This is a genomic window from Psychrobacter sp. Ps3 (assembly GCF_022129275.1).
Taxonomy (GTDB): domain Bacteria; phylum Pseudomonadota; class Gammaproteobacteria; order Pseudomonadales; family Moraxellaceae; genus Psychrobacter; species Psychrobacter submarinus.
The window spans coordinates 1-48,304 of record NZ_JADQAL010000020.1 but is presented as its reverse complement, the minus strand read 5'-3'; the positions used below and the strand labels follow the sequence as shown (position 1 = coordinate 48,304).

Here is a 48,304-nt window from a genome sequence, read left to right as displayed (position 1 = left end):
TAACGACGACTAGAACTATTTTAGCGATCAGCAGTGCGCATTTGTGAATGTTCAATACGCCCTAATACGCGAAACTGGTATAAATTTTTCTGGCTTGCTGTGCCTACGTCGACAGAGGCTGCAAAAAATTCATCCCAGTTTCGCTACATCTTTTTCATACTTAACTATAAGTGCCGTCTTAAATGTTAAGCATCGTTTGTTTAAGCTAAGCTGATAAATGATTATAGTCTGTGAGCTGCTGCCAAAGTGCTACGGCTTGCTGCATCATCGCCACATTATGGGTACGTATGATACTCGCGCCTTGTTGTAGTGCAAATAAACCGGCTGCCGTACTCGCTATATCACGTTCGATAGCTTTGGAGTTTTTATAACGGGCTATATTGCTCTTGTCTAGTACTTCTGCCAAAAAACGCTTACGTGAAATACCAAACATCAGCGGTAGCTCTAAGCTTTGCAAACTTGCTAATTGAGTCAACAGCGCACAATGATGTGCGTAATCTTTAGCGAAGCCAAATCCTGGATCTAGGATTATATTAGCACGTTTGACGCCAAGACTAGTCACGTCTTCTACACGCGCTGCAAGCTCCGTCATTACCTCGCTGACCACATCCTCGTACTGCGCTAAGCTGTTCATGGTTGCCGGCTCACCGCGCATGTGCATCAGCATCACCGGAATATCTAACTTAGCGGCCATGGCAGCCGCGCCTTCACGTTTGAGCGCACGGACATCATTCCAAATATCTGCGCCAGCTGCGAATGCCGCTTCTATCACTTGTGGGCTGCTGGTATCAATCGATAACCATATCTCATCACCGCAGTGCGAGCGAATCGCTTTGACTACTGGTATGACGCGAGCTATCTCCTCATCTGTCGCTACTGCCTCAGCATTTGGGCGTGTGGATTCACCGCCGATATCGATAATAGTGGCGCCTGCTGCGATCATTTCCTGCGCTCGATTTAGAGCACTGTCTACAGCATTAAACTGCCCACCGTCCGAAAACGAATCTGGGGTCACATTTAAAATACCCATAATTTGCGGCTTCGATAAGTCTAATGTTTTGTGACGTACGCGGATACTATAAGCAGGTAAGGGCTGAAACAACGGCATAACTGATCTCATGTAGATAAAATTTATTAATTAAGCACCATTAATTTTTAGCTTATCATATCAGTAAATGAGTGGTACTCCTAAAGTCTGTCTGACCTTTACAATTCCTCAGAACGGAGTCCAAACCTTTTATTACGACATTCAGCTCCTACATTAGGATTGGGGCATTACATCTCTAATTTTTAACCCAAAAAAAGCCCTTTATGAAAAGGGCTTCTTTATTTCAATGATTTTATATCCATTATACCAAGTCATTACATCGCTGGTAGTGGCGGCGGAATGGTGCCTTCAGGCTTCTCTCTATCTTTTGATAAATTAACTTCATTGTGCTGGTAAATCTTTGGTGGACGTGGTTCTTCGCCTGCTAAGATAGCTTGCAGCTGATCACGGTCAATCGTTTCCCACTTCATAAGCGCGTCTACCATAGCGTGCATTTTATCTTGATTTGCCTCGATTAATTCACGGGCGATGTCATATTGCTCTTCTAACATCCGGCGAACTTCGTCATCGACCTTTTGCTGCGTGGCTTCAGAAATCGTCCGACCACCGCCGCCGAAGTACCCTTGCGAGCTATCATCGTCTTCATAGACCATGATACCTAGCGCATCTGACATACCATACTTAGTCACCATTGCTCGTGCCATCTTAGTCGCACGTTCAAAGTCATTAGAAGCACCAGTCGACATCTGATTGATAAACACCTCTTCAGCGATACGACCGCCGAACAAAATAGCGATATCATTGAGCATTTTTGACTTATACATACTTGTCTGATCATGCTCAGGCAACTGCCAAGTGACACCAAGCGCAAATCCGCGCGGCATAATCGTTACCTTATGCACCGGATCAGTACCCGGTAGTAATTCAGCAACTAAGGCATGACCTGCTTCATGATAAGCGGTGGCACGACGCTCTTCTTCACGTATCACCATAGATTTGCGCTCAGGACCCATATGAAGCTTGTCTTTGGCATCTTCAAAGTCATTCATATCGACGCTGCGCTTATTACGGCGCGCGGCAAATAGTGCGGCTTCGTTGACGAGGTTAGCAAGCTGAGCACCAGTAAAGCCAGGTGTACCACGAGCCAAAGCTCGCGCATCGACACTGATCGTATTTGGCAGTTTCTTCAGATGTACTTTTAGGATTTGCTCACGGCCTTTGATATCTGGTAAGCCTACTTGTACCTGACGATCAAAACGGCCAGGACGGAGTAGCGCTTTATCGAGTACGTCAGCACGGTTAGTCGCGGCGATGACAATCACCCCTTCATTACCTTCAAAACCATCCATTTCAACGAGTAATTGGTTCAGTGTCTGCTCGCGCTCATCATTACCACCGCCCATACCTGAGCCGCGATGACGACCGACCGCATCAATCTCATCAATAAAGATGATACAAGGCGCACTCTTTTTTGCTTGTTCGAACATATCACGAACACGCGAAGCACCCACACCAACGAACATCTCCACAAAATCAGAACCTGATATTGAGAAAAACGGTACTTTGGCCTCACCAGCGATAGCTCGAGCTAGCAAGGTTTTACCGGTACCTGGAGGTCCGACCATCAAGATACCACGCGGAATAGTCGCACCAAGCTTAGTGAACTTATCAGGGTCACGCAAGAACTCAACCACTTCGACGACTTCTTCTTTGGCTTCTTCGCAGCCTGCAACATCAGTAAAATTAACCTTGATCTGATCTTCGCTCAGCATTTTGGCTTTTGACTTACCAAAGCTCATAGGGCCACCGCCTTTACCGCCAGCGCCGCCTTGCATATTACGCATAAAGAATAAGAAGAGACCGATAATCAATAGAATCGGGAAACTAGCAATCAATAGCTGCATTAGTATGCTTTGGCGTTTTGGTGCTGTGCCTTCTACTTCGACCTGATTTTCACGCAGCATTGGCATTAACTGCTCATCAGCCACAGCCGGTCTAATGGTCTCAAATGTTGAGCCATTTTTCTTCTCACCAGTGATTTGTTCACCGTCGATCTCAACGCTAGCTACTTGATTTTCTGACACTGCGGTCACAAACTCAGAGTAGTTAAGGTTATCAGGCTCTGATGATTGATCAAAGCCGCTAAACACTAGCACTAGAACGCCGATTACCACCAGCCACAATAAGGTATTTTTTACCATGTCGCTCACAAGCTTTCCCATCCCTACTTATTGGTGTGTCAACTCGACACGTGACGCCTTCAAAGCGTTAACCTATTATTTATTTCAGTCTTTGTGTGGACTATATATAATATATGGTGACTAAACACCGCGATTAAAAGATAAAAACCAATATAAATAACCCGTTACTCTAAGGCGACTTCATTTTAATAATTGCTTAAAACAAAGCTAATATACCACGATATATGGTTTTAATCGGTACAATTCAACCACTAGCTATCACTTTTCAGTTAACTATTGTAGCAACACTAGCAGCGCTTAAATCTTATTCAAAACTATCGAATCGCTATCCAAAACATCTCTTTGGAGCGTGGTCTAGAAGCAGCCGGTTTGATACTGCGAACCTTACTAAAGTCGCGCTGCATTTGCTGCCTAAGCTCTTGTGTGCCCTCGCCTTGAAAGACTTTCATAATCAGCGCGCCGCCTTTAGGCAAAGTTGCTAAGGCAAAATCTACTGCCAACTCACACAGATACATCATGCGTGGTTGATCGACAGCACTGTTACCCGCGGTATTAGGGGCCATATCGGATAGCACCACATCGACTTGGCTATCGCCCACTTGCGCCATAATCGCGTCAAAAGCCTCAGCCTCACGAAAATCACCTTGGATAAAAGTGACATCAGCCAAAGCATCCATCGGTAAAATATCAGAAGCTATCAAGGTGCCAGTGTCGCCTACTAGCTTACTCGCTACTTGCGACCAACTCCCCGGCGCACTGCCCAAATCGACTACGGTCATCCCTTTAGTGATAGTCTGGGTTTTGTCATTGATCTCTAACAGTTTATAAGCGGCGCGCGCACGATAGCCGTCTTTTTGCGCTTGCTTGACATAGTGGTCATCAAGATGCTCTTTCATCCAAGCACGGCTACTTTTTGAGAGTTTTTTATTTTCAATACGCGTAGCCAAAATACTTGCTCCTATACCTATCACAAAAAAGCGCTACAAAAACCAAGTTAAGACGCTTAGTTTAACATTTCCCTCACCTAAAATCGTCCAAAATCCTAATGAATTCAAGCAAGATAGTCTCATATTGCTTATAATACGCATTAAATTTTTGATGATATCGTTTGTACTGCGCCGGTGTACTCTGTCGTTGATACAGGCACTAAAACTTATTTATATTGATATAAGGAATGTTATGCAACTTGATAATGAGACCATTAAACGCCTAAAAAGTATTGGCCACGAGCTCAAGCCTATCGTTATGATCGGCAATAAAGGCATCACCCCTGCCATTAGTGAAGAGATTGATAGAGCATTGAGCGATCACGAGCTGATTAAAGTGAAGCTGCCAGCAGGCACTAAGCATGAGCGTGATATCGTGAGCACTGAGATTGCGACTACAGCGAATGCCAATGTGATTCACACTATCGGCCGTATGGCGCTGTTATTACGCCAAAACCCAAACGCCAATCCTAAGCTATCTAACTTAGCCCGTTATGCTCAGTAATGCATAAAGAGTGATGATTTAATACTCTTTATAGACTTATCTTAAAGGCCGCAGCTGATTAGACTTGCGGCTTTTGTCATTTTTACTCTTCTACTTTTGCTATATTTTTTGGCCGCTCAGCGAGTTGTCAGCATTTAACCTATTTACGATAAGGCGATCCATAATATGAGTCAGACTTTTATTCTTAAGCTTGCAAACGATAGCTTAGTGAGTGATGCTCAAAAGATCGGTGTGTCCGTTTCCCAGTTACAGCAAATTATCGTTAAAGTAACGGCTACGATTATGGACTCAGCGAATGCTGACAGCGATACGCTAAATACAATAAGTAGCGATATGGATACCAGCTTAAGCCTCCGCTATGAGGTTAAGCTGCCGTCGATGACCTTAGTGGATCAGCTGCAATGGCCGCTTTGGAATAAACAAAAAGTCGGCTTTGCAGATTATCTATGGCAGCAGACTTGCTTAGAGTGTTTTATAACCAATAACGCGGCAAGTTATGTGGAGATAAATGCCAGTCCAAATGGTCAATATGCTGTCTATCAGTTTACGGACTACCGTACCCCTGTTACGCTGCCGCCCATACCCTTATTGATAAAAGGCAGTCAACATCCCGTCCATATTCAATGGCATAATAAAACACTAGCAAGTAGTGATTCGTTACTCAAACAGCGCCAATTCTCAATCGCATTAGATATGCTACCTGACTCTATGCCGCGCATACTCAATTCTAACTCGACTGCCTTGATACATCCATGCGTCATTCTCAACTTCGCAGGCACGCCACTTTACTTTGCAACTGAGCACGCCACGCCAGCCGATTTTCATCAGCGCCAGCACTGGTCAATGCTGCAGCTGGATAAAGAGTAATGACTTAGCAGATCTAAAAGATGATAAAACTCATAGGCGTAGCATGAGATGCCGCATAAAAAACCCAGCAATGTCATTTAGATCATTACTGGGTTTTTTGCTGAACTAACGATAGCTAGATTATAATTGACTGCAAGTATAGTAGCAGTTACTCGTCAGCCATCGCTAGGTAGATACCACGGTTTGAGGCATCATCAACATATTGTGAATCGCGCCATGTGGTATAACTATGGACACCGCTGTATGGGCTGATACCTTTTTGGCGGAAGTCAGAGACCCAGCCGTTACCGTCAAATATTTGAATATGACCGTGTGGGCGTCTTGAGCTACGGTCATAGACGATCACATCACCCACCTGATGCGGTGTGTCATTACTGATCTTAGTAAAACCGGCTTTCGCTAGAGTGCCACGCGTCGCATACTGATAGGCAGATGGGTTTGGAGTAAACTCGTAACCGGCAGACTGTAGCGCTTTACGCACATAACGGGCACAGTAGCCTGTACTTCTAGCGTGCGCTACTCTTGCTGCACGCGCTGCAGCGCGAGCTGGCGCTGAATTGCTATCTGGGATACTACTGCGGATTTGCTGTTCGCGCTCGTACGCTAAACGGCTAGTTAGTGATGCTAACTGATATTCTTTTTGCTTGGCGTGCTCGCTTAGGTTATCGATAGCTTGACTGATTTCGTCATTGCTATAAACGCGAGCGCCACTGTTGGTGCTATAGATATTCTGGCTAGAACCGTAGTTCGAAGCAGCCGTGATATTTGTGATGGTATGAGTCAAGGTATTATTTGATTGAAAGGTCGTTTCGACAGCACCACTTGTTTGTGCTATGCCCATTCCCAGTACTGACAAAATTAATAAAGCTTGTTTCATAAATTTACTACCTATGGTTAATACAAGAGCGCTCGTCATCCATAACGAAGCATCAATTCATTTAAAGGATATAACCATTAAACAATCATGATAAAATCCTAGGTATAGCAGCTAACACTCTAGTCTTAAGCGCCCGACACTAGCATCATTACTAGTTTTGTCATTCGCCTCGTAGATTGTCCGCTTTAACCTTATATCTCGCAATGAGCAACACGATGTCAAAAAAACAGCCTAATCGACTTGCCCAACTTATCGATCATCAAGCATTTGCTGGTAGCGCACTACCTCGAAGCTTGAGCGATAATATGCGTGTTTTTACGCAAGCAACCACTGAGATAAAAAAACTATTGGCAGATTGTCTACCAGAAGAGATTCTTAATACCTGCTGGGTTGTCGGTCTGAACGATGAGCAACTCACACTCAGTGTAGGTTCAGTAACTGCGGCTAATCACATTCGCTATTTACAAAATGCTTACTTATCAGTGTTAACAGAGCAGTCAATTACATTTCAACAACTCAAGCAAATCAGCGTCGTGGTAGCTCATACTGCCGCTCATGATTCTAAAGTTTCAGAACAACTAGCGGTCTCAAAATCCAATAAAACCAATGTGCATCAGGCCCTTAGCCAAAACACAAAGCGGACTATATCACAGGCAGCTGAGCATGTCACCACGGATAAAAAGCTGCAAAAAGCACTTTTGCGGCTAATAAATGACTAAAAATTTGCAGATTACATTGTAAAGTTATGTAAAAAACATATTAAAAATTAGTCGCGATTAATTCGTTATCCAAAAAATTTTGCACAAAAAAAAACGTATGATGAATATTGTCTTTAATTTGACATTATCATCGTACGTTTTTTGATAGCTGTTAGCTTTTGTATTACCTAACTTTCAGCGATTTTATTCGGTTTTAACGACTAAATATATTCATAATTATGAATGTGTTATTTCGTAAACTATGTAATATTGCGTAAATGTTGCGATACATCCTGTATATTCGTGTATTTATCCTTCAACGACTAGTCCAGAGAGTGGCAAATATTCAATAGGACAAGTTACATTGTCATCAAATGTTACAATTTCAAAGTTTTTTGGGTCAGATAGTATTTCGCGAACCAATAAGTTATTGAGTGCATGACCTGACTTGTACGCACTAAAACGGCCCAAAATAGGATAACCGATAAGATATAAGTCGCCTAATGCATCTAAAATCTTGTGACGAACGAACTCATCGTTGAAGCGTAAGCCTTCAGCATTCAATACTCTTGCCTCATCAATGACGATAGCATTGTCCATACTGCCACCTAAAGCAAGATTGTTCTTGCGCAGGGCTTCTATATCTTTCATAAAACCAAAGGTACGCGCTTCGCTTAACTGCTCGATGAAATTATGAGTAGAAAGGTGGAACTGAGCATGCTGGAAGTCCTTATCAAAGGCTGGATGCTCAAAGTCAATCTCAAAGTTCATCTCAAAGCCATTGTAAGGACGCAGTTCAGCCCATTTGTCATCGACTTTGACTCGTACTGGTCTGACCACCCGCAAGAACTTCTTAGGCGCTTCTTGCTCTTCAAAGCCTGCTTGTAGTAATAAGCCCACAAAAGGCGCCGCGCTACCATCCATAATAGGAATCTCGCTTGCAGAGACTCGTATCAGTAGATTATCGACACCAAGGCCAGCAATAGCGCTCAGTAGATGCTCAACCGTACCGACGCGCGTACCGCCAAATACTAAGTTAGATGACATCATGGTATCTTGCACCAAAAAGGCACTAGCTGGAATCGGTGCTGAGCCTAGTATATCGGAACGCTCAAAAACAACACCGGTGTCAACAGGCTGTGGATGAAACTCAAGATCCACAGGCTGACCACTATGTAAACCGGTACCAGTGACCGCTAAAGCTGTTTTTATAGTTCTCTGATTCATGGCTGTAATCCCACATATTTTGTTACAATTGCCCTAGTGTACCATTAGTACCCCTTAATTCGCTATAGCCAAAAAATACTAATTTGCATATTTAAGCCATTGATAATACTTATTGTCACTACTATTTTAGCTATATTTATTCATAAAAAGATGGCTGAGAGCACGCCAGTCAAGGACTGCAGCTTTATCGCTGGTAGTGACCCACCTGATCTAAACCCTTATTTTTATTCAATAATTCGACCCATTCATAACAACGTTTTAACGTTTTCCCTTAATAATAAAATATAATTTTGTAATTTATTCATGCTATTAGCTACTTATTAAGCAAAAAAAAACCAGCGTCTCAACGCTGGTTCTTCTTTATTGGCCTGAACAAACCAATGACTAAAACGTTATTTATTCTGCTGGCGCTTTAGATAATCTTGGATACTGTTGGTCTTAGTCTGTGGCTGCTCTTGCGGTGCTGTACGCGGCGTAGAGTCTTGATACTGCTGTGCTTGAGTCTGCTTTTGACTGTTTAGAGCGCTCGTATGGGTACTCGGATCTACTGATTGCGTGCTGGTCACCGAAGGCACTGGCACTTCAGGGATATCCTCATTCAAAGTCAGACCAGTTGCGATAACGGTAACATGTAAGTCATCACCCATCTTCTCATCAATGACTGAACCATAAAAGATATTGGCGTCGTCATTATCAGTGATGCCTTCAACGATTTCACTGATTTGGCTAAACTCGTCTAAAGATAGCGACTCAGAAGAGATAACGTTAACTAGCAAGCCTTTCGCGTTTTCTAAACGCAGATCGTCAAGCAGTGGTGATTTGATTGCCTTTTCAGTCGCTTGACGCGCGCGGTCGTCACCGCTAGCACGGCCAATACCCATCATCGCATGACCTTTAGCAGTCATTGCGGTACGAATATCATTGAAGTCAATATTGATAAGCCCTTCACGCGCGATAGTTTCAGCGATGCCTTGTACAGCATGCAATAAAACATCATCGGCCTTTTTGAAGGCGTCTTGCATGGAGATATTACCGTAGATGCTCATCAGCTTATCATTAGGAATAGTAATGATAGAGTCCACAAAGTTCGTCAGCTGCTCAATACCTGCTTTAGCCGCTTTGATGCGTTTACCGCCTTCAAATTTAAAAGGCGTTGTGACCACAGCGACAGTCAGTACTTCTAGCTCTTTGGCGATACGAGCGACGACTGGAGCGGCGCCTGTACCGGTACCACCGCCCATACCCGCTGTAATAAAGACCATGTCAGAGTTGTCTAGCATCTCGCGGATCGCTTCTTCTTCGCTTTCTGCAGCTTCACGACCGATTTCTGGGTTAGCGCCAGCGCCTAGACCTCGATTGGTCTTAGCGCCTAGCTGTAGCTTATTAGGAGCGGTTAGACGATCTAGCGCTTGTCTATCCGTATTAGCGCAGACAAAAGTGACGCCCCTGATACCTTGCTGTACCATGTGCTCTACCGCATTACCGCCGCCGCCGCCTACCCCAAATACGGTGAAGCGCGCTTGGCCGTTATCTTGAACTTGACTATCATCTGGCATGGTATATTTTGACATAAAAAGGGTTCTCCAATTGCAAATAGCGTAAGGGTCGACACGTCATAGTGCAGGCAGGTTCTGTCATATCGACGGACTATATATAAATGTATTTAAATAAAATAAGTATAGCTTAGTTTCGTTTTCAAACTATCTTTTTCAACTATCATAGTATTTTTTTGAAGATGTTAGTAAAACGCTGACCGACTCTTTGGAAGGTGCCTTTTACTCGGCTCTCTTGAATAGCTTCAGGCTCGCTTTGTTCGCTATGACGAAACTGCTCGCTCTGACTATATAACAAAGCGCCAAAAGCTGTATGATAAGCGCGATCGTTAATCTGAGCATTGAGCTGTTTAAAGGTATCTTCATTGTCAAAATGGTTAAAAGCACTGATTGCCGGATGAGTATTACTCATGACGACTGGCATTTTCAATAATTTTTTGGCAAATGGCACCATACCTTTAATCGTACTGCCGCCGCCTGTCAGGACGATACCGCGATCAATAAAACCTATCAAATCCGCCTCATGGAGCTGGCGCGCCACTTCGGTAAATATCTGAATAAATCGCGCCTCAATAATACGGGCTAAATTATAAATACCGATATTGATCTCATCATTTGAACCTTGTGGCTTAAACAAAAAGAAGGCGCTAGGGTCTATGCTATTGGTATCGACAGTACCATGAGACTTCTTGAGTCTCTCAGCTTCTATCATTGAGATGCCTACATCGGCTGAGATATCCATAGTGACTTCATGACTGCCGCTCGCGATACAATGAGTAAAGATAAGCTTGTTTTCTTTATAGACGCAAATACTTGTGGTACTTGCGCCGATATTGACCAAGCAAACGCCCTGCTGACGCTCCTCACTCATCAAACTGTACTCGGCACTAGTAACGGCGTCAAAGACGATATGGTCGATACCGACATCACAGCTTTGCAGTAGTTTTTGGATGTTTTGGCGACTGGCCACTGGCATCATCATCATGTGATAAAGCACAGTGATGTTTTTGGCAACCATCTCGATAGCATCATCGACCATAGAGTCCATATCGTCGATATAGATACCTTGCTGACAGCAGTGCATGAGATAATAATCAGAAGGCAGGTCTTTAGCTTTTGCGTTGGACAAGGCTTGTACCATGTCTTTGGCCAGTACCACATCCTCTTCAACATCGACCTGTCCGGTACTGTTTTTACTGAGTAGCTCAGGAGTCGCTAAAGTCAGCCAAACGCTATGCACACGGCAGTTTGCGGTATCTTCTGCTTCTTGAATGGCTTGCTTTATCGCACCTTGTAGACGTTCGCGATGCTTGATTCGACCTTGATAGAAGTCGTTGTTTTTGACTTGGCCGATACCCATGATACGGATGTCTTTTGCAGAGACAACACTGCCAATCACAGCATAAACTGCAGTGGCGCTTAGATGGACAACAACGAGGTTTTCAGTATTTTTCATGTTACCAGACAAATTATCGCTAATCAGGGAACGATTTAACATCCCCATTAATTATTAAAAAGTACTTGCGAAGCAATCTATCTAACGAGTTTCGTTAAATTATCCTTTAGATGTCTCTAAAGTAAAGATCCTTTTCACAAAGATGAATAAAATATAAGCTAAAGATTCGCAGCGCTATCGGTACTAGCTGTATCAGACTCTTGTCTCACATTCCACGCTATAGTGAAGCCGTTCTTGTAGCGTAAATCTACCGACTGCATCTCATCACGGCGGTCGTGCAGTTGCGCGGCTAATAACTGGCTTAGGCTCAGTAATTTCTGAGCAGTGTTTTCATTATCTACAATCACTCGTAGACCAGTATCAAAACGCACCAACCAAGTCATACGCGGGGTCAAAATAATATCTTCAACTTGCATCTCGAGCGGCGCATACCAGTCGTTAATCTGCTGCATTTGCTGCATGATGACCGGTGCTTGCTCGATATCGCCTTGTAAAGTTGCGAACTGAGGTTGGCGCAAGTCGTTATTATCAACAGGGACAAACACCTCGCCTTTAGCATCTACTAGTCGCTCAGTACCAAAATTAGCGATCGCTTGCTTTGGTAGCGCGGTAATTACAATTCCGCGTTGCCAATCACGAGTCACACTGACCTGATCGACCCAAGCAAGTCTCATGGCAATATCACGTAGGGACTGCAAATCATTGGTAAAAAAGCTACTAACGGTTTGCCGACTCATCGTTTGCTGTAAGCTTTGATACTGGACCGGACTCAGACCTTGTGAGCTGACTTGTATGGTAGCAGGCGGCGCATCACGTAAAGCCTTAGCGCCCATCGCTAATATCAATAATAATAGCGCAACGACAATAGCTGTAAAAAAGTATTTAGCCGAATTTGGAAGTGGTAAGCTTCTTTTTGGACGATCCGCTTTACTATCCATGAGCTCAGCCACATCATCGACAGTTTGAGCCATAATTGCATCCGTCCATATACTTGATTGATTTTACACTTAATATGCATTTAATTTTACTAGCTACTGGGGCAACATGCGTCAATAGACCGTTCGTTTATAAAGTTATTTTAACGTGGTTTATAAAAGCACAGTTATTGGCTACGTGATTGAGTACTACTAAGGTTAAAATCCGACAATCCTAGCAAAAACAACACAATCACTGCAATATTAACGTATTTTCTAGTGAAACAATAGCCTAACCCGAGTTGTGAGTGTTGAATTTACACAAGTTTACACTAAGCTATGCTATAGCAAGCTTAGACCACGTTATCGCCCCTGATTCGCTTAGATTACCTAGAACCCAACACTCTACAATGTCTGGGACAAAATATGCCAGCATAAGCTCTCAAAATCCATACCGCGCGCTTGGGCTGCCATAGGCACTAAACTATGACTGGTCATACCTGGCACCGTATTGATCTCAAGTAACCAAAAACTGCCATTATTATCTTGCATGGCGTCGATACGCCCCCAACCTTTGGCATCTACCGCTCGAAAAGCGGCTAAGCTTAGCTCTTGTAAGTGCTGTTCATCATGAGCACTTAAACCGCAAGGGATATAGTAGCTGGTATCGTTGCGATTGTACTTGGCTTCAAAATCATAAAAATTGCTAATATCAGCAGGCTCTAAGCGAATGACCGGATAAGCTTCATCATCGATGATTACGATAGTGAATTCGCGGCCGGTAATCCAGCGCTCAGCCATCACCGCGTCACCGCACTGAACCGCAGTAGCATAGGCTGCTGGTAGCTCATCTAAATGATTGACCTTCGTCATGCCGATGCTAGAGCCTTCGTGCACTGGCTTTATAATCAAAGGCAGACCGAGCATATTGACCACTTGCTGCCAGTCGGTATCCGCAGTCAGTAATGAAAACGGCGCTGTCGACAGACCACAGCCTTGCCACAGCTGCTTAGTACGCACCTTGTCCATACCCAGCGCAGAAGCCAATACGCCAGAACCTGTTTGCGGGATATCCAACCACTGCAATACGCCTTGCAAGAGCCCATCTTCGCCGCCGCGACCATGCAGCACATTGAACACACGGTCATAAGCACGCAGCTCAGTGATATCTTGATCTTTTGGATCAAAATGCTCGGCATCAACGCCTTGATTCTGTAGCGCTTGTAGTACTGCGGCACCGCTATCTAAAGAAACCGTGCGCTCATTACTGTTGCCGCCATATACCACTGCAACTTTACCAAACACACTGGCGTCTTTGACTTGTGAATCCTTGCTGGAAGCTTCATTATTATTCATTTGTCCACTACCCAACGCTGGCTTATCATCGCTCTCCTGCTCGCTCTGAGCGGCTGCTAGTGCCGGTTCCGGGTTTTCTATATTGTCTTGTTGTCTGTGCTCGTTGCTGTCTTGGCTGAGGCTTTGGTTGTTTTGACGGTTCATATATGAACTCCTAACGTTCTTTTGACGGCTAAGCGAGGCGCTCTATAACGGTAGAGCAAACTCTTCCAGAAGCTATTTTAAGTACAATTGATTCGCAGCCAATTCAACCGCAATCTGCCCAACATTACCTGCGCCTTGGGTGATCAGCATATCGTTGGCTTTTAACAAACGCTGCATCACTGGCGCAATATTGTTTTTGTCAACGATGGTCGGTTCCACTTCACCGCGCAGACGAATACTACGAGCTAGCGACTTGGTGTCTGCGCCATTGATATGGTTCTCGCCTGCAGAGTACACCTCTAATAATAGTAGCTCATCGACAGCAGAGAGCACTTCCACAAAATCATCGAAACAGTCGCGAGTACGGCTATAACGATGCGGCTGGAACATCATGACCAAACGGCGCTCAGGAAAGCTTTGGCGAGCGGCTTTGATCGTGGCATCGACTTCTTTGGGATGATGACCATAATCGTCAATTAATAACACATCGCCATCACCAAGGGTGACCGCTTCATGCTGTTCAAAACGACGGCCGACGCCAGCGAACTTCTGTAGGGCACGTTTGATAGCGTCATCATCCACGCCTTCATCAGTGGCCATCGTAATGGCAGCAAGCGCATTATAGACGTTATGAATTCCTGGGATATTAAGGGTTAAACGCAGGGGCTCATGGTCGCGGCGCAATACGGTAAAGTGGGTCTTAGTGCCTTGTGCTACCACATCGATCGCTTGTACATCGTTAAAAGGTTCAAGTCCAAAAGTCAGTACTGGGCGGCTAATATCATCTATCATGGCATATAACTCAGCATCATCACCGCAAACGACTGCTAAGCCATAAAAAGGCATGTTCTGTAAAAACTGAATGTAGGCGGCTTTAAGTTTATCGAAGCTATTCTCGTAAGTCTCCATATGATCTTGATCGATATTGGTGACGATAGCCGACATCGGATGCAGCGTCAAAAACGACGCATCCGATTCGTCAGCTTCAGCAATCAAGAAACGACTGCTGCCAAGCGCGGCGTTCTTGCCTGACGCGTTGAGCTTACCGCCGATCACATAAGTAGGATCTAGCTGCGCCTCAGCCATCATCATCGTCAGCAAACTAGTCGTTGTAGTCTTACCATGCGCGCCTGCGACCGCGATACCATGACGATAGCGCATCAGCTCACCGAGCATATCAGCGCGGCGGACCACTGGCAGACGGGCTTTTAGCGCCGCCTCAATCTCAGGGTTGCTACGATCAATCGCGGATGACACCACGACCACATCGGTATTAGAGATGTTTTTTGAGTCATGACCGATAAATATCTCGATACCAATACTCTGTAAACGCTGAGTCACTAGACTGTCGTTGATGTCAGAACCGCTGACTTGATAGCCTTGATTATGCATCACCTCAGCGATACCGCACATCCCTGAGCCGCCAATACCAACAAAATGTAGATGCTGAATACGGCGCATCTCTGGAATCTCAATTAGGCGTTTCGGCAGAGCTTTAGTAGAGGTAGACATAAAAGGTTCTCAATAGAAAAATTAAATATAAATATTTTAGAAGACTAAAACGGCTAAAAGTCTGTAATGAAAACAGGTCAGAAGGCTGGCAGACTTACAACGACTGCCAAATAATATCAGCAACTTGCTCAGTAGCACTGCGGTTGGCAAGCGCATGACCTTTTTCTGCCATCTCTAAACATTTAGCTCGGTCAAGCACTGCCAGCTCCACACGCAAGCGCTCCGGCGTCAGCTCAGACTGCGGCAATAAAATAGCAGCGCCATGCTCGGTTAGCGTGCGCGCATTGGCAGTCTGATGATCATCGACAGCATGTGGCAGCGGTACAAATATGGCAGGGATACCAACGTTTTGAATCTCAGTCACCGTAAGCGCGCCTGCGCGACAAACAATCACATCCGCCCAGTTGTAAGCGGCGGCCATATTATCGATAAACGGCTGAACTTGCGTACTATGACGGCTCAAATCCTCATTGTCGTATGCTGCTTGAGTGGCTGACTCATTATTACGACCACATTGATGGCGCACCGCAAAAGGCTTGTCTATCAGAGCTAGGGCTTTAGGGACATTATCATTGAGCACTTGCGCGCCCAAAGAGCCGCCAACGACTAACAGGCGTAACGGCGAATCATCATGAATATCATAACGCTCAGTAGGAGCTGCCACTCCCGTGATGGTATTACGTACCGGATTGCCCACCGTCTCCAGCTTGGGGCTGGTTTGACTGTGCGCAAAAGTATCCTCAAAAGCTTGCAACACCTTATTCGCCATCTTAGCCAAATAACGGTTACTCATACCAGCGATAGCATTTTGCTCATGGATAATAAGCGGTGTGCCGGTCATACGCGCGGCAATACCACCAGGAGCAGTCACGTAACCGCCAAAGCCTACGACCATATCGATCTGATTGCTACGAATGACTTTCATTGCCGCCATCGTCGCGGATAGTAGAGTCACTGGTAATTTTAATAAGCGGCCGATGCCTTTGCCGCGCAGTCCTTGCATATCAATAGCATGAAACGGATAGTTAAGCGGCTTAACCAAACCATTTTCCATACCATTTGGCGTACCTAACCAGTGGATAACGGCGCCGCGCTGAGCCAACTCTTCGCTTACGGCGAGCGCTGGAAACACATGGCCGCCAGTACCAGCAGCCATCATTAATATATGCGGAGTCTTCATGCACGCCTGCCTATCTATTTTGGTAATATCTATAAAGCTACAACAGCAGCTGACTAAAATTTGCCTAGTATAGAGGAAATCGCGCGCTCATATATAGTACTTTTTATCACTAAAACAGCTTACTTTAAGCACTTATAATTTAGGCGTGTTTCGCTACTATGCTATTACTTTTTGTTCTACCGCGATGATGAAATCAGTACCGATATCGGTGCCGCATTGATCATCGATTTCGCGTACACAAGTCGGGCTTGTGACATTAATCTCGGTGATACGACCGCCGATCAAATCTAAGCCCACAAACATCAGCCCTTTTTGTTTGACGATAGGCGCAACTGCTAGCGCCACTTCGCGCTCGGTGTCGGTCAATGGCATTGCTACACCGCTACCGCCAGCGGCTAGATTACCACGAGTCTCCCCTTTGACCGGGATGCGCGCTAAGCAGTAATCGACCACTTCACCATCAACGATCAGTACGCGCTTATCGCCTTCCTTAATCTCTGGTAAATAGCGCTGCGCCATGATAGGTAGGGTCTCAAGCTCTGTTAGTATCTCTAAAGTCACGCCAATATTAGCGCTATCAGCGGTCAAACGGAAGATACCAGTGCCGCCCATACCGTCTAGCGGCTTGACGATGACGTCTTGCTGCTCTGCGATAAACTTACGAATATGAGCTTGTTTGCTGCTGACAATCGTCGGGCTCATATATTCGCTAAACCAAGTGGCAAATAGCTTTTCGTTACAATCGCGAATCGCTTGCGGGTCGTTGACGACTAGCACGCCAGCCGCTTTGGCGTGATCGAGCATATAGGTGGCATAAATAAAGCGCATATCGAAGGGTGGATCTTTACGCATCAAGATAACATCATAATCCTTAACCGTAGCCGTCGTCTTCTCGCCTAGACTATAAAAATTCTCGGGGTCGCGGTATACCGTGACGGGCTGCGAATCTATCATCAGCTGACCTCGGTCTAGCCATAAGTCGTAAACCTGACAATAGCCTAACGTATGGCCGCGATCTTGCGCCGCCCACATCATTGCAAGGCTGGTATCTTTTTTATAATTGACTCGCTCAATAGGATCCATGATGACCAGTATATTTAAGGATTTGTCCGCTTTTTGCTTGTCGTTACTCATAATAGGGCTCACTATTTTTGTTATTGTTTAGATAGGTGTTTAAGCGCAAACGCTAAACGCCATACTGCTCGCGATAATGCTGCATTTTTGCAAGTTGGGTCGCGTCTTTATGCTGGCTGTTTTGGGTGCCATGGTCATCAGCCAGATAACCGATCAAATCATCAATATCGACTAAAGCGCGTACCGGCACTTGTAAATTGGCTGCCAACTCTTGAATAGCGGACTGCTCGTTTTGGCCTTTTTCTTTACGGTCTAGGGCGACAAGGATACCAGCAACGCTAGCGCCTGCCTGCTGCAAAATCTCTACTACTTCTCGCATTGCCGTGCCGGCAGTAATCACGTCATCGAGGATCCAAACGGCTTTACCTTGTACCTCAGCGCCGACTAGATTGCCGCCCTCGCCATGCGTTTTGACCTCTTTGCGATTATAACCCCAATCTGCGTTGATACCATGATGCAGCCATAACGCTTGCGCAGTCGCAGCCACAAACGGAATGCCTTTATAAGCGGCGCCGAAAATAACTAACCTGTTATCGCCGTTATCTGTGTCACTACTGTCTGTGTTATGTGTCGCCATTTGCTCAACCAAAGCATCAGCATACCCTCGAGCCAATAATGACAACATCTCACCTGATGCTAGCAATCCAGCATTAAAAAAATAAGGACTAATTCGTCCTGATTTGAGCACAAATTCGCCAAATTTTAGCACTTTGTTCTCGAGGGCTAGTTCGATAAACTGCTGGGCTGAAAAAGAGGCTTGCGTAGTATGTTGTGCAGGGGCGTTGGCAACGGGCATGAGCATTCCTGTTTTAGTGTTAGGTAATTAGTAATAACTGCTTAATAGATAATCGTTAAACATAATAAAAAAGTGGTCAACGGCAAGTCGGTAGATAAAGCTAGCTTGACCAGCCGTTAATCATATAGTCGTTCATATTGGCATAGCGAGTCAACAGACCACAGCGCGATGAGATATTAAAATGCGCTTGGCCATCGTGACTGACTTGGATTTCCCAGCCTAAATAATGCGCGGCGACAATAATATGACCGGCAAATAAGCGGATCTGCCGATAATGATAACGGCTAGCCGGCGCATGATAAAGCTGGCTTAACAAATAGCTGCGCACATAGTGACAAATTTGCTCAGCGCTATAGCTTTTATTGATACTTTTACGAGTTGCGCATTGTTTTAAAGCGTGCACCGCCACACTACAGGCCATAATGTCTGTTGCTAAGCTGCCCTCACCCAATTCAAAATCTTGTGGCTGCAAAATCACTTGCCAGTCATCGGCATATAAACTGCTAAGCAGCTCATCAGGATTATAACGCTTGACCAAGGTGCGTAGTGAAGCAGCAGGTTTTGAAGCTGTATTTAAACCCTCATTTGAAAATGAGTGCTCTGCTAAAAACCCATAACGACTAAGCTTGGGATAACGAGTAATAGCGTCTTGAATATCTGCCATATCCAGCAAAACCATCTCATCTAGGGGCGACAGTAAACGGTTAGCCGATGATGGTGATACGGCTTGGTCACTATTTTGCTTAGGATAACAGCCCTGCTTAGGATAACGGCGATAAAAGCTGTCCGGCAGTTCTATCAGCTTAGCTGCGCTGAGTAGCGATAAATGCTCTGCAAACGGTTTTGAGGCCATCAATTGCCACTTAGATAATGACTGCGTTTTTGGCGCGCGAAAATGCGCTGACTTACCATAAAACCTGTGCAGCTGGCCATTGACTCTTCGTGCAGGCTCTGGAATATCGCTCAATGGACGGGCGGGATCAAGTGGTGTCTGCTTAGGGTCAAAGTTAGGATGGACGATAGCTGGCTGCTCGCAGCTTGCAGTCTGCGCGGCCTCAGCATTACTATCTGCAAGCTTACCTTGTGCCCCACTAATCAAAGCATTCGGTAAACGAGTATCAGAAGTAAATGGCTGGGTCATAGCGGCTCCAAACAGTTGAGTTACATTGAAGTTGAATAGATGAAAAAATTACTTTTATAGATGCTGCAAAATATCATTATAACCAGTTTGCCAATCAGGATAGCTGAGCCAAGTTAACGGAATATTGCTGTGCAAGCGCTTACCGGTAGTTAGTCTTTTATTATCATCCCTCTTAGCAGCGGCTGCGCCTAACTTGTTACTAAGCCACGCATCAAGCTCAAGTGTGGTCACAGGTAGATAATCAGTTGCGATATAAAGCGGCTTTAATAGCTTTGCTTGCTCAGTATCTGTGGTCTCTAAGGTTAGCACTTTAGCAATAATCGTCACCAAATCGCGATCCATAATGCGATTGCTCCAATGCTCAGCGGCAACGGCCTCTTTATTTAATTCGCGCGCTTTTCGCACGCGCATCAGGCGCTCGCGGCCATAGATACCGCTTGGGCGAATAATGATAGCTTTATCATTAAATCCTTGCTGTAGTGCTCGCTCTGCTTGCAAGATTATCTTGGAGGCCTCACGCTCAGGCTCTATAGGCGCGGTATGCTCATCAATCCACTCGCCATTATTTTGTCCATAAACGCCTGTTGAGGAGATAAAAACTACACGCTTAAGCTGAGGTAACTTATCAGCTAAAGACGCTAAATGCTTACAAATGGCTAAATAACTGGCGCTATAGCCGCTAGCGGAATACTCATCAGGAGTGACAATAATGGCGATCGCGCTAAACGTTTGTAGCTGATCGCTCGTCAAGTGCAAAGCATCGGCTTGCATAAACTGAGCACGATCATGCAAATCATAATGCTCGCGCTTACTGCGAGCAAGGCCCGTCACAGATACGCCGTCTGTAGCAAGTTGATTGGTGACGGGTAGACCGATATCACCTTGACCAATAACCAGCAAATTTTGCGTACTCATAGCGTCTCCTTTTTTTGGCATAGTTTTTTTTGGCATAGTTTTTTTTTGGCATAGTTTCTTGCCACTACTATTGCTGACAGCACTTAAAAATAGCGCATATAAGACAGTTGGATATCGTCATTATCTTCAACGCGGTCTTGCCAATCGTAGCTGGCCTTTATACGTAGCGCTTGGTTTTTGTCGATATCATAATGCATGCCGATAGTGCTGATCGGCTGCCAATAGTGACCGCGTACCTCAGCGCTATCGCTGCTGCCATGATACCAATATGGTAATTGCAGTTCAGCTTGCGCGCGTAAGCGATTGTTAATCTGGTAACGACAGCCCGCATTGACACCAGCGCCAACACGATAACCCTTATTGATACCGCGGCCACCTTGTAGCGCTCCTGTCGCTAAGGTATAGCATAACTGCTGCGGCATCTCCCCTGTCAGCTTGCCGCTGTCAGCATCTACAGCAGGCGGCTGCCCAAATACCCAGGACTTACCGTACTCAAAAGTAGCACTACCAACTAAATGCGCCGCGCCATCTTGCTGCGAGCCATCGTTGATTTGCGTGGCCTCTATGCTAGCGCCCCAGGTCTGACCTTTTTTGGCAGCATTGTCCGGATTAAATGAGCGCCCCCGAAACAAAGTAAAATTCTGCAGTTCAATTCGGTCATTATTGACATTGTCGTCTTCAGTATCATATATCCGTAGCGAAGCTTTAAGCCCTTCTAAATCAAAAAACTGCGGATAGCCGCTTGGCCGATCAAGAGTATCGTGAAAGCCTGCACGCATGCCGATCTCGATATAATTATTATCGCCGCGTTGACCGGTGCCGATATGAGTGCGCTGCAGCCGATGACGATCTATCGGGTCGTTATCCGCTGTAGCAATCGGCAACATCGATAGCGTTTGCTCGTCGGCTGACATACTGGATGCTGAATTGACCGTCTCTGACTTAATACTATTAATCTCATCTTTACTAAGCGTTGTGTAGCCAAGTTTGGCCGAACGTTTGGCCTGATTAAGCTGCGCTTGCCTAACGCTACTATCTGCTGGGGTATAACGACGACTAGCTAGCAGGCTTTCATCATTAAGCAGCTTGATCACATCAGAAGGCACGACCACGTAAGGCAGCTGAGCTAAGAGGCTTTGCTGCGGACGCACCACATCGATCAGGCGCAGTATCTCAGAAGAACAGTTGTCAGTGGTAAAATAATAAGGGATCTCTAAATCTTTGGTCTCCCAAACATGGGCGATGATTTGCTGTACTTCCGCTGGCGTCAAATCCAGCCGGTAAGTCCAAGTATCACGCTCATCGTCTTTGAGATACTTAGCAAGCTTCTCAGGATAGGGGTCAATCTCAATGCGATTATCATAACCGCCACTGATCGATTTGATAGCATAAAGCACAAAAGGATCATCGGGATCGCCATCGACAGTATCATTCAAGGCGTAAGCGTGATTGATTTGGGTAAAATTAGCGGCGCTCGCTTTGGAGTCGATACGCAGTAGCGTATGAGCAAAAGCTGAGATGGGATTGTCCAAATACTCTTCGGCAAACATAATAGATAACTGCTCAGGCGCCAGCATCGCCATCCACTCTTTTAGCTCTGGACAGTCGGCCTGTAGAGACGACTTATCGATATCTAACTGCTCAGCTAGCCAGTTTACGCGCGCCGGAAAGCGGCATATAACCGAGTCATTCGTAGCGGCGGCGCGGTTTGGCATAGTGATTTGCTTCGCTAAGGCGACAAGCGTCGCGTCAAGCTCAGCGGCTGAGTCTTTATTGCCATTAGCAGTTAAAAAAAACGTAGGATCATTGATAGTGCTTTGGTTTTTGGCCTTAGTAAACAGTCCCTTTTTATCATCAAGAAAATAAAGCAGCCGGCGCCAGCTTTTATGCTGAGCCAAATTTTGCGTAGCGGCTTGCTGACGCCAAGTTGCTAATAATTGCTCTGCTGCTAGGTTTGCGCTTTTATTTTGTTTATCAGCCACTAAGCTGTTAGTGCTAGCAGTGTTGGCGGCTTTAGTTACTAAGCTAAGAGTAGCGCTAGGGCGAACACTGGTCACTGCGACTGAGCGTGATGTGAGCGTAGATGCTGCTTTAGCTGCAGCAATCATATTATCCGCGCGCGCGGCGTCCGCTAATAGTGCGTCACCCTCGACAACTGACGATGGTGTCGGTAGAAAAGCGGATACTTGCGCGCTCAATAACACCCCAACAACCGCAAGCGGCAGGCGAGCTGTCTTGGTTAGATATCTTGAATGATAAACTGCAGCTTTCACACTAGCTTTAACATTATGATTTATAGACATGGATTAGTCTCTCGTATTTTGCTTTATTAACGCTTTATAACCAGTTATCAATGTTTGCTGATGATAAGCGTGCGCTTATCTTTCGTTTAGCTAGCGTGTATGATATGTCATCTTGAATTGACTATTCACCATAAATTTTTATAATCAAATGGCTCTTTACGAGCTGACTTTATCGTTGATTTTTTATATCCTTTTCTCATTATAACAGAGACTACTATGTCCACCACGCCGATGACTATTGCTAATGGTCAATTATCCTCTGCCGCATGGCTGAGCTCGCCCAATAAAAATGACCGACCTACTCAACCTCATAGCAGTGATAGTGATCCAAGTCCTTATATCGATACGATTGTCATTCATAATATTAGCTTGCCGCCCAATGAGTTTGCTCAGACTGACAGCAATGGCCTACATTATGTCAAAGCACTATTTACCAATACCCTCGACTGGGATGCCCACCCCTACTTTCAAACGATCAAAGGCGCTGAAGTATCGGCGCATCTGTTTATTGAGCGCGATGGCGCTATCACTCAGTTTGTCAACTTCAATGAGCGTGCCTGGCATGCCGGCAGGTCAAGCTACTTAGGCCGTCCTGAGTGTAACGACTATAGCATCGGCATTGAGCTTGAAGGCTCAGACTTTATTGCTTTTACCGATATTCAGTATCAGGTCTTAAGCGCAGTCATCACGGCGCTATACAAAGCTTATCCCAAAACCCGCCGGCACTTAACAGGACACAGCGATATCGCTCCAGGTCGTAAAACCGATCCGGGTGACTATTTTGACTGGGCACGACTGCGCTCAATGATAGCCAACAAGCTCGATGAGTAATAATGCTTTGATAATAGACTAGATTTTACAGTCAATCCATTTATCAAGCGTCTTAAAATGCTATAATCCGTCAATTTTTGACCTTCTTATATTCATCAGCAAACAAAAAAGGTTCTCATGGCAAAAAGTCGCTTGTTCCGCTCCACAATGGTCGTCAGCAGCATGACCATGCTATCACGGGTTTTGGGTTTAGTACGTGACATAGTGCTGCTAGGCGTGTTTGGTGCCGGCGGCTTAATGGATGCGTTTTTGGTGGCGTTCAAAATTCCAAATTTTCTGCGACGTCTATTCGCTGAAGGCGCTTTTAGCCAAGCTTTTGTGCCAGTGCTTTCTGAGTATAAAGAGAAGTACAATCTGCAACAAGTACAACTCTTGGTCAGTCGCACCTCTGGGGCTTTGCTGCTGATTTTGTCGATGTTGACAGTAGTGGTGATTTTATTAGCGCCTTGGGTGGTGACCTTATTTGCGCCAGGCTTTGCCGATCAGCCTGATAAGTTTGCGGTCACTGCTGACTTGCTCCGTCTCACCTTTCCCTATCTTCTGTTTATCTCGATGACCGCTTTTGCTAGCGGTATTCTACAAAGTTATGGACGCTTCGCCGCTCCCGCCTTTGCGCCTGTATTATTAAACCTTTGTATGATTGGCGCGGCCTTGATATTTGCGCCGATGTTTGACACGCCCATCATGGCTTTAGGCTACGCGGTGGCTATCGCCGGACTATTGCAGTTTTTAATTCAGCTGCCGCAGCTCTGGCAACAAAAGCTGCTGGTCGCGCCGAAAGTCGACTTTAGGCACGAAGGCGTCAAGCGTATCTTAAAGCTGATGCTGCCCGCTATCTTTGGCGTATCGGTTACCCAGATTAATTTATTACTCAATACCGTCTTTGCCTCGCTAATGATCGGCGGCTCCGTCTCTTGGCTGTATGCCGCTGAACGTATGAGTGAGCTACCATTAGGACTGATTGGCGTGGCGATTGGCACGGTTATTTTGCCTAGTCTCTCTGCTAGTGAAGCTAAAAAGGACGATGTTACCTTTAAAAAGACCATCGACTGGGCGGCGCGTCTCATCATCCTAGTAGGTCTGCCGGCCGCCGCGGCACTATTTGTCCTCTCTGATGTGATGATGCAAGCGCTGTTTTTACGCGGTGAGTTCTTATTGCGTGATGCTGAGATGAGCGGTCTAGCGCTACGCAGTATGGCCGGCGGTATTTTAGGCTTTATGCTGATCAAAATCTTTGCACCCGCGTTTTTTGCTCGTCAAGACGTCAAGACTCCGGTCAAAATCGGTATTGTATCGGTGTTTGCCAATATGATATTTAGCGTGCTGTTTATTGGTATTTTTTACTTCTTTGAGCTTCCTTTGCATGGTGGCCTTGCCCTAGCAACGACGGGTGCCGCTTTTGTTAACGCCGGCTTACTATATTACTTCTTACATAAGCGTGGTATTTTCCGTTTTGATAGCCATTGGAAAAAGCTATTTGCGCAGTTTATTATCGCAACTAGCGCTATGGTTGCAGCGCTCTATCTGATGCTGCCCTACTTTCCAACGGATTCGGCACAGTGGCGCCGACTGGTAGCGCTACTGATTATTTGCATGATTGGTGCCGTGGTTTATGGTGTGGTCTTACTCATAACTGGGTTTCGTCCGCGTCAGCTTAAGCACGGTTAACTTGAGGCGCAGCGCTGCCATAAGTAGCGTTTGTCAATACTAGGCAGAATCGTCATAATGATTGATGTACTAAAACCCTATATTAACCTATGTTGAGGTCTACCATGACAACCCCTCTCGTATCAAAACCACTAGTACTGGTGACAGGTTTATTGACAGCCAGTCTACTGCTTACTGGCTGTAGTAATAATGACAGTAATGAAGTACAAATAAGCGAAGATAATAGCGAACAGACAGTCGTTACTAATAGCAATGGTCCAGTGGAAGAAGCTGTAGCGGCTAAAGATGATGGTATTATGGCAGATGACGCTGCGACCGATGACGATACGCTCGTTCTCGATAGCGATGCCACGAATGAGACGAGTATGCCAAGCAGTAATATTACTCCTGTGACTACAGCTCCTGATCAGCCAAGCCTAGTCACTAACCCTACTGAGCCCAATACTCCAGAGGATACCGTCAAACAAGCCTTAGACACTTTATATTACGGTGATGTCGAAGATGCCGCCGGCTACTATCAGGTCGATATGGCAAACTTTGAGCAAGAGCTTGCCAATACCCAAAGCGCGTTTCAGCAGACAGTCGAGAGTGTGACTATCACCGATACTCAATATAATGCTGATAACACCAAAGCGACTATTACAGGTGAGCTGCGGCTCAAAGGCCAAGACGAGCCTGCGCCTTTGACGTATCAGCTCCGCAAAGTCAACGGTCAGTGGAAGATTTTGGGCTAGTTTGGTTTAGCGACTAAAACAACGGTTGGCAACTATTCGTTGCAGCTATTGTTTCGCTGAGATCGAGGTTTCACTGACATTATTGTCAATCGCGATACCGAGCATGACTACATCGGCGATAAAGCCTTGCATATCGCAAACTTGCGGCATATAGCCCCATTGCTCAAAGCCAAGCTTACGAAACAAGGTTAGGCTTGGCGTATTATGAGCGAAGATTAGCGCCACGACATTGTGAATACCGAGACTTGGCGCTTGAGTGAGCATCCACTCGATCAATAAGCGGCCTAAGCCTTGCCTGTGATAATCGCGATGCAGATAAATACTGACCTCGCTACTGATATGGTAGGCGGTACGCGCGTATAAATCGCTAAAGCTGCCCCAAGCGACAATCACCTCTGGCGAGTCAGCTGATGTTGTAGTGACCACATAAATGGGCCGTTTGGGATCATTGAGATGCTCATCGAACCAACTGGCACGCTCAGCACTAGTGACAGGTGCCAATTGAGCGGTCGCTTGTTTGCCGGCGATACTTTGATTATAGATATCTAATATAGCCGTTAGGTCATTGAGACTAGCGCGCCCTACAGCAAACTTATCATTTAGTGCAATTGGGGCTAATGAAGTGGTAGTCGTCTGCTGGTGACGACGGGTGACATTGTCTAACATAGCGCTCCTAATAGGATAGGTTGTGGTCTATAGTTTGCAGTGTGAGTTTGGCTATTTTACTTTATAATGGCAGCCCTTGACGTCTTTTATGCTCTTAGATTCATGACCTGTGTCTTTTATTCAACCGCTCCTATCATAGCTGTAAATTATGAATACCTATTATTTAGAACAACTGATTGCACCGCCTTATATTGTTAATGACAGTGTTAAAGCGACTGACTTAGCGCCTTGCGTCCTAACCATTGGCAATTTTGATGGCGTGCATTTAGGTCATCAAGCGATGCTGGCAAAGGTACGTGCCTTAGCTGATGAGCAAAACCTGAGCGCAGCGGTGATGATATTTGAGCCGCAGCCGCGAGAGTTTTTTGCCCCGCAAAAGGCCCCTGCGCGCCTGACTACTTTAGCAGAAAAACAAGCGCTGCTAGCGGATTTTGGAGTAGATACGTTAATTGTAGCTGGCTTCGATAGTGATTTTCGCGCGCTGTCAGCTACTGCTTTTGCCGACCTATTAGCGAAACGCTTAAACGTACAAGCGCTTGTTTTAGGCGATGACTTTCGCTTTGGTCATGATCGCACCGGTGACAGTCAGTTTTTGCAGAACTATGGCCTACAAGTCATCGACCTGCAAACCGTCACAGATGAAGAGCAGCAAGATGATCGCATCAGCTCAACCCGCGTACGCGACTTGCTATTAGCCGGTGATATTGATGCAGCCAATCGCTTATTAGGCCGCGATTATACGATTATGGGCCAAGTCGTTGGCGGTGATAAAATCGGCCGCACTATGGATTTTCCGACTGCTAATATTGAGCTGTCTCGGATAAAGCCTGCCTTACACGGTATCTTTGCAGTCGACGTGGTCCGTCTTGATAAACAAGGCAATATCGTAGCAGATGGACTGAGCGCTCTTGCAGAAGAAGGGCAAATGGGCGTAGCAGGACTACGAGAGCATAGTCTATTTGGTACCGCAAGTATCGGTACTCGGCCTTCAGTGACTAAAGAACAAGAATGGCGCTTAGAAGTGCATTTTCCGCAGTTTCAAGGCGACTTATATGGTGAGAGCTTGCAGGTGCGCTTTTTGCACTACTTGCACGGCGAGCGTAACTATGAGGGTTTAGCCGCTCTAAAGCAAGGCATTCATCAAGACGTGACTGACCTGCTTGCTTGGCGAGAGCAGCAGTTAAATTAACAAGATTTGCGCGTGTCACCTTTCCACTAAAAAAGCCACTTTATTATTAAAGTGGCTTTTTGATATATGACTTATTACGTGCTAACTAATGAAAGCTCTAACGACTAAGCATCAGGATGCAAACGCACATTTAATTCATCAATAACCTCTACCCAAGCGGCGTCTTTTTTCCATTCTTCTTTTAAGAACATACGCTGACTGTCGGTCCAGATGTCAGCCTCTACTAGCTTCTCATCTTTGCCTAACTGATTATCAGCGATAAATTTGTCAATCGCTTCATCTGAATTATCCAGACCTAACTGAGCGAATAGTTCATTCATATTGTAATCGACTTCACCTAACATACTGCTTCTCCTTAACGTTAATATAAGCTTTAACAGGGTTATTTATTATCTGACTTATTTTCTAGTGCTTTTTTAATGCTTTTTAGCGAACGTCTTTATTGTAGCAAGCCTACTGATAAAAGCTGTTAGTCAAAGTTTATCTAAGCTTACCAGTTGTGTTAACGGAGCAGGCAAAAAAAAGCCCTGCTATACAAGCAAGGCTTTTGTATCTTTAATTAGCACTTAATCCCATTGTGCTTATGGCAGTAAGTGAGATACTGCGTCACGCTCTTCGCTTAGCTCTTGCTCAGTGGCAGCCATTTTCTCTTTTGAGAACTCTGCTGAGACATCAACGTCTTCAACGATAGACCAGTCACCATTGCTGCAAGTACAAGGGAACGAGTAGATCAAGCCTTTGGCAACGCCGTATTCGCCGTTAGAGTAGACCGCCATAGAGACCCAATCGTCGCCATCTGTGCCCATAACCCAAGTGCGGATATGGTCAATCGCTGCATTAGCAGCTGACGCAGCTGAAGAGGCACCGCGCGCTTTAATAATTGCTGCGCCGCGTTTTTGTACTTCTGGGATATACGTGTTTTCGTACCAGTCGCGATCGACTAAGTCTAACGCAGGCTTACCATTGACAGTACAAGCGGTTAGATCTGGATACTGAGTTGACGAATGGTTACCCCAGATGATCATCTTTTTCACATCGTTGACAGTGCTCTCGGTCTTTTCGGCCAATTGAGCAATAGCGCGGTTGTGATCTAAGCGCGTCATCGCGGTGAAGTTACGTGGATCTAGATCCGGTGCATTACGCTGAGCGATAACGGCGTTAGTGTTCGCTGGGTTACCAACGACTAGGACTTTAACATCACGCTTAGCCACTTCATTTAACGCTTTACCTTGTGCTGAGAAGATAGCAGCGTTAGCTTCTAGTAAGTCTTTACGCTCCATACCTGGGCCACGTGGACGCGAGCCTACTAATAAAGCATAACTCACATCTTTAAAAGCAACTTTGGCATCGTCAGTTTGCACGATATCTACTAATAACGGAAAAGCACAGTCTTGTAGCTCCATAACTACACCCTTTAGGGCGTCAAGTGCTGGAGTGATTTCAAGTAAATTCAAAATAACCGGCTGATCTTTACCTAGCATCTCACCAGAAGCAATACGGAATAGCATAGCATAGCTGATATTACCAGCAGCGCCAGTGACGGCAATACGTACAGGCTGTTTCATAGAGTATTCTCCAATTGATTATTAGACAGTATCTTGTTCGACAATATCTTTATTAAGTAGTCGCTTTTTCAGTCACAACGGCTCGAATTAAACACGGCTTTTATGCAAAAGGCGCATAAAACGAGAGCTAGTGTAGCACCTCGTTTAGGGAACCGTCTAGGAACAATAGCAGGCGAGTATAAGATTTGCGCGCTATATTGTTACATTTTATGCGCGTACTATTATAGTATGAGCGACCAAAGTAAACATCTATAATAGGACCAAATTAAGCGCTAATACTCGATAGCGCCCAAAAATCAATTTAAAATGAATAGAGTAGCAAATGAATACGGATAAGAGTTTTATAGAAAAGGCGACTGCTTAATTAAAAACACACTCTAAAATATGCTCAGAAAAAGCTTTTAACACCATAGCAAAGCACTTTTTAACCATAGTCGTGCTGTCTATTCTATTGCATTTTTATATTTGTCGGGCGCACCGAGCGGTCTGCTCTATATCCTTATCTACGCGATCTATTACTGACCTCCTGAGATGATAAATTTTTTGTCGCAGCTGTCGATGACATTGCTACAACTGGCAAAATTACTGCCTTCATAGCAGACATTGATATCAGTCAAAATCGATTGGCGGCGACTGCCTGCTTGGCAGATCAGATCGATGTCAGATGAGCTCATACCACGATTAAGTCTTATCATCTGTTTAAGAAAGCTTGATTTGGACACTGTATAGCTATTACCTGTTGTCAGTTCACTGGGCAGCTTTAGGTCTCCGGCATAGTTAATAATTTGACGAAAATAACTGTTCGCACTCAGCGGACTACAAGTCCCATAGCGATGCCATGCTTGGCTGCGCACTGTCGTGTCCGGCATAATGCGGTTGACGACTTTGAGCTGTAGAGGACTTAGACGCGGCTCACTACCGCGGCCACAGCGCTCACCATAGCCCAAATCTAGCCCAGATATGGTAAAAGAATAGCCTTCTAAACATTGACGCATCCGCGCGCGCGTTGGCTGTAGATTACATAACGCTGGGGTCATCTCAACCATGAGTACCCGCTGACCACTTTTGACTGCGCTTGCTGCTTGCGCAGGGGCCATAAAGACGCTAGGTAATAGCATTAGACCCGCTAGCTTGGCTGAGGTAGCAGACACTCGGAACCAAACAGACGATTGACGACTGTTCGCTTGATACTTTATAAAATTTATATATTTATTTATCATAGTCAAAAGGGTATATACAGTTATCGAACAGTAGAAGCAGGTATAAAAATAGCCTATAGTTATCGTTCTGTTTTTGGACGCTAACTAAATAAAGAGCTAGTAATCTATAACATGTAGACAGATTAGTCTAATACTACCAAAACACTTTGTTTACTCTATAGCAAAAACGTAAATCAACTTTAAAAACTTCTATCCCTTGATATAGCAAAGGATAACGCGGCCTGATAAAACCTTATCTGAACCTTTATTTTTAATACATTAATATCCTAAAAAGATTAAAAAAAAGCCATCAACACTACTTGCTGATGGCTTTTGCTATAAAGATGCACTACTAACCACGTCAAACGCTATTGCGCAGCCCTGAGGCTGTTAAAAAGCTGCGGGCACCGATCCCATACGATCAGTAATCGGCTGCGGACGACCTAGTAAGCTACTATAGATAGTGGCATTTTCCATCACGTGCTTGACGTAATTGCGAGTTTCGGGATAAGCGATAGACTCAACATACTGATCTGCAGCGAGCGAGCCATAAACCGGCTGCCAGCGCTTGGCATTGTTAGGACCAGCATTATAACCTGCGGTTGCCAGTACAGGCTGATAGTTGAGCTTACCCAAGATATCGCCCATATACCAAGTGCCATAGCGGATATTAGTATCGCCGCTATTGGCGCGGCTAGCACTATAAGTCTCGCCTAGATTGCGCGCGATGTATTTAGCCGTATCAGGCATGACTTGCATCAAACCACTAGCGCCAACGTTCGAGCGCGCTGAGGTCACAAAGCGGCTCTCTTGACGCATAATGCCGTAAGCCCACGCCGGATCAATGCCCGCCTCTCGGCTATAGCGTACCACCGCGCTTTGGTGCGGCATCGGATGCGATAGTGCCAAGCTGTCTACTCTATCGGCATTATCGATGGCATAAATCGCGCGATCGAGCCAGCCCATATCATGCGCTACGCGCGCCGCGGCAATGATCAGACTATCATCACGATTGTCACGAGCCTGCTTGACCGCCCAGTTCCATTCGCGATTGGCAAACGAGCGATTGGCGTCTGAATTATACAGTGCAAAAGCGCGTGCAAAACTTGGCTCTTGCATCACGCGTGCGCGATCAGCGCTGCTAATATTAGGCAAGTTATTGCCGCCCAAAAGGCTGGCATCGAAGCGCTGGCCGATTTTGTCTTTGGCCATTAGCCCGTAGTAGTCATTACTTTTTGCTAGCTGCTGATACATACGTTTGGCAGTAGTACGCTTATTGGCATCGCTTGATTGCTCATAAGCGCGCGCGAGCCAATACTGCCATATATTGGATCTTTGGGTCTCGCTATCCATCTGAGAGATCGCCTCAGCGACATCATCCCAGCGACTAAAACGAATAGCAGCCATCGCATAATCTTCGGCTTCTTCAAAGTTAAAATCATCGTCCAGACTCTTACGGAACCAATCTACCGCCTCACTATTAAAGCCATCATCGGTATTATAGTTCATACGCTTGACACCAATAATGCGATAAGCGTAGCGGCGCGTGTCATCGTTTAATAAGCGAGCGCGGCGCTGATTGTCTTGCTTGATATCAAAATCTAACTGCATCGCCGCTTCGCGGTAAGACTTATCGGCAAGGCGGCCTATCGCATATAGATAAAGGTATTGATTAATTTGACTGTTAGGCTCTTTAGTGAATCGGCTAAGAAACGAGGAAGGGTTAAGCTGAATCTCGCTTAAAGCTGAATAAGGAATAGGCGTACCTAAGCGTGAGGATAGCGCCATAATATCGCCAGTCTTGCCGACACGCAGCATACGTTTTAGTCTTGAGGCCCGATCGCTATTACTAATAAGCGCGTGATTATTCATCTCCATCGCTAGCTGATCACATAGCGCAGGCTGTTTTTTGGTGGTTAGCCAAACGTCAGACTTCTCGCTCAGCGCGCGCATCGTATCGCCGCCATTATTGAACCCAAGGGCAATGGCGCAGCGCTCTGACCTATCGGCATTAGTAATCAGATTAGCCACTTGACGGACGGAAGCATAATCATTAGCGCCGGCTTTGGTCTCTGCAAAATCAGCGACGAGCTTTTCGGCCATAACACTGCCTGGGTATTGACGTACAAACTGCGAGATAGCCGCTGAACTTTGTGAATTGAGATCCAAATTCATTCGCCAATAAGTCGGGTACATGGCAAACAGACTACCACTCATCAGCTGCTCATAGTTGAACAAAGCACTGATATCGCCTCTATTCTCCGCTTGTGCGGCAGCATTAAAATAGTCTACACCACTACTACCCTGCTGATAGCTGTTGCCTGAATAGTAGCTGCCTCCTTGCTCAAAGCTCTCGCCGTCTCCCCAAGTCAGCTCAGCACAAGCCACTTGTGATACTCCAAGCGCCCCTATAGCAGTCGCTAAGCTCAGCGCACTCACTCGCAGCTTACTGTTTTTGACGCTCTTCAATAACTGTAAATTTAGAGTGTGCTTAGTAGTGGTTTTCTCTTTGCTGTTATGAGTAACGCGCAATTTTGTCATACGGACTCTCTTTATATTCTTCAGTATCAGGTAAATTGGTATCAAGTAAATGAGTATCAGGTGAATTAGCGGCTTGTGTATAGCGATTTGATGCTTAGCGCTGCGATAAGTGCACTTATCATACTATTGATCATACTATATTTGGTTAACTTTCAACCAATCACTTTACCATTTGTCTCTAATCAGGATAGTACCCAGTAACAACAAAATGATATTACTCGTCTTTTATAACGCATACTAGCAGCGCGTATCAGCAGTACACAATGACAAGCATAGTGACCGTACATAGTGACAATACATAATGACAAGCGGGCACTCTTGCTCCAGTTCTGAGTCATTAGACAATAACGAGTCATTGATGAGCAAATGATAAGCGATTGATACTATTATAAATAATTTGGTAGATGAATGACATTCGTTGATGCTTATTTTTCACTTTACAGACTGATTATGATAAAATACGCGCCTTATCTTTAGTGCTTGGTCTGCAGCGTCTCGTCTTCAGCGCTTAGCCTGCCAATCTGTTTAACCATGGACGTCTTGTTATGAGTGTTACTGTATTTGACCCGCGTATCGATACTACCGATACGAGCTCTACTGCTGAAACGACCCTTGCTGCGCAAGCAGCAACAGCGCTTGAAGAGTCCCATTCTGCGGCCGCTCCTGTCAAAAAAGTCTTTGTCACCACTCAGGGCTGTCAGATGAATGTCTATGACTCTGACAAAATGCTCGACGTGCTCGGCGATTCGCACGGTATGCAAGTCACTCATGATATTGATGAGGCTGATGTGCTCTTGATGAATACTTGCTCTATTCGCGAAAAAGCGCAAGAAAAAGTATTTTCAGAGCTGGGCCGCTGGCGTAAATTGAAAGAAAAACGTCCTGACTTAGTCATTGGTGTTGGCGGCTGCGTAGCTTCACAAGAAGGCGATAACATCCAAAAACGCGCGCCGTATGTCGATATGGTATTTGGGCCGCAGACCTTGCACCGTCTGCCAGAGCTGTATGATCAGTCTAATGAGCAAAAAGGTATCGCGCCCAAAAACCGTATCGGCACAATCGATATCTCGTTTCCTAGCATTGAGAAATTTGACTTCTTGCCTGAGCCTAAAGTCGAAGGCTATAAAGCCTTTGTCTCTATCATGGAAGGCTGCTCAAAATATTGCTCATTTTGCGTGGTGCCATATACGCGCGGTGAAGAGTTATCGCGTCCATTAGATGATGTACTTGCTGAGATTGACAATCTTGCCGAACAAGGCGTACGCGAAATCAATCTATTAGGTCAGAACGTCAATGGCTATCGCGGCGAAAAAGATGATGGTAGTATTTGCCGCTTTGCCGAGCTATTGCATTATGTCTCGCACGTCGACGGTGTGGAACGTATCCGCTATACCACTAGCCACCCGCTCGAGTTCACTGATGATATTATCGATGCTTATGCGCAATTGCCTGAGCTGGTCTCGCACTTACATCTGCCAGTTCAAAGTGGCTCAAATGCTATTTTAGCGGCGATGAAACGCAATCATACGATCGATGTATATATTGATCAGATTAACAAGCTAAAAGCCATTCGCCCTGATATTCACTTGTCGAGCGACTTTATTATTGGCTTCCCTGGTGAGACCGATCAGGACTTCCAAGATACCTTGAACTTAGCAAAAGAATTAAACTTCGATCACTCGTACAGCTTTATTTATTCCAAGCGTCCAGGCACGCCAGCTGCTGAGCTGCCTGATGATGTTAGCTTCACTACCAAAAAAGAGCGCTTGGCAGAGTTTCAAAAGGTGATTATCGACTCAACCCTACAAAAGACCCGTGAAATGGTCGGTACCACCACTCGCGTCTTGGTTGAACAAGTAGCGGATCGACATCCTGATTGCTTGCTAGGTACGGCGGACAATACCCGCACCGTGATGTTCCCGTTTGAGGAAGCGCAAAAGGATGAGCTGCTTGGTAAACTCGTTAGCGTCCGTATTACTGACTTTGTCAGTCCGCATATGGTTAAGGGTGAGTTAGTTGAGGTTTTGGCCTAACACAATGTTTGTAATACGACTTTAGATAAGAAAAGCCGTTTGCTATTAATAGTGGACGGCTTTTTTGTATGCGGCTGTCATGATTATCACAATATCTTATGGAGTAACTAATAGTGTTGAATCACTTTAAAACCGATGCAGTGCAGCTGGGATTCATCTTGTCAATGAGAGCTGCGCAACATCGAAACAGCGAAGACACAGCACGCAAGGAAAATGAATAGCAGTTGCACGTTAATATTAAGCGTATCGACTTTATTTCGAACTGACCATAGTGTTCTTTAAACCATAAAATGACTAGCCACTTCAGCCAATAAAGCTGCAGCAATCAACATAAATATCACGCCGCAAGCACGATTAAGCCAAGCCAGACGATCACCAACATCAAGCCAGCCAGCCAATTGCTTTCCACCAAGCGTATAGATGATCTGCCAAATGGTTTCGCTTAAAAACAAGCCAAAAGTCAGCATTATATACTGCGGCCAAAGGGGCGCCGTAAAATTGATAAACTTGGGGAAAAAAGCAGCGAAGAATAATATAGCTTTTGGGTTAGACAGTGACACCCAAACGCCGGTACGAAATAAGGTCATATTGTTTGGTGACACCTTAACTGCTGCACTCGATAGTGAGCGCGGCTGCGGTGTTTTCTCATCAGTCATAAATGGCATAGTAGTCGGATAATCGGTCGCGACCTCCTCGCCCATTTCTTTGGCATCACTCATCAAGCTGCCCTCACCAGCATCGCGCCATGACTGAATACCCAGATAAATGAGATATAGCGCGCCTACCGTTTTGATTACTTCTAAAGCCCAAGGCGATTGACGACTGATAACGTCTAGCCCTAGCAAGGTTGACAGCAATAGGATGAATAAACCAAGGCTTAATCCTGCCAGCGTCCATAGCGTACGCTTCACCCCATAATTTAGCCCATACTGAAACGCCAACAGCATATTAGGCCCTGGCGTCGCGGAGATAAAAAAGGTACTGATAAAAAACACGGTAAATAGATGCCAAGACATCTGCAACCCCTACTCTGTATTATGAAACTTACTGATGTTAAAAAAATAAACACCGCCATTACGACGGTGTTTGATCAAACCTAATTATACTCTAAGTGCTTTGACTTTATGAGCATAAGCTACAATTTTCTTATCGATAAAGATCTAGTTAACCGTACAGCTCTCTAACAGTTTCTGCAGAAAACCATCACAACGCTCAATCTCACTTAATGCCACAAACTCATCGGCTTTATGCGCCTGCTCAATGCTCCCTGGGCCGCAAATAATGGTCGGAATGCCAGCGTTAGTAAACTGTCCGCCTTCGGTGGCATAAGCCACTTTATGGCGCTCATCATCGCCCGTCAAAGCTGCGATTAACTCTTGTAGCTCGTCATTCTTATCATCACTCATCGCTGGTACGCCCTCTTCTTGTATCAGCTCGATACCGGTTTCAGGAGACCGCGCTTGCATTTGCGCGTTTAGCTCGGCAATTTTAGTTTTGATCGGTGCTACGATATCCTCTTGCGTCATGTGCGGTAAGTTGCGATAGTCAAAGGTGAACTCGCACAGATTGGGTACGATGTTGGTCGCGGTGCCGCCTTGTATCGTACCGACCGACAGGGTCGAAAAAGGCACATCAAACATAGCATCATTGTCATCACGCTGGCTGATCTCTTCTGCTAACGCATCGACATAACCGACCAAACGACTGGCGTAGCTAATGGCATTGACGCCTTTATGGGTTAAGGAGGAATGCGCGGACTTGCCATGCACGCGGCAACGATAAACCGCAATGCCTTTATGCGCGACCACCATAGTCATCAAAGTTGGCTCACCGACGATACAATAATCAGGAGTGATACCGCGCGCCTCAATATCCGCCAAAATCAGCGGCGCACCCAAACAGCCCACCTCTTCATCAAACGATAGTGCCAGATGTAGCGGACGACTGAGTTTACCCGCTTTAGATAATTTGACTGCTTTAGGTAGCACCATTAAGCTACAAGCAATAAAGCCTTTCATATCGCACGACCCGCGCCCGTACAGTTTATCGCCACGTATTTCCGCTTTAAATGGATCTGAGCTCCAGTCCTGCCCATCAACTGGTACCACATCAGTATGACCTGAGAGCACCAAACCGCCATCTAAAATATCTCGGTTCTTTCCTGCGGGTACGGTAACAAACAGATTGGCTTTGTTCTGAGCCTCATTAAAGGTGAGATCAACGCTCAAACCCAACTGCTCGCAGTAGCCTTGCACATCTTTTATCAGCGCCAAGTTTGAATGGCGACTGACCGTATCAAAGCCAATTAGCCGCGTCAGCCAATCGATACTTTGCGTAGGGTAGTCAGCCTGATTAGTGTTGGTTTTTGCATCACTATTGCTAGCGGTTATGGTCATAAAATATCCTTAGCCTATCTAAAAAAGAGGTTAGCTATTTTTAACAAAGCGCTGTTGTAGGGCTTTTACTTCCTCATCTAAGCCTTCGACTGGCCCATCGATAGGGATATCAGGCGCGACCTCTGAGATAGCTAACGCATTAATCGACAGCGGCGAGTCTACACCTATCTCCGCCATCCACTCGCCGAGTTGCTTGGCCGAGCTGACATAAACGATACGGCCAAGACCCGCCAGCTCATGTGCAGCAGAGCACATCGCGCAGTGCTCACCTGAGGTATAAACGGTTTACTTACGATGGGTTATTTTGATTCATCACATCCATGACTGGCGGCATGGGCTTTGGCAGCTTACCTTCTGCTTGCAATTCCTTCGTGGTCTTAGCATCGATAGGTAGTCCGGCAATCAGTGCCAACTCCTTCACCGATTTACGTTTGCGCGTGGCAAAGCTGACAGGCACCATACGCGCAAACTCATAAATATATAGGTAAGACTCCTCACCACCCTCAAACTCGTCATCCTCGGCTAGACGAATCGCGCCAATCTTCGCCAAATCAGAGAGCATCTCGTTCTCCTCAGCACTTAAACGACAATCAGTAATACCAAAACCGGTCATAAAGCCATTGGCCCACTGTTTCAGCGCCATTACACGCTCGTACAAATCATGTTCATCATCAGGCACTAGCGGCGTATAGGCATAAGCATCATCTTTATCTTTGAGCTGAAACACGGTGTCCTCAGCCTCCTCAGTCAATAAAGTTAGCGCCTCGTCAGGCAAAGCTTCAAAGCTAAGCTCGCTCAAGATAGCAGCCCAACCTGCCTCATCGGGCGCGTTGCAAGCGGTCATCAGCCCAGTCATCAAGCCATGTATCTCACTGATTGTCACATCCGTCCAACCTGCAAACGCATCTGACCAAGTGTTCCAGCCTGAGATATTATCATTCATAAAAACATCCTGATTCAAAATAAATTAAGGGTAAATAAGTGCGACAAAGTATAAAGATGCCCAAAATGCCTACTATAAGCTCAATGGCAATTACTTTGTTGATATAGATATTATGAGGTCACTTATGGCATTATTAAACGCATAAAGCCAATTCATTATCATCACGTTTATTAAGGATAAAAACTGACTATGTATGATCAACTAAAAATATTAGAAAAAATGATACTAGATATCAAAAAACAGCATCAACTGGTCAGTCGTGAGCTCAGTCAACTAAAACAACAGCCTCAGCCTGACCCAAAAGAGCTGTCCTCCTTAAAGTCTCAGCTCAGCAGTAGCACCAATGAGCGCGACACTGCCAAAAAACAACTGAGCGATTTAGATAAGCGCTATCAAAGTTTGGCTGAGGCTCATCACATGATAGGAGAAGAGCAAGACAAACTGCAGAGTCAGCTCAGCGATTTACAACAAAAAAATAATGAGCTTGAACAGATCAATCAGCGCTTAGAGCAGCAAAACCAACAAGCAAAGCAGCAGCTCGACGATATCAAGCAACAAAATAGCGATTTACAGCAAAAAAACCAACTGGCGGCTGAGCGTACTCAAGTGGTACTGCAGCGCTTGACCCGTATTGACCAAATGGATAGCTAAGCGCTCTCACGCTAATTTCAAACCTTTATTGTGTAGGATTTTTTATGACTGATAACCGTACTGACTCGCAAAAACCAGCGCTCGAAACGACTAGCAAGGATAGCACTGTAACAGCGGCTAATAACTCCAAGACACCGCCGGCCCAGACCCAAGACACAAGCACGCAAAGCCGAGTCGCCCAAAGCCAAGCGGCGCGCCCATCGGTCAATGCTAATAGCCCGAGCCAAACCACTGACCCCAATAAAAGCAATGATATGTATAATAATAAATCCGCTAAGCCAGCCTCAGGGCCACAAAACAAAAAGCCAGAGCATAAGCAGCCGGAAAGCAAAAAAATAGATATCGTGATTGCGGGCGCCAGCTACCCTATCTTTTGTCCCGCTGATGAAGAACAAGAGCTAAGAGCGGCAGAAAAATTTATTAATGATTTTGCTACTAACATTAAAAAAGACGCGCCTAAACTGAATCAAGAGAACTTGCTAGTCTTGTCTTGCTTAAACTTGTACGAGCAAATCAATGCACATAAAAAATCAGAAGCCGAGCGTCAGCAGCAAAGCAAACAAAACGAGCAGCTATTAAATAAAATCATGCAAGAAGCGCAGTCTGTTCTTTAAACCTATTTTTAAACCTAGACACACCTAGGAGTGAGCCTTATAGGTTTTACCAGCATGAAAGTCGGCCTGATGTTCGTAATTACAAAAAAACAGCTCTTGGTTTTTTGTCGTTGCTGTATCCGCTACTACTTCATCCGTAGCTAGCATCGCGTCGCTATGAGGCTGCGTTTCGAGCACGCCGCGATACTCAGCGAGACTATGGCCACAAAAGTTGCAGGTGCGCGGTGTGGTGACATCGCCTTCTTTTGGCATCATGCTTTTAGGCGGGCGCGGATACATGACTTTATAAAACAGCCACATACAGATCCAGATGATAAGAATAGTAGTAATAACAGCAAACACGGCAAGGCTCCTTTGAGTGGCAGTCAATACTCTGAGTATATTAGAGCATATTACATTGTCACCTTTAGATTTTACGATAAGTAACGCGCTTAGCATAGCAGGCGCTCATAAAAAAACTGGCTCAATAAAGCCAGTTTTTGATTTATATCAATTTATAAGTGAAACGATAGCTTCTAGAGTTGCAGCTCGCTGATATCAGCAACTGTTAAGAATAGTGCGCGGACTTGCTTTAATAGTGCTAAGCGATTGGCTTTTAGCGCGGCATCTTCGCTATTGACCATAACGCTATCAAAGAACTGCGTGAGTGGCTCATCTAAGCTGGTTAAAGTTTGCAGTACTTGCGTATAGTCCGCTTGCTCTAATAAGGGCGCAACTTGCTGCTGTGCTTGCTGCACTTTTGCGTATAGCGCTTGTTCAGCGGCTTCCGTCAATAGGGATTCATCGACACTATCAGCGACTGCGCCTTCTGACTTAGCGATGATATTCGCCACACGCTTATTAGAATCCGCTAGCATCGACGCTTGCGGTAGCTTACTAAAAGACTGCACTGCGCGGATACGCTGATCAAAATCAAGCGGCATGTGCGGGTTGATCGCTTGTACGGCTTGAATGGTGTCGACGCTGACGCCTTTCTCAGTGTACATGGCGCGATAACGCGAATTGAGGAACGCCATCACTTGGGTAAAGGTATCGCCCATCTTCGCAATTTTACTGCCTGACTCATTACTGTAGCCTTTAATCGCTTGTTCGACTAGCGCCACTAAGTTAATAGGCAACTGCTTTTCGATTAAAATGCGCAAAATACCAATAGCCGAACGGCGTAAGCTAAACGGATCTTTTGAACCTGTCGGCGCTTGATCAATAGCAAAGATACCCACTAAGGTATCTAAGCGATCGGCTAGCGCTAAGCAAATACCGATCGGCGTCTGCGGCAGAATATCACCGCTAAACTTAGGCAGATACTGCTCTTCAATACTGGCAGCGACGGCTTCAGGTTCATCATTTAGACGCGCATAATAAGTGCCGGCGATGCCCTGCAATTCTGGATATTCACCGACTAAGGAGCTGGTCAAGTCCGCTTTGGCAAGCATGGCGGCGCGTACCGTCTCATCGAGATCAATACTCTGCCCTTGCTGTTGCAGTAGCCCAGCGATAAATCCAGCAAGCTTAGCGATACGCTCAGACTTCTCCCAAATCGTCCCCAGCTGATCTTGGAACACGCGCGTCTTTAAGCTCTCAGTCATCGCAAATAATGGCTGCTTTTGATCCTGCAAAAAGAAAAACTCTGCATCGGCCAGACGCGGGCGCACGACTTTCTCGTTACCTTCGACGATTTGATTAGGGTCTTTAGACTCAATATTGGTAATAAAAATAAAATACGGCTGTAACTTACCGTCTTTGTCGGTCAGACAAAAGTACTTCTGGTCCGCTTGCATGGTGGAGATAAGCGCCTCTTGCGGTACTTGCAAGAATCTTGGCTCAAAGCTTGCTCTTAACGCAATCGGTAAGTCAACTAAAGCTGTCACTTCGTCTAACAGCTCTGCTGGCACAATCGCATCGGCATTGACTTGATCAGCTAAAGTTTTGACCTGATTGTTAATCATCATCCGGCGCTTATCAAAATCAGCGATCACTTTTAAGCGCTCAAGCAGCGACTCATAGTTATCAGCATGATCGAGCTCATGGTAGTCTGGGCTATGAAAGCGATGACCACGCGTTTTTGCACCGCTTTGATGACCTTGAATGGTCGCATCGATGACTTGATCATCTTGCATCAAGACCACCCACTGCACCGGCCGCACAAACTCTTCTCGGCCGCTACCGGAGCGCATACGCTTAGCAATCGGCAGATTATCGAGCGCCGTTTGAAAGATATCAGGTAACAACTCAGTCGTCGCTTGACCGTGAATGGTTTGCTCATAGCCGATGTAATCGCCTTTATCAGTATTGATAGTCGTCAGCTCACTGGTCTCTATGCCTAAGCCCTTGGCAAAGCCCATAGCCGCGCGGGTGGGATTGCCCTCATCATCAAAAGCTGCCTTAATAGCTGGGCCGCGCTTTTGCTCAGTACGATCAGGCTGCTTATCACTAATCCCAGTGATTTGTATCGCCAAACGGCGCGGGGCGGCAAAGGCTTTAATACTATTAAAACTGATATCAGCCTCTTTTAGTTGCTCGATAACGCTAGCTTGCAGTGCATCGCGTAGCGGTTTTAGGCTCTTGGGCGGCAGCTCTTCACACCCCAGTTCAAATAAAATGGTACTCATGGGATGCTCCTATTTCTTAGTGTCAGTATTTGTGCGGTTATTATCACTACTAGGCTGATTTTCAGCGGAGTCTTCAGTAGACTCTGTCACGTCTTCTTTTGGCAGATATTTATCAATAGCAGCTTGACGATGCTCCGCGTCTGCTAACGGGAACCCTAACTTGGCTCTTGCTTCGACATACCCAAAGGCTACTTTACGCGCCAGCGTTCGCACGCGCAAAATAAAGCGCTGACGCTCAGTGACCGAAATCGCGCCGCGAGCATCGAGCAAGTTAAAAGCATGCGAGGCTTTGAGCACCATCTCATAAGCGGGCAACGGTAGGCCTGCATCGACTAATTTATCCGCTTGCTCTTCATAAAAGTCAAAGAACTCACTCATCTTCGGCACATCAGCGTGCTCGAAGTTATAAGTCGACTGCTCCACCTCGTTTTGATGAAAGACATCGCCATAAGTCACGCGGCCAAATTCGCCATCTGCCCAAACCAAGTCATAGACGCTATCGACGCCTTGCACATACATAGCTAGGCGCTCAAGACCGTAGGTAATCTCACCGGTGACTGGGAAGCACTCGATACCACCGACTTGCTGGAAGTAGGTGAACTGAGTGACCTCCATACCGTTAAGCCAAATCTCCCACCCCAGGCCCCACGCGCCAAGCGTTGGCGACTCCCAGTTGTCTTCTACAAAGCGAATATCATGCACTAAAGGATCGATACCGATGGCACGTAAAGAGTCTAAATATAGCTCTTGTATATTGGGCGGATTGGGCTTGAGCACCACTTGAAACTGATAATAATGCTGCAAGCGATTGGGGTTATCGCCGTAGCGGCCATCGGTCGGACGGCGCGAAGGCTGTACGTAAGCCGCATTCCAGCGCTCAGGGCCTAACGAGCGCAAAAAAGTCGCGGTATGAAAAGTCCCTGCCCCGACTTCCATATCATAAGGCTGCAATACCACGCAGCCTTTGGATGCCCAAAAGTTTTGTAGGGTCAAGATCAAATCTTGAAAACTCATCGGTTTAGAGTCTTTGCGGGAGTTGTCATTATTAGAAATATTATCTTGGGAGGTCATAAAAAAATCACTATGAAATAAGTAGGATTAGGTCGAGCTTACCTAAAAACAGTTAAGCTTTGCTAGCTTGTTCGGCTACGCCTCTATTAACCTGCTTACCTTACTAAAAAATGGCCATTTTATCCATATATACAGTAACTATATTTATAGTATTACCTATAGCATCATATGTAATATCTACGCTGGCTAGGCGTCGCGTATTAAAGTTCAACCGATGATGACAGGTATAGTCAATTCTAAATAAAGTAGAGAGATAGTTTTTAGGCGCGGAACGGGTATGAATTTTACTGGCGTGCTGTGCCTATGCAGACAGAGGCTGCATAACTAATAGTTAAACAAAAGCATCCCAGTCCCGCTATATCGTTTTTACAATGAACTCACTACATCAGTGCATAAATCAGCAGCGCATAAATCAGCGAAAGCAGCACAACAAAAAAATACCCAAATGCGTAAGCATCTGGGCAGGAGGAAAAGTGTGATACCGGTATCCTGTTGTGTCAGGCTTTTTGTTTTTTATGAGCCACTATCGCTACTCTATTTTTATTATTATAGGTTTAAACGTTACTGTTTATTTCGACTGCATTACTTTTAGAACTGTAGTACTTGTTTAACCCAAATACTTTTAAATTTTATATTTTTAACTTTAATAACTTTAAAATGGGTACTTCTTTCACTACATCTAACTACTGATAGGACTGATGAGTTGCTTTTGGCATAACAATCCATAATATGATGTAAATCAAAATCCCTGGGACTGCTGCACTAAGTGAAGAGATAATAACAAACAACACTCTTACCCAAGTCGGTGACCATCCTAAATACTGAGCGATACCGCCCATGACACCTGCGATCATTTTATTGTTTTGCGAACGATGCAGTTTAACTAACTTACTCAAAGTTTGTACTCCTTCTCGAGCGATTTAACTTGTAAATAAGTATAGCAAGTATTCGCTATTTATCTGTTGATGCTTTAAGCGTGCTTTGTGACTTTATGATAATCAAAGTTGCCGTAATCTGTCATAAAGCGCGGTAACTGCCTGATTTTAAATAGTTATTTCAAAATGTTTCAAAAAAGACCATGTTACTGGTTCTTTTCGCTGAGTTTACTGAGATGCTTATTTGCGACGATTATTATTAATTTCAACAACTTGCCTGCTTTCGCTACTCATTTTTCAAACGTTTACAATAACTCACCTGTATCTACGTCCAAAGCTTTATACCATGCTATTAATTTAACGCACAAACAGCGCCGTTTATATGATGAAGTTAGGTAGGAGATATGATGATTGATTCCGGTTTAATGATTGGGCATTTTCAGCCACTACATTTAGGACAAATGCGCAGTATCTTAGCAGCAGCAGGACAAGTCAAAAGCCTTTATATCGTTATCACTTCTCATCCGGCGCCGCATCCAGATTTTGATATTACCTTAAAGGACAAAGCGCGCTGGCTACAGATGGCTTGTGCGGACTTGCCCTTTATTCATCTGCATATCTCTGAGGAGATTGCGCTGCCTATCCATGATGATTTTAGCGATGTTGCTATCGATGTCACTGAAACTCAGGCCAAACTCACTCATATCGCCCATGAGTTAGAGCTACCTGATGATACCGCATTATTTGTCGCAGAGAATCATCCTATCGCGCAAGAGGCGGTCAAGTCTCAACTGAGCATGCCGGTCTTAACGACACCGCTACAGTCAGAGTTTAACTCTTATGCCATCGCAAGCAACCCTATCGCAAATTGGGCCGCAATTCATCCAATAGCGCGTGCCAACTATACCAAGACTGTCGCTATCGTCGGCGGTGAGAGCTCAGGCAAAACCACTTTGGTACATAAGCTTGCCAATTACTACGGCGCAAGCTTTGCGCTAGAGATGGGTAGACTTTATGTCGGGACTGATCTGGGTGGTAGTGAGCTTGGCCTGCAATATAGCGATTACGGCCCTATCGCGCTTGATCATGCCGAAGCTATCCGCCAAGCTAAGATCAATGCGACCGCGCCGGTGACTATCGTTGATACTGACTTTGTGACTACGCAAGCGTTCTGTGAAGAGTATGAAGGCCGTACTCACCCTTTCGTTGACGCTTGTATTAATGAGTTTCGGTTAGACTATACGGTGATGCTCGATAATAATACGCCTTGGGTCGATGACGGTATGCGCTCGCTAGGTAGCGCGGAAGCTCGCGGCCGCTTCGAGCAGCTTCTTTTAGACATCTTTGCTCGCCATAATATTGAGCCGCACCTTATCGACGCGCCAAATTACGATACTCGTTATCATGAGGCTGTGGCATTGATCGATAAGTATATCTACGGCAAAGCTTTGTAAAATAGACGAGATAACAGCAGCGCTATTTATAACGTCACAACCCTATAGCTCTACGACTCTAACAAGCCTCATAAACGATTTAATAACTAACCTCAGACCTAAAGGACAACCACTCTATGCGCATTCAGTTACTGGACAATATCACTGGCAAATGGTCGTTACAATGGATCATTATCTGGTTTATCTCAGGAGTCTTAGCGCTGAGTGCGGGGTTTTGGCTCACCACTGAGCACAGCACTTTGGACTGGTTTTATTTAGCGGTGTCTTTTATTGGTCTGATCTGCGTGGTGTCGTTATCCTTTCGCAAAAACGTCGCAGGCAACGGTTTTGGTATGGCGGCGACCGCTGGTGAAGTGGTGGTACAAGGTACGGCCGGCTCCGTTGGTCTGATGCTCGCGCCACTATTTAACTTTTTCACCCACCTTTACGGTCTGTTTTATTGGTCAAAGAATACCGATGCTGACGGCGATATGATACCCAAATCCGCCAATAAGTGGGTTTGGCTGATTACCATTACCTTTATGATCATCGGCTTAGCGCTCTTCCCCACGGTGAACGCGCTACTCGCCAGCTACGGCTATGCCGTCGTCGAAAATGACAGTAGTTTATTTTTAGGGTTTATCTCCTTTTTTTGGATAAACGTCATCGCTTTTATTCTCTCTATCACCGCCCAAGCAGCGATGATATTACGCTACTCGTTTAACTGGTGGTTGTGGATTATCTCCAACTTCGTATGGCTCACAGTCAATCTGATGTCAGGCAATTATATCTTTGCGATTCAAACGATGGTCTATCAAGTCAACTCTTTTGTCGGGCTTTACGAGTGGTATCGCAGCGAACAAGACGCCGCTAAAGCGTCATAATAACGGTTAAAGCAAGCGGTTATGACGCGAGGGTCTACGCGATAAAGTGGTAGAGCACTATAAATAATGCTACAACTAAAGATATCGCAGCTCTTTAATTCTATTCATCAAATGACTAACAAGGAGGTTAGGATGTCTCGTACTCAAAAACGTTTATCGAAACGCTCGCTTGAGCAGTGGCTTAGCGAATATTCGGTCAGTCACCAAAACTTAATCAATAAAAAAATCCACTGGATGGCAGTACCGACTATTTTTGTCAGTATCTTAGGCATGGGTATGTCGCTATCGGTTTGGATTACCTTAGTGCTTAGCGCCTTAGTGCTGCTATTTTATATTCAGCTCTCGACGCCATTATTTTTAGCGATGGGTATCTTTATCTTGATTTGCTTATCAGTAATGGCAGCACTACCTATCGGTTTTAAGGTCTGGGCTAGTATCTTCGTGGGTGCTTGGATCGGTCAGTTTGTCGGTCATAAAATCGAAGGCAAAAAACCCTCTTTTTTTGAAGATTTGCAGTTCTTATTAATTGGCCCAGCTTGGGTAGTCAATAGCTTGATGGGCGGCAAAAATAAACAAACGGCTTAGAGTAACTACTGTAGTCAATACTCTTTAAAAATGTATGGCGCTGCTGGGTGAAATATAAGATCTGATAAAGTTTTATTTATTTAACTCAGAGTCTGCACGCCGCCGCCAATGACGATAGCGGTCTTGCCGGACAGGTCAAACAGCTCATCAAAGCTTTTTTCTTTAAATTCTGGCATAAAAAGCTCCTATTTTAATTAGGATTTATTATTAGGTAGACTTGTATTAACGATTATCTTAAGTCTGTAGGTCGAAAACTTATATTGCAGATATCGCTTTAAAAGTTACTCATTTATTATGCCGTGCGAACCTCAAGTAGATATGGCAAGTTGACTGACTTTTGTAACCTTAGCGCTTCTGAGTATTGCTTCTCATTATTTTTATATCAGATTCTTTTAGAAAAATTCGCAAAACACAGACAAAAAAACCCTCACTATTTATATAATAGTGAGGGTTTTTGCTATGTCTTGTATAAAAGACAGTAGCCATATTTGGAGCGGGATAAGAGATTCGAACTCTCGACCCCAACCTTGGCAAGGTTATGCTCTACCACTGAGCTAATCCCGCATAGATCAAAGCGTATCGTTAATAAATATTAATGACTACGTCTCGATAGGATGGCTATTTTAGCAACTATTTTGCTGGTGTCAATATATTTTTTTGAATTTTGCTTGTTTTAATTACGTTTGGCACCGCTAAACTGCCAAATATTAGGTTATCTCTTTGATAATTTGACAATTATTCAACAACGCATCTTTTAAGTTTAGCTGGGATCTTTTTATAACCTTTAGGCTCTATTCAGCTATCACCTATTACTTATGACAGAGATGTACTTACATTTGCACGTAGTAATGTTACTTTTACTGCACTAGTCTTGTGACAGTAGGCTTATTATACTATGGCATACATAAGAGTAGATTTGCGAGACTTTAACTTTGTATTATTTTAATAATGAACCGCCCCGGGATTGTCGGAGACTTAACATTCTGAGAGAATACGACAATGAA

42 protein-coding genes and 1 tRNA gene are annotated in these 48,304 nt (G+C 45.2%); 13 read left to right on the top strand and 30 right to left on the bottom strand.

All coding sequences use genetic code 11. From position 1 onward, the window contains the following. Positions 1-205 precede the first annotated feature (205 nt). From folP to I3248_RS07855, 3 genes are all read right to left on the bottom strand, one after another. Positions 206-1,108, bottom strand: a complete 903-nt coding sequence (gene folP / locus I3248_RS07865; RefSeq protein WP_238063206.1) for a dihydropteroate synthase — start codon at positions 1,106-1,108, stop codon at positions 206-208. 254 nt (positions 1,109-1,362) lie between these two features. Next, the gene (gene ftsH / locus I3248_RS07860) at positions 1,363-3,258 is read right to left on the bottom strand and encodes an ATP-dependent zinc metalloprotease FtsH (RefSeq protein WP_346268426.1); all 1,896 of its coding nucleotides are present in this window, start codon (positions 3,256-3,258) and stop codon (positions 1,363-1,365) included. A 305-nt stretch (positions 3,259-3,563) separates the two neighbouring features. After that, positions 3,564-4,196: an RlmE family RNA methyltransferase gene (locus tag I3248_RS07855; protein WP_025644643.1), complete on the bottom strand. Its 633-nt coding sequence runs from the start codon at positions 4,194-4,196 to the stop codon at positions 3,564-3,566. Positions 4,197-4,428: 232 nt separating this feature from the next. On the opposite strand from I3248_RS07855, the gene I3248_RS07850 reads away from it, so the two are divergent. Further along, entirely contained in the window at positions 4,429-4,740 is a 312-nt protein-coding gene (locus tag I3248_RS07850) for a YhbY family RNA-binding protein (protein WP_025644644.1), read from the top strand. A 165-nt stretch (positions 4,741-4,905) separates the two neighbouring features. Then, positions 4,906-5,607, top strand: a complete 702-nt coding sequence (locus I3248_RS07845) for a hypothetical protein (protein WP_238063205.1) — start codon at positions 4,906-4,908, stop codon at positions 5,605-5,607. Positions 5,608-5,755: 148 nt separating this feature from the next. Here the strand turns inward: I3248_RS07845 and I3248_RS07840 are convergent, their stop codons facing one another. Further along, positions 5,756-6,484: a CHAP domain-containing protein gene (locus I3248_RS07840; RefSeq protein ID WP_238063204.1), complete on the bottom strand. Its 729-nt coding sequence runs from the start codon at positions 6,482-6,484 to the stop codon at positions 5,756-5,758. A gap of 215 nt (positions 6,485-6,699) precedes the next feature. Between I3248_RS07840 and I3248_RS07835 the strand changes: the two genes are divergently transcribed. After that, positions 6,700-7,203 carry a hypothetical protein gene (locus tag I3248_RS07835; RefSeq protein ID WP_025644647.1) on the top strand — a complete coding sequence of 168 codons (504 nt, stop codon included), beginning with the start codon at positions 6,700-6,702 and terminating at the stop codon, positions 7,201-7,203. Positions 7,204-7,491: 288 nt separating this feature from the next. Here I3248_RS07835 and lpxC read toward each other — a convergent pair whose 3' ends face one another. The 12 genes from lpxC to I3248_RS07775 form a co-directional block, all read right to left on the bottom strand. Then, the gene (gene lpxC, locus I3248_RS07830; protein WP_238063203.1) at positions 7,492-8,409 is read right to left on the bottom strand and encodes a UDP-3-O-acyl-N-acetylglucosamine deacetylase; all 918 of its coding nucleotides are present in this window, start codon (positions 8,407-8,409) and stop codon (positions 7,492-7,494) included. A gap of 392 nt (positions 8,410-8,801) precedes the next feature. Then, positions 8,802-9,980, bottom strand: coding sequence for a cell division protein FtsZ (ftsZ, locus tag I3248_RS07825; RefSeq protein ID WP_025644649.1), 1,179 nt, complete (start codon positions 9,978-9,980; stop codon positions 8,802-8,804). Positions 9,981-10,125: 145 nt separating this feature from the next. After that, positions 10,126-11,460, bottom strand: coding sequence for a cell division protein FtsA (ftsA, locus tag I3248_RS07820; protein ID WP_238063202.1), 1,335 nt, complete (start codon positions 11,458-11,460; stop codon positions 10,126-10,128). Positions 11,461-11,576: 116 nt separating this feature from the next. Continuing rightward, a complete protein-coding gene (locus tag I3248_RS07815) occupies positions 11,577-12,389 on the bottom strand; it encodes a cell division protein FtsQ/DivIB (protein WP_025644653.1) in 813 nt (270 codons plus the stop codon). 348 nt (positions 12,390-12,737) lie between these two features. Next, a complete protein-coding gene (locus I3248_RS07810) occupies positions 12,738-13,688 on the bottom strand; it encodes a D-alanine--D-alanine ligase (protein WP_227675519.1) in 951 nt (316 codons plus the stop codon). A gap of 216 nt (positions 13,689-13,904) precedes the next feature. After that, a complete protein-coding gene (gene murC, locus I3248_RS07805; RefSeq protein ID WP_238063201.1) occupies positions 13,905-15,344 on the bottom strand; it encodes a UDP-N-acetylmuramate--L-alanine ligase in 1,440 nt (479 codons plus the stop codon). Positions 15,345-15,438: 94 nt separating this feature from the next. Next, on the bottom strand, positions 15,439-16,524 hold the full coding sequence (gene murG, locus I3248_RS07800) for an undecaprenyldiphospho-muramoylpentapeptide beta-N-acetylglucosaminyltransferase (protein WP_238063200.1): 1,086 nt from the start codon (positions 16,522-16,524) through the stop codon (positions 15,439-15,441). A gap of 156 nt (positions 16,525-16,680) precedes the next feature. Continuing rightward, the gene (gshB, locus tag I3248_RS07795; protein WP_238063199.1) at positions 16,681-17,658 is read right to left on the bottom strand and encodes a glutathione synthase; all 978 of its coding nucleotides are present in this window, start codon (positions 17,656-17,658) and stop codon (positions 16,681-16,683) included. 52 nt (positions 17,659-17,710) lie between these two features. Further along, positions 17,711-18,454, bottom strand: coding sequence for an orotate phosphoribosyltransferase (gene pyrE / locus I3248_RS07790; protein ID WP_025644663.1), 744 nt, complete (start codon positions 18,452-18,454; stop codon positions 17,711-17,713). 100 nt (positions 18,455-18,554) lie between these two features. Beyond that, entirely contained in the window at positions 18,555-19,595 is a 1,041-nt protein-coding gene (locus I3248_RS07785; protein ID WP_238063198.1) for a hypothetical protein, read from the bottom strand. Positions 19,596-19,649: 54 nt separating this feature from the next. Next, complete coding sequence (locus I3248_RS07780) at positions 19,650-20,510, bottom strand: SDR family oxidoreductase (protein WP_238063197.1); 861 nt, start codon at positions 20,508-20,510, stop codon at positions 19,650-19,652. 83 nt (positions 20,511-20,593) lie between these two features. Beyond that, complete coding sequence (locus I3248_RS07775; RefSeq protein WP_238063196.1) at positions 20,594-22,813, bottom strand: DUF4105 domain-containing protein; 2,220 nt, start codon at positions 22,811-22,813, stop codon at positions 20,594-20,596. A gap of 216 nt (positions 22,814-23,029) precedes the next feature. Here I3248_RS07775 and ampD point away from each other — a divergent pair, with 216 nt between their 5' ends. The 3 genes from ampD (at position 23,030) to I3248_RS07760 (ending at position 26,046) form a co-directional block, all read left to right on the top strand. Then, complete coding sequence (gene ampD, locus I3248_RS07770; RefSeq protein ID WP_201559231.1) at positions 23,030-23,644, top strand: 1,6-anhydro-N-acetylmuramyl-L-alanine amidase AmpD; 615 nt, start codon at positions 23,030-23,032, stop codon at positions 23,642-23,644. A gap of 117 nt (positions 23,645-23,761) precedes the next feature. Further along, a complete protein-coding gene (gene murJ / locus I3248_RS07765) occupies positions 23,762-25,312 on the top strand; it encodes a murein biosynthesis integral membrane protein MurJ (protein ID WP_238063195.1) in 1,551 nt (516 codons plus the stop codon). A gap of 104 nt (positions 25,313-25,416) precedes the next feature. Next, positions 25,417-26,046, top strand: coding sequence for a hypothetical protein (locus I3248_RS07760; protein WP_238063194.1), 630 nt, complete (start codon positions 25,417-25,419; stop codon positions 26,044-26,046). Between the two features lie 45 nt (positions 26,047-26,091). Here the strand turns inward: I3248_RS07760 and I3248_RS07755 are convergent, their stop codons facing one another. Next, positions 26,092-26,712, bottom strand: a complete 621-nt coding sequence (locus I3248_RS07755; RefSeq protein ID WP_238063193.1) for a GNAT family N-acetyltransferase — start codon at positions 26,710-26,712, stop codon at positions 26,092-26,094. A 148-nt stretch (positions 26,713-26,860) separates the two neighbouring features. Between I3248_RS07755 and ribF the strand changes: the two genes are divergently transcribed. After that, positions 26,861-27,901 (top strand): bifunctional riboflavin kinase/FAD synthetase, encoded by a 1,041-nt coding sequence (gene ribF / locus I3248_RS07750; RefSeq protein WP_238063192.1) that lies wholly within the window; start codon positions 26,861-26,863, stop codon positions 27,899-27,901. A gap of 104 nt (positions 27,902-28,005) precedes the next feature. Here ribF and I3248_RS07745 read toward each other — a convergent pair whose 3' ends face one another. From I3248_RS07745 to I3248_RS07730, 4 genes are all read right to left on the bottom strand, one after another. Continuing rightward, positions 28,006-28,245 carry a DUF2789 domain-containing protein gene (locus I3248_RS07745; RefSeq protein WP_025644681.1) on the bottom strand — a complete coding sequence of 80 codons (240 nt, stop codon included), beginning with the start codon at positions 28,243-28,245 and terminating at the stop codon, positions 28,006-28,008. A gap of 237 nt (positions 28,246-28,482) precedes the next feature. Then, complete coding sequence (locus tag I3248_RS07740; RefSeq protein ID WP_025644683.1) at positions 28,483-29,466, bottom strand: malate dehydrogenase; 984 nt, start codon at positions 29,464-29,466, stop codon at positions 28,483-28,485. Between the two features lie 515 nt (positions 29,467-29,981). Beyond that, complete coding sequence (locus I3248_RS07735; protein ID WP_238063191.1) at positions 29,982-30,617, bottom strand: hypothetical protein; 636 nt, start codon at positions 30,615-30,617, stop codon at positions 29,982-29,984. A 438-nt stretch (positions 30,618-31,055) separates the two neighbouring features. After that, entirely contained in the window at positions 31,056-33,206 is a 2,151-nt protein-coding gene (locus I3248_RS07730) for a lytic transglycosylase domain-containing protein (protein ID WP_238063190.1), read from the bottom strand. A gap of 545 nt (positions 33,207-33,751) precedes the next feature. Here I3248_RS07730 and miaB point away from each other — a divergent pair. Further along, positions 33,752-35,239 (top strand): tRNA (N6-isopentenyl adenosine(37)-C2)-methylthiotransferase MiaB, encoded by a 1,488-nt coding sequence (gene miaB / locus I3248_RS07725; RefSeq protein ID WP_201601655.1) that lies wholly within the window; start codon positions 33,752-33,754, stop codon positions 35,237-35,239. 278 nt (positions 35,240-35,517) lie between these two features. On the opposite strand, the gene I3248_RS07720 is transcribed toward miaB, so the two are convergent. From I3248_RS07720 to I3248_RS07705, 4 genes are all read right to left on the bottom strand, one after another. After that, the gene (locus I3248_RS07720; protein ID WP_201609653.1) at positions 35,518-36,255 is read right to left on the bottom strand and encodes a LysE family translocator; all 738 of its coding nucleotides are present in this window, start codon (positions 36,253-36,255) and stop codon (positions 35,518-35,520) included. Positions 36,256-36,399: 144 nt separating this feature from the next. After that, positions 36,400-37,635, bottom strand: a complete 1,236-nt coding sequence (gene argE, locus I3248_RS07715) for an acetylornithine deacetylase (RefSeq protein WP_025644692.1) — start codon at positions 37,633-37,635, stop codon at positions 36,400-36,402. A gap of 30 nt (positions 37,636-37,665) precedes the next feature. Then, the gene (locus I3248_RS07710) at positions 37,666-37,890 is read right to left on the bottom strand and encodes a hypothetical protein (protein ID WP_238063189.1); all 225 of its coding nucleotides are present in this window, start codon (positions 37,888-37,890) and stop codon (positions 37,666-37,668) included. Between the two features lie 34 nt (positions 37,891-37,924). Further along, entirely contained in the window at positions 37,925-38,578 is a 654-nt protein-coding gene (locus I3248_RS07705; protein ID WP_025644696.1) for a UPF0149 family protein, read from the bottom strand. 189 nt (positions 38,579-38,767) lie between these two features. Here I3248_RS07705 and I3248_RS07700 point away from each other — a divergent pair, with 189 nt between their 5' ends. Continuing rightward, positions 38,768-39,229 carry a hypothetical protein gene (locus I3248_RS07700; RefSeq protein WP_201559376.1) on the top strand — a complete coding sequence of 154 codons (462 nt, stop codon included), beginning with the start codon at positions 38,768-38,770 and terminating at the stop codon, positions 39,227-39,229. Positions 39,230-39,273: 44 nt separating this feature from the next. Continuing rightward, on the top strand, positions 39,274-39,843 hold the full coding sequence (locus I3248_RS07695; protein ID WP_238063188.1) for a cell division protein ZapA: 570 nt from the start codon (positions 39,274-39,276) through the stop codon (positions 39,841-39,843). 24 nt (positions 39,844-39,867) lie between these two features. Here I3248_RS07695 and I3248_RS07690 read toward each other — a convergent pair whose 3' ends face one another. The 4 genes from I3248_RS07690 to I3248_RS07675 form a co-directional block, all read right to left on the bottom strand. Further along, on the bottom strand, positions 39,868-40,185 hold the full coding sequence (locus I3248_RS07690; protein ID WP_238063187.1) for a hypothetical protein: 318 nt from the start codon (positions 40,183-40,185) through the stop codon (positions 39,868-39,870). Positions 40,186-40,358: 173 nt separating this feature from the next. Next, positions 40,359-42,452, bottom strand: a complete 2,094-nt coding sequence (gene glyS, locus I3248_RS07685) for a glycine--tRNA ligase subunit beta (RefSeq protein WP_238063186.1) — start codon at positions 42,450-42,452, stop codon at positions 40,359-40,361. A 9-nt stretch (positions 42,453-42,461) separates the two neighbouring features. Then, positions 42,462-43,466 (bottom strand): glycine--tRNA ligase subunit alpha, encoded by a 1,005-nt coding sequence (glyQ, locus tag I3248_RS07680; RefSeq protein ID WP_025644706.1) that lies wholly within the window; start codon positions 43,464-43,466, stop codon positions 42,462-42,464. A 740-nt stretch (positions 43,467-44,206) separates the two neighbouring features. Beyond that, complete coding sequence (locus I3248_RS07675) at positions 44,207-44,419, bottom strand: PspC domain-containing protein (protein WP_238063185.1); 213 nt, start codon at positions 44,417-44,419, stop codon at positions 44,207-44,209. Positions 44,420-44,802: 383 nt separating this feature from the next. Here I3248_RS07675 and nadR point away from each other — a divergent pair, with 383 nt between their 5' ends. The 3 genes from nadR (at position 44,803) to I3248_RS07660 (ending at position 47,300) form a co-directional block, all read left to right on the top strand. Then, positions 44,803-45,852: a multifunctional transcriptional regulator/nicotinamide-nucleotide adenylyltransferase/ribosylnicotinamide kinase NadR gene (nadR, locus tag I3248_RS07670; RefSeq protein WP_346268425.1), complete on the top strand. Its 1,050-nt coding sequence runs from the start codon at positions 44,803-44,805 to the stop codon at positions 45,850-45,852. Positions 45,853-45,968: 116 nt separating this feature from the next. Then, positions 45,969-46,715 (top strand): nicotinamide riboside transporter PnuC, encoded by a 747-nt coding sequence (gene pnuC, locus I3248_RS07665; RefSeq protein WP_025644712.1) that lies wholly within the window; start codon positions 45,969-45,971, stop codon positions 46,713-46,715. A 132-nt stretch (positions 46,716-46,847) separates the two neighbouring features. Next, a complete protein-coding gene (locus tag I3248_RS07660) occupies positions 46,848-47,300 on the top strand; it encodes an Mpo1-like protein (protein ID WP_238063184.1) in 453 nt (150 codons plus the stop codon). 489 nt (positions 47,301-47,789) lie between these two features. Here the strand turns inward: I3248_RS07660 and I3248_RS07655 are convergent. Next, positions 47,790-47,864: transfer RNA gene (locus tag I3248_RS07655), tRNA-Gly, on the bottom strand. Between the last annotated feature and the right edge of the window lie 440 nt (positions 47,865-48,304).

Bases quoted from the DNA above. Each gene is read 5' to 3' on its own strand.
- folP (WP_238063206.1), bottom strand. From the start codon at position 1,108: ATGCCGTTGTTTCAGCCCTTACCTGCTTATAGTATCCGCGTACGTCAC.
- I3248_RS07850 (WP_025644644.1), top strand. From the start codon at position 4,429: ATGCAACTTGATAATGAGACCATTAAACGCCTAAAAAGTATTGGCCAC.
- I3248_RS07845 (WP_238063205.1), top strand. From the start codon at position 4,906: ATGAGTCAGACTTTTATTCTTAAGCTTGCAAACGATAGCTTAGTGAGT.
- I3248_RS07840 (WP_238063204.1), bottom strand. From the start codon at position 6,484: ATGAAACAAGCTTTATTAATTTTGTCAGTACTGGGAATGGGCATAGCA.
- I3248_RS07835 (WP_025644647.1), top strand. From the start codon at position 6,700: ATGTCAAAAAAACAGCCTAATCGACTTGCCCAACTTATCGATCATCAA.
- lpxC (WP_238063203.1), bottom strand. From the start codon at position 8,409: ATGAATCAGAGAACTATAAAAACAGCTTTAGCGGTCACTGGTACCGGT.
- ftsZ (WP_025644649.1), bottom strand. From the start codon at position 9,980: ATGTCAAAATATACCATGCCAGATGATAGTCAAGTTCAAGATAACGGC.
- ftsA (WP_238063202.1), bottom strand. From the start codon at position 11,460: ATGTTAAATCGTTCCCTGATTAGCGATAATTTGTCTGGTAACATGAAA.
- I3248_RS07815 (WP_025644653.1), bottom strand. From the start codon at position 12,389: ATGGCTCAAACTGTCGATGATGTGGCTGAGCTCATGGATAGTAAAGCG.
- I3248_RS07810 (WP_227675519.1), bottom strand. From the start codon at position 13,688: ATGAATAATAATGAAGCTTCCAGCAAGGATTCACAAGTCAAAGACGCC.
- murC (WP_238063201.1), bottom strand. From the start codon at position 15,344: ATGTCTACCTCTACTAAAGCTCTGCCGAAACGCCTAATTGAGATTCCA.
- murG (WP_238063200.1), bottom strand. From the start codon at position 16,524: ATGAAGACTCCGCATATATTAATGATGGCTGCTGGTACTGGCGGCCAT.
- gshB (WP_238063199.1), bottom strand. From the start codon at position 17,658: ATGAGTAACGACAAGCAAAAAGCGGACAAATCCTTAAATATACTGGTC.
- pyrE (WP_025644663.1), bottom strand. From the start codon at position 18,454: ATGCCCGTTGCCAACGCCCCTGCACAACATACTACGCAAGCCTCTTTT.
- I3248_RS07785 (WP_238063198.1), bottom strand. From the start codon at position 19,595: ATGACCCAGCCATTTACTTCTGATACTCGTTTACCGAATGCTTTGATT.
- I3248_RS07780 (WP_238063197.1), bottom strand. From the start codon at position 20,510: ATGAGTACGCAAAATTTGCTGGTTATTGGTCAAGGTGATATCGGTCTA.
- I3248_RS07775 (WP_238063196.1), bottom strand. From the start codon at position 22,813: ATGTCTATAAATCATAATGTTAAAGCTAGTGTGAAAGCTGCAGTTTAT.
- ampD (WP_201559231.1), top strand. From the start codon at position 23,030: ATGTCCACCACGCCGATGACTATTGCTAATGGTCAATTATCCTCTGCC.
- murJ (WP_238063195.1), top strand. From the start codon at position 23,762: ATGGCAAAAAGTCGCTTGTTCCGCTCCACAATGGTCGTCAGCAGCATG.
- I3248_RS07760 (WP_238063194.1), top strand. From the start codon at position 25,417: ATGACAACCCCTCTCGTATCAAAACCACTAGTACTGGTGACAGGTTTA.
- I3248_RS07755 (WP_238063193.1), bottom strand. From the start codon at position 26,712: ATGTTAGACAATGTCACCCGTCGTCACCAGCAGACGACTACCACTTCA.
- ribF (WP_238063192.1), top strand. From the start codon at position 26,861: ATGAATACCTATTATTTAGAACAACTGATTGCACCGCCTTATATTGTT.
- I3248_RS07745 (WP_025644681.1), bottom strand. From the start codon at position 28,245: ATGTTAGGTGAAGTCGATTACAATATGAATGAACTATTCGCTCAGTTA.
- I3248_RS07740 (WP_025644683.1), bottom strand. From the start codon at position 29,466: ATGAAACAGCCTGTACGTATTGCCGTCACTGGCGCTGCTGGTAATATC.
- I3248_RS07730 (WP_238063190.1), bottom strand. From the start codon at position 33,206: ATGACAAAATTGCGCGTTACTCATAACAGCAAAGAGAAAACCACTACT.
- miaB (WP_201601655.1), top strand. From the start codon at position 33,752: ATGAGTGTTACTGTATTTGACCCGCGTATCGATACTACCGATACGAGC.
- I3248_RS07720 (WP_201609653.1), bottom strand. From the start codon at position 36,255: ATGTCTTGGCATCTATTTACCGTGTTTTTTATCAGTACCTTTTTTATC.
- argE (WP_025644692.1), bottom strand. From the start codon at position 37,635: ATGACCATAACCGCTAGCAATAGTGATGCAAAAACCAACACTAATCAG.
- I3248_RS07710 (WP_238063189.1), bottom strand. From the start codon at position 37,890: ATGTGCTCTGCTGCACATGAGCTGGCGGGTCTTGGCCGTATCGTTTAT.
- I3248_RS07705 (WP_025644696.1), bottom strand. From the start codon at position 38,578: ATGAATGATAATATCTCAGGCTGGAACACTTGGTCAGATGCGTTTGCA.
- I3248_RS07700 (WP_201559376.1), top strand. From the start codon at position 38,768: ATGTATGATCAACTAAAAATATTAGAAAAAATGATACTAGATATCAAA.
- I3248_RS07695 (WP_238063188.1), top strand. From the start codon at position 39,274: ATGACTGATAACCGTACTGACTCGCAAAAACCAGCGCTCGAAACGACT.
- glyS (WP_238063186.1), bottom strand. From the start codon at position 42,452: ATGAGTACCATTTTATTTGAACTGGGGTGTGAAGAGCTGCCGCCCAAG.
- glyQ (WP_025644706.1), bottom strand. From the start codon at position 43,466: ATGAGTTTTCAAGATTTGATCTTGACCCTACAAAACTTTTGGGCATCC.
- nadR (WP_346268425.1), top strand. From the start codon at position 44,803: ATGATGATTGATTCCGGTTTAATGATTGGGCATTTTCAGCCACTACAT.
- pnuC (WP_025644712.1), top strand. From the start codon at position 45,969: ATGCGCATTCAGTTACTGGACAATATCACTGGCAAATGGTCGTTACAA.
- I3248_RS07660 (WP_238063184.1), top strand. From the start codon at position 46,848: ATGTCTCGTACTCAAAAACGTTTATCGAAACGCTCGCTTGAGCAGTGG.